This window comes from Gaiella sp., assembly GCF_057140465.1.
This window is the reverse complement of the sequence record NZ_DBNHWK010000022.1, coordinates 1-56,235: the sequence shown is the minus strand read 5'-3', so window position 1 is coordinate 56,235 and position 56,235 is coordinate 1. Positions and strand designations below refer to the sequence as shown.

General features: G+C 71.8%; 59 protein-coding genes (1 of these 59 only partly in view). 38 read left to right on the top strand and 21 right to left on the bottom strand.

The genetic code is table 11. The annotated features are described in order from the left end of the window. Positions 1–277, bottom strand: the beginning of a protein-coding gene (locus tag AC162C_RS03035) for a hypothetical protein (RefSeq protein WP_484096257.1). It extends 653 nt beyond the left edge of the window; 277 of the gene's 930 nt are visible here — the first part of the coding sequence; its start codon is at positions 275–277; the stop codon falls past the left edge of the window. A 250-nt stretch (positions 278–527) separates the two neighbouring features. Beyond that, positions 528–1,361, bottom strand: a complete 834-nt coding sequence (locus AC162C_RS03030; protein ID WP_484096256.1) for a sugar phosphate isomerase/epimerase family protein — start codon at positions 1,359–1,361, stop codon at positions 528–530. A 176-nt stretch (positions 1,362–1,537) separates the two neighbouring features. Here AC162C_RS03030 and AC162C_RS03025 point away from each other — a divergent pair, with 176 nt between their 5' ends. From AC162C_RS03025 to AC162C_RS03005, 5 genes are read left to right on the top strand one after another with little or no spacing between them, the layout of a single operon-like run. After that, complete coding sequence (locus AC162C_RS03025; RefSeq protein WP_462973203.1) at positions 1,538–1,792, top strand: hypothetical protein; 255 nt, start codon at positions 1,538–1,540, stop codon at positions 1,790–1,792. A 55-nt stretch (positions 1,793–1,847) separates the two neighbouring features. Continuing rightward, positions 1,848–2,252 carry a cytochrome c maturation protein CcmE domain-containing protein gene (locus AC162C_RS03020; protein ID WP_484096255.1) on the top strand — a complete coding sequence of 135 codons (405 nt, stop codon included), beginning with the start codon at positions 1,848–1,850 and terminating at the stop codon, positions 2,250–2,252. Between the two features lie 12 nt (positions 2,253–2,264). Next, entirely contained in the window at positions 2,265–4,271 is a 2,007-nt protein-coding gene (locus tag AC162C_RS03015) for a heme lyase CcmF/NrfE family subunit (protein ID WP_484096254.1), read from the top strand. Beyond that, complete coding sequence (locus tag AC162C_RS03010) at positions 4,268–4,579, top strand: hypothetical protein (RefSeq protein WP_484096253.1); 312 nt, start codon at positions 4,268–4,270, stop codon at positions 4,577–4,579. The genes AC162C_RS03015 and AC162C_RS03010 overlap by 4 nt, the downstream gene beginning before the upstream one ends. A gap of 12 nt (positions 4,580–4,591) precedes the next feature. Next, positions 4,592–5,797, top strand: a complete 1,206-nt coding sequence (locus AC162C_RS03005) for a murein hydrolase activator EnvC family protein (protein WP_484096252.1) — start codon at positions 4,592–4,594, stop codon at positions 5,795–5,797. A gap of 30 nt (positions 5,798–5,827) precedes the next feature. Here AC162C_RS03005 and AC162C_RS03000 read toward each other — a convergent pair whose 3' ends face one another. Further along, the gene (locus AC162C_RS03000) at positions 5,828–6,430 is read right to left on the bottom strand and encodes a phosphoribosyltransferase (RefSeq protein ID WP_462973198.1); all 603 of its coding nucleotides are present in this window, start codon (positions 6,428–6,430) and stop codon (positions 5,828–5,830) included. A 34-nt stretch (positions 6,431–6,464) separates the two neighbouring features. After that, complete coding sequence (locus AC162C_RS02995; protein WP_462973197.1) at positions 6,465–6,842, bottom strand: PDDEXK family nuclease; 378 nt, start codon at positions 6,840–6,842, stop codon at positions 6,465–6,467. Positions 6,843–6,932: 90 nt separating this feature from the next. On the opposite strand from AC162C_RS02995, the gene AC162C_RS02990 reads away from it, so the two are divergent. The 4 genes from AC162C_RS02990 to AC162C_RS02975 all read left to right on the top strand — a co-directional run bounded on the left by AC162C_RS02990 (position 6,933) and on the right by AC162C_RS02975 (position 10,349). Then, a complete protein-coding gene (locus AC162C_RS02990) occupies positions 6,933–7,733 on the top strand; it encodes a metallophosphoesterase family protein (protein WP_484096251.1) in 801 nt (266 codons plus the stop codon). Beyond that, positions 7,730–9,016, top strand: coding sequence for a 2,3-diphosphoglycerate synthetase (locus AC162C_RS02985; RefSeq protein ID WP_484096250.1), 1,287 nt, complete (start codon positions 7,730–7,732; stop codon positions 9,014–9,016). Before AC162C_RS02990 ends, AC162C_RS02985 begins: the two co-directional genes overlap by 4 nt. Positions 9,017–9,098: 82 nt before the next feature. Then, positions 9,099–10,040: a hypothetical protein gene (locus AC162C_RS02980; protein WP_462973194.1), complete on the top strand. Its 942-nt coding sequence runs from the start codon at positions 9,099–9,101 to the stop codon at positions 10,038–10,040. A gap of 9 nt (positions 10,041–10,049) precedes the next feature. Continuing rightward, positions 10,050–10,349 (top strand): metal-sulfur cluster assembly factor, encoded by a 300-nt coding sequence (locus tag AC162C_RS02975; protein ID WP_484096249.1) that lies wholly within the window; start codon positions 10,050–10,052, stop codon positions 10,347–10,349. Positions 10,350–10,401: 52 nt separating this feature from the next. On the opposite strand, the gene AC162C_RS02970 is transcribed toward AC162C_RS02975, so the two are convergent. Together AC162C_RS02970 and AC162C_RS02965 are read right to left on the bottom strand one after the other, a co-directional pair. Next, complete coding sequence (locus AC162C_RS02970; RefSeq protein ID WP_484096248.1) at positions 10,402–11,019, bottom strand: hypothetical protein; 618 nt, start codon at positions 11,017–11,019, stop codon at positions 10,402–10,404. Between the two features lie 25 nt (positions 11,020–11,044). Further along, the gene (locus AC162C_RS02965; protein WP_484096247.1) at positions 11,045–12,031 is read right to left on the bottom strand and encodes a zinc-binding dehydrogenase; all 987 of its coding nucleotides are present in this window, start codon (positions 12,029–12,031) and stop codon (positions 11,045–11,047) included. A 14-nt stretch (positions 12,032–12,045) separates the two neighbouring features. Between AC162C_RS02965 and queG the strand changes: the two genes are divergently transcribed. Then, complete coding sequence (gene queG, locus AC162C_RS02960; RefSeq protein WP_484096246.1) at positions 12,046–13,062, top strand: tRNA epoxyqueuosine(34) reductase QueG; 1,017 nt, start codon at positions 12,046–12,048, stop codon at positions 13,060–13,062. A 120-nt stretch (positions 13,063–13,182) separates the two neighbouring features. Continuing rightward, a complete protein-coding gene (locus AC162C_RS02955; RefSeq protein ID WP_484096245.1) occupies positions 13,183–13,773 on the top strand; it encodes a sensor histidine kinase in 591 nt (196 codons plus the stop codon). On the opposite strand, the gene AC162C_RS02950 is transcribed toward AC162C_RS02955, so the two are convergent. The 5 genes from AC162C_RS02950 to AC162C_RS02930 all read right to left on the bottom strand — a co-directional run bounded on the left by AC162C_RS02950 (position 13,742) and on the right by AC162C_RS02930 (position 18,884). Further along, entirely contained in the window at positions 13,742–15,769 is a 2,028-nt protein-coding gene (locus tag AC162C_RS02950; RefSeq protein WP_462973188.1) for a helix-turn-helix transcriptional regulator, read from the bottom strand. The genes AC162C_RS02955 and AC162C_RS02950 overlap by 32 nt on opposite strands. Positions 15,770–15,851: 82 nt before the next feature. After that, the gene (locus tag AC162C_RS02945) at positions 15,852–16,247 is read right to left on the bottom strand and encodes a hypothetical protein (RefSeq protein WP_484096244.1); all 396 of its coding nucleotides are present in this window, start codon (positions 16,245–16,247) and stop codon (positions 15,852–15,854) included. Between the two features lie 206 nt (positions 16,248–16,453). Further along, the gene (locus tag AC162C_RS02940; protein WP_484096243.1) at positions 16,454–17,020 is read right to left on the bottom strand and encodes a hypothetical protein; all 567 of its coding nucleotides are present in this window, start codon (positions 17,018–17,020) and stop codon (positions 16,454–16,456) included. Continuing rightward, positions 17,017–17,385 (bottom strand): hypothetical protein, encoded by a 369-nt coding sequence (locus AC162C_RS02935; RefSeq protein WP_462973185.1) that lies wholly within the window; start codon positions 17,383–17,385, stop codon positions 17,017–17,019. Before AC162C_RS02935 ends, AC162C_RS02940 begins: the two co-directional genes overlap by 4 nt. Positions 17,386–17,456: 71 nt before the next feature. Then, positions 17,457–18,884: an aldehyde dehydrogenase family protein gene (locus AC162C_RS02930; protein ID WP_484096242.1), complete on the bottom strand. Its 1,428-nt coding sequence runs from the start codon at positions 18,882–18,884 to the stop codon at positions 17,457–17,459. Between the two features lie 134 nt (positions 18,885–19,018). On the opposite strand from AC162C_RS02930, the gene AC162C_RS02925 reads away from it, so the two are divergent. Beyond that, positions 19,019–20,185 carry a thiolase family protein gene (locus AC162C_RS02925; protein ID WP_484096241.1) on the top strand — a complete coding sequence of 389 codons (1,167 nt, stop codon included), beginning with the start codon at positions 19,019–19,021 and terminating at the stop codon, positions 20,183–20,185. Between the two features lie 57 nt (positions 20,186–20,242). Here the strand turns inward: AC162C_RS02925 and AC162C_RS02920 are convergent, their stop codons facing one another. Next, on the bottom strand, positions 20,243–21,190 hold the full coding sequence (locus AC162C_RS02920) for a LysR family transcriptional regulator (protein ID WP_484096240.1): 948 nt from the start codon (positions 21,188–21,190) through the stop codon (positions 20,243–20,245). Between the two features lie 166 nt (positions 21,191–21,356). Here AC162C_RS02920 and AC162C_RS02915 point away from each other — a divergent pair, with 166 nt between their 5' ends. Both AC162C_RS02915 and AC162C_RS02910 read left to right on the top strand, forming a co-directional pair. Next, positions 21,357–21,629, top strand: a complete 273-nt coding sequence (locus AC162C_RS02915) for a hypothetical protein (RefSeq protein WP_484096239.1) — start codon at positions 21,357–21,359, stop codon at positions 21,627–21,629. A gap of 60 nt (positions 21,630–21,689) precedes the next feature. Continuing rightward, entirely contained in the window at positions 21,690–22,559 is an 870-nt protein-coding gene (locus AC162C_RS02910) for a 3-hydroxyacyl-CoA dehydrogenase family protein (protein WP_484096238.1), read from the top strand. Between the two features lie 12 nt (positions 22,560–22,571). On the opposite strand, the gene AC162C_RS02905 is transcribed toward AC162C_RS02910, so the two are convergent. The 3 genes from AC162C_RS02905 to AC162C_RS02895 are packed head-to-tail and all read right to left on the bottom strand — an operon-like array spanning position 22,572 to position 25,476. Next, positions 22,572–23,774, bottom strand: a complete 1,203-nt coding sequence (locus AC162C_RS02905; RefSeq protein ID WP_484096237.1) for a cation:proton antiporter — start codon at positions 23,772–23,774, stop codon at positions 22,572–22,574. After that, positions 23,771–24,217: a CBS domain-containing protein gene (locus AC162C_RS02900; RefSeq protein ID WP_484096236.1), complete on the bottom strand. Its 447-nt coding sequence runs from the start codon at positions 24,215–24,217 to the stop codon at positions 23,771–23,773. Before AC162C_RS02900 ends, AC162C_RS02905 begins: the two co-directional genes overlap by 4 nt. Then, positions 24,217–25,476, bottom strand: a complete 1,260-nt coding sequence (locus AC162C_RS02895; RefSeq protein WP_484096235.1) for an ArsB/NhaD family transporter — start codon at positions 25,474–25,476, stop codon at positions 24,217–24,219. Before AC162C_RS02895 ends, AC162C_RS02900 begins: the two co-directional genes overlap by 1 nt. 101 nt (positions 25,477–25,577) lie before the next feature. Here AC162C_RS02895 and AC162C_RS02890 point away from each other — a divergent pair, with 101 nt between their 5' ends. Continuing rightward, positions 25,578–26,498, top strand: coding sequence for a sodium:calcium antiporter (locus tag AC162C_RS02890; RefSeq protein ID WP_484096234.1), 921 nt, complete (start codon positions 25,578–25,580; stop codon positions 26,496–26,498). Here AC162C_RS02890 and AC162C_RS02885 read toward each other — a convergent pair. Beyond that, positions 26,471–26,650 carry a hypothetical protein gene (locus AC162C_RS02885; RefSeq protein ID WP_484096233.1) on the bottom strand — a complete coding sequence of 60 codons (180 nt, stop codon included), beginning with the start codon at positions 26,648–26,650 and terminating at the stop codon, positions 26,471–26,473. The two genes, AC162C_RS02890 and AC162C_RS02885, sit on opposite strands and share 28 nt — an antisense overlap. 609 nt (positions 26,651–27,259) lie before the next feature. Here AC162C_RS02885 and AC162C_RS02880 point away from each other — a divergent pair. From AC162C_RS02880 to AC162C_RS02870, 3 genes are all read left to right on the top strand, one after another. Next, the gene (locus AC162C_RS02880) at positions 27,260–27,748 is read left to right on the top strand and encodes a hypothetical protein (RefSeq protein ID WP_484096232.1); all 489 of its coding nucleotides are present in this window, start codon (positions 27,260–27,262) and stop codon (positions 27,746–27,748) included. After that, positions 27,745–28,449 (top strand): response regulator transcription factor, encoded by a 705-nt coding sequence (locus AC162C_RS02875; RefSeq protein ID WP_462973173.1) that lies wholly within the window; start codon positions 27,745–27,747, stop codon positions 28,447–28,449. Before AC162C_RS02880 ends, AC162C_RS02875 begins: the two co-directional genes overlap by 4 nt. Before the next feature lie 105 nt (positions 28,450–28,554). Next, entirely contained in the window at positions 28,555–29,952 is a 1,398-nt protein-coding gene (locus AC162C_RS02870) for a sensor histidine kinase (RefSeq protein WP_484096231.1), read from the top strand. 69 nt (positions 29,953–30,021) lie between these two features. Here the strand turns inward: AC162C_RS02870 and AC162C_RS02865 are convergent, their stop codons facing one another. Then, on the bottom strand, positions 30,022–31,290 hold the full coding sequence (locus AC162C_RS02865; protein WP_484096230.1) for a DUF459 domain-containing protein: 1,269 nt from the start codon (positions 31,288–31,290) through the stop codon (positions 30,022–30,024). Further along, positions 31,290–32,708, bottom strand: a complete 1,419-nt coding sequence (locus AC162C_RS02860; RefSeq protein ID WP_484096229.1) for an MBOAT family O-acyltransferase — start codon at positions 32,706–32,708, stop codon at positions 31,290–31,292. Before AC162C_RS02860 ends, AC162C_RS02865 begins: the two co-directional genes overlap by 1 nt. Before the next feature lie 420 nt (positions 32,709–33,128). Between AC162C_RS02860 and AC162C_RS02855 the strand changes: the two genes are divergently transcribed. The 3 genes from AC162C_RS02855 (at position 33,129) to AC162C_RS02845 (ending at position 34,785) form a co-directional block, all read left to right on the top strand. Next, positions 33,129–33,551, top strand: a complete 423-nt coding sequence (locus tag AC162C_RS02855; RefSeq protein ID WP_484096228.1) for a hypothetical protein — start codon at positions 33,129–33,131, stop codon at positions 33,549–33,551. Positions 33,552–33,784: 233 nt separating this feature from the next. After that, on the top strand, positions 33,785–34,033 hold the full coding sequence (locus AC162C_RS02850) for a hypothetical protein (RefSeq protein WP_484096227.1): 249 nt from the start codon (positions 33,785–33,787) through the stop codon (positions 34,031–34,033). After that, complete coding sequence (locus AC162C_RS02845; protein ID WP_484096226.1) at positions 34,030–34,785, top strand: hypothetical protein; 756 nt, start codon at positions 34,030–34,032, stop codon at positions 34,783–34,785. Before AC162C_RS02850 ends, AC162C_RS02845 begins: the two co-directional genes overlap by 4 nt. Before the next feature lie 88 nt (positions 34,786–34,873). On the opposite strand, the gene AC162C_RS02840 is transcribed toward AC162C_RS02845, so the two are convergent. Then, on the bottom strand, positions 34,874–35,350 hold the full coding sequence (locus AC162C_RS02840; protein WP_484096225.1) for a hypothetical protein: 477 nt from the start codon (positions 35,348–35,350) through the stop codon (positions 34,874–34,876). Positions 35,351–35,545: 195 nt separating this feature from the next. Between AC162C_RS02840 and AC162C_RS02835 the strand changes: the two genes are divergently transcribed. The 3 genes from AC162C_RS02835 to AC162C_RS02825 all read left to right on the top strand — a co-directional run bounded on the left by AC162C_RS02835 (position 35,546) and on the right by AC162C_RS02825 (position 37,356). Then, entirely contained in the window at positions 35,546–35,863 is a 318-nt protein-coding gene (locus AC162C_RS02835) for a YbjQ family protein (protein WP_462973162.1), read from the top strand. A gap of 204 nt (positions 35,864–36,067) precedes the next feature. Then, entirely contained in the window at positions 36,068–36,670 is a 603-nt protein-coding gene (locus AC162C_RS02830; protein WP_484096224.1) for a GDSL-type esterase/lipase family protein, read from the top strand. 47 nt (positions 36,671–36,717) lie between these two features. After that, positions 36,718–37,356, top strand: a complete 639-nt coding sequence (locus AC162C_RS02825; RefSeq protein WP_484096223.1) for an SGNH/GDSL hydrolase family protein — start codon at positions 36,718–36,720, stop codon at positions 37,354–37,356. 17 nt (positions 37,357–37,373) lie between these two features. Here AC162C_RS02825 and AC162C_RS02820 read toward each other — a convergent pair whose 3' ends face one another. Beyond that, positions 37,374–37,859, bottom strand: coding sequence for a hypothetical protein (locus AC162C_RS02820; protein ID WP_462973156.1), 486 nt, complete (start codon positions 37,857–37,859; stop codon positions 37,374–37,376). A 27-nt stretch (positions 37,860–37,886) separates the two neighbouring features. Between AC162C_RS02820 and queA the strand changes: the two genes are divergently transcribed. The 12 genes from queA (at position 37,887) to AC162C_RS02760 (ending at position 52,319) form a co-directional block, all read left to right on the top strand. Beyond that, on the top strand, positions 37,887–38,825 hold the full coding sequence (queA, locus tag AC162C_RS02815) for a tRNA preQ1(34) S-adenosylmethionine ribosyltransferase-isomerase QueA (protein WP_484096222.1): 939 nt from the start codon (positions 37,887–37,889) through the stop codon (positions 38,823–38,825). 25 nt (positions 38,826–38,850) lie between these two features. Then, positions 38,851–39,966 (top strand): tRNA guanosine(34) transglycosylase Tgt, encoded by a 1,116-nt coding sequence (gene tgt, locus AC162C_RS02810; RefSeq protein ID WP_484096221.1) that lies wholly within the window; start codon positions 38,851–38,853, stop codon positions 39,964–39,966. A 44-nt stretch (positions 39,967–40,010) separates the two neighbouring features. Then, positions 40,011–40,376 carry a preprotein translocase subunit YajC gene (yajC, locus tag AC162C_RS02805; protein ID WP_462973153.1) on the top strand — a complete coding sequence of 122 codons (366 nt, stop codon included), beginning with the start codon at positions 40,011–40,013 and terminating at the stop codon, positions 40,374–40,376. A 108-nt stretch (positions 40,377–40,484) separates the two neighbouring features. After that, positions 40,485–43,208, top strand: coding sequence for a protein translocase subunit SecD (secD, locus tag AC162C_RS02800; protein WP_484096220.1), 2,724 nt, complete (start codon positions 40,485–40,487; stop codon positions 43,206–43,208). A 53-nt stretch (positions 43,209–43,261) separates the two neighbouring features. Continuing rightward, positions 43,262–43,639: a phasin family protein gene (locus AC162C_RS02795; RefSeq protein WP_462973151.1), complete on the top strand. Its 378-nt coding sequence runs from the start codon at positions 43,262–43,264 to the stop codon at positions 43,637–43,639. A gap of 160 nt (positions 43,640–43,799) precedes the next feature. After that, positions 43,800–45,434 carry an ABC1 kinase family protein gene (locus AC162C_RS02790; protein WP_484096219.1) on the top strand — a complete coding sequence of 545 codons (1,635 nt, stop codon included), beginning with the start codon at positions 43,800–43,802 and terminating at the stop codon, positions 45,432–45,434. Between the two features lie 34 nt (positions 45,435–45,468). Then, complete coding sequence (locus tag AC162C_RS02785) at positions 45,469–46,551, top strand: histone deacetylase family protein (RefSeq protein WP_484096218.1); 1,083 nt, start codon at positions 45,469–45,471, stop codon at positions 46,549–46,551. Between the two features lie 64 nt (positions 46,552–46,615). Then, positions 46,616–48,394, top strand: a complete 1,779-nt coding sequence (locus AC162C_RS02780; RefSeq protein WP_484096217.1) for an ABC transporter substrate-binding protein — start codon at positions 46,616–46,618, stop codon at positions 48,392–48,394. A gap of 85 nt (positions 48,395–48,479) precedes the next feature. After that, a complete protein-coding gene (locus AC162C_RS02775; protein WP_484096216.1) occupies positions 48,480–49,448 on the top strand; it encodes an ABC transporter permease in 969 nt (322 codons plus the stop codon). Continuing rightward, positions 49,445–50,362, top strand: coding sequence for an ABC transporter permease (locus AC162C_RS02770; protein WP_484096215.1), 918 nt, complete (start codon positions 49,445–49,447; stop codon positions 50,360–50,362). The genes AC162C_RS02775 and AC162C_RS02770 overlap by 4 nt, the downstream gene beginning before the upstream one ends. After that, entirely contained in the window at positions 50,359–51,327 is a 969-nt protein-coding gene (locus AC162C_RS02765; protein ID WP_462973145.1) for an ABC transporter ATP-binding protein, read from the top strand. Before AC162C_RS02770 ends, AC162C_RS02765 begins: the two co-directional genes overlap by 4 nt. Then, the gene (locus AC162C_RS02760; RefSeq protein WP_484096274.1) at positions 51,288–52,319 is read left to right on the top strand and encodes an ABC transporter ATP-binding protein; all 1,032 of its coding nucleotides are present in this window, start codon (positions 51,288–51,290) and stop codon (positions 52,317–52,319) included. The genes AC162C_RS02765 and AC162C_RS02760 overlap by 40 nt, the downstream gene beginning before the upstream one ends. A 74-nt stretch (positions 52,320–52,393) precedes the next feature. Here AC162C_RS02760 and AC162C_RS02755 read toward each other — a convergent pair whose 3' ends face one another. Then, the gene (locus AC162C_RS02755) at positions 52,394–54,331 is read right to left on the bottom strand and encodes a CocE/NonD family hydrolase (RefSeq protein ID WP_484096214.1); all 1,938 of its coding nucleotides are present in this window, start codon (positions 54,329–54,331) and stop codon (positions 52,394–52,396) included. Positions 54,332–54,365: 34 nt separating this feature from the next. Here AC162C_RS02755 and AC162C_RS02750 point away from each other — a divergent pair, with 34 nt between their 5' ends. Then, entirely contained in the window at positions 54,366–55,514 is a 1,149-nt protein-coding gene (locus AC162C_RS02750; protein WP_484096213.1) for an acyl-CoA dehydrogenase family protein, read from the top strand. Beyond that, on the top strand, positions 55,511–56,235 hold a 725-nt coding region (locus AC162C_RS02745), incomplete at its 3' end, for a CaiB/BaiF CoA transferase family protein (RefSeq protein WP_484096212.1). The genes AC162C_RS02750 and AC162C_RS02745, both read left to right, overlap by 4 nt.

Below are 56,235 nucleotides of genomic sequence, written 5' to 3'. Positions count from 1 at the left end.
CGCCGATCTGCGCGCTCACGGCCTTCGACGGGTAGTACGGGTGCGCACCGTACTGGGCCGCCACGAAACCGGCCTCCTTCTCCGGGACGGTCGACCACTCCCAGCCCGGCGGGATGAAGTTCACCGCTCCGACGTTCGCGATGTTCGTCTGACCAGGTCCTGCCTCACCTCCCGGGTTCTGCACGAGGTTCCCCTGCGGGAGCGCCGCGTATGCCACCGCGGCAAGCGCCGCGAGCCCGGCCACACAGGCAACCAAGGCGAGCGAACGGAGTCTCATCTCCACCTCCTGGAAGGGTCGCCGTACACCGCGCAGGAGCGCCGGGGCAGCCGACCGCGTTCGTGTCGTGCGAAGGGCGCTCAGCCGCCCAACGCAGCCCCAGTGGGTGCTGCCCTCCCCGTCATCGGAGGCCTCCGCGGTGTCGGGACAACCTATTCCATCGGGTGAAAATGTCAACAGCCGCGCTGGCACGGCGCGCGCTCGGTCAGGCCGTCGCTTCTTCGTCAGGCCGTCGCGGCCTCGGCCGCGGTCAGTGCGCCCCGGCCGCGTCGTCGATCAGCGCCCGACGGATCGCCTGCGACGACTCCTCGTCCGGCGACTCGGAGATCACGGTGGCCGGTCGCTCGAAGCGGCCGAGCGCCGCCCGCAGCGGCTCCGCGCGGAGCGTGCCCTCACCGTAGGGGAGATGGTGCTTCTCGTTGCGGTTGGCGAAGGCGATGTCCGAGAAGTGGACGTGGAAGGGCACGCCGTGCTCGAGGACGGCGTCGACCGTCGCGAGCGACTCCGCGAAGCGTTCGACCTCGAGGAAGGCTCCGTCGCTCGTCGCGTGCATGTGGGCGAAGTCGACGACCGGCCGCACCCATTCGACCTCGCTCGCGATCGCCACGCAGTCCTCGAGTGATCCGAGATCGCGAACGCGTCCCATCACCTCGACCCCGAACGGCACTGCTCGTCCCTTGCCCTCCAGGCGTTCGCGCAGGATGCCGAGCTGCTCCACGACCGATGCGATCGCGTCCCCGCGGGAGCGACCGAGGAGGAAGCCGGGGTGGAGGACGACGAGCTCGGCGCCGCACGCGGCGGCGATCCCGGCGGAGCGGTCGAGCGCGCCGACCGCGGACGACCACTTGCGCCCTGACGCCTCGAGGTGCCCCATGAAGCCGAACAGTGGCGCGTGAACGGACAAGGCGACGTCGTGCTCGCGGGCGAGCTCGCCGAGGCGCTCGGCCCACGGGTAGTCCATCCAGAAGCCGCCCTCGAAGTCGATCTCGCAGGCGGCGTACCCACGGTCGACGAGCAGCCGGACGGCCTCCTCGGCGGTCTCCCTCGAGGGCACGCGCGCCGGGCCGACGCGGATCCGTCCCATGCCCACGACTGTACTCCCCCTGCCGGGACGAGGGTCGCCGTCGCACCGCTCGCCGACGCGTCGGCGGAGACATCGCGGGCCGGCGGCCGGGGCACGAGATTGTCCTGCAAATCGCGGGAGTTCTGGGCTGGCGGGAGGGGCGTGTGCCGTCCGACGCCCTCCGTACCCTGCGCCGCATGGAGCAGCCGACGCGCATCGACCTTCTCGAGCTGGACATCGACCTCCGGCTCACCGACCTCTGGAGAGAGGCGGCCGACGTGACCGAGTGGAACCTCGACGTCGTCTCTGCCTTCATGCGTGCGTCCTACGGCAAGGGCTACTGCGACGCGCTCACCGAGGAGTCGCCGGGGATGCTCTGCCAGGAGCACGGCTACGACGTCCCCGACCGTCACCCGGGGCTCCGCGAGGCCGCACGGCGTGACGCGGCCTGAGGCCGTCACCGGTCCGTAAGCGGCGCGCGCCCCTCTCCCGTCTACACTGTCCGGGATGGCCGGGAAGGGGTCGCCAGCTCGTCTCGTGATCGCACTCTCGATCGCGGCTGTGCTCGCCGTGTTCCTGCTGTACACCTCGATCGCGGGTGGCGGGACGCCCTCGATCTCCCCGAGCGAGCTCCAGGGACGCACCGACGAGGTGGCTCTCGCCGGGCTGGTCGTCGGGCCGGTCACCGGTGACGCCCACGACGGCGGCCTCCGCTTCCGGCTCAAGGACATCGAGGGCGACGACCCGACCACGATCCCCGTCCTGTACACGGGATCGGTGCCCGATCTGTTCCGCGCCGACCGGCACATCGTCGTCGACGGAACGCTCGTGGACGGCACCTTCGTCGCGGTGCCCGGGACGATGATCACGAAGTGCCCCTCGAAGTACTCGGAACTCGAGCCCGAAGCGTAGGGTAGGAGCCCCGTGCCGGAGCTCGGGAGCGCAGCGCTTCTCGTCACGCTCGGCCTCGCCGTCTACGCCCTCGTCGCCGGGGCGGCCGCCGCCGTGACACGCCGCCGCCGCCTCGCGGCGTCGGCGCGCAACGCCCTCGTCGCGTCGTTCGCCTCGACAGCGGTCGCCGCGGGCGTGCTGCTCACGGGATTCCTCCGCAACGACTTCTCGCTCGCGTACGTGACGGCGACCTCGAGTCGGGAGCTGCCGATCCCGTACAAGATCTCCGCCTTCTGGGGCGGGCAGGAGGGGTCGCTCCTCCTCTGGCTCCTCGTGCTGACCGGGTATGCCGCACTCGTCGTGCGCGCGAACCGCCGTCGGGCGGCCGACCTCATGCTCTGGGTGACCCCGGTGCTCGGCGGAGTCGTGGTCGGCTTCTCGTGGCTGCTCGTCGCCGTGTCGAGCCCGTTCGAGACGATCCCGGCGCCGCCCGACGGCCGCGGACTCAACCCGAGCCTCCAGAACCCGTACATGGTGAGCCATCCGGTGCTCCTCTACATCGGCTACGTCGGTCTGGCAGTGCCGTGGGCGTTCGCGATGGGATCCCTGCTCTCCGGCCGCACGGACGAGCGATGGATCGTCGCCACGCGCCGCTGGACGCTCGCCGCCTGGACCGCGCTCGGCCTCGGCCAGCTGCTCGGGGCGCACTGGGCGTACGTCGAGGTCGGTTGGGGCGGGTACTACGCGTGGGACCCCGTCGAGAACGCGGCGCTCATGCCGTGGCTCGCCGCCACCGCCTTCCTGCACTCCGTGATGATCCAGGAGAAGCGGGGGATGCTCCGGGTGTGGAACATGGTGCTCGTCTCGCTCGCGTTCTGCCTCTCGCTCTTCGGCACGTTCCTCACGCGGTCCGGCGTCGTGAACTCGATCCACTCGTTCACGCAGAGCTCGATCGGAGCGTGGTTCCTCGCCTTCATCATCGTCGCCGTCGCCTTCTCGCTCGCCCTCATCCTCTGGCGCCTGCCCGCCCTCCGTTCCCGGACGCGCCTCGAGTCGCTCGTCTCCCGCGAGGCGACCTTCCTCTACAACAACCTGCTGCTCGTCGCGCTCTGCCTGACCATCCTCTGGGGCGTGCTGTGGCCGATCGTCACCGAGGCCGTGCGCGGGGAGTCGGTCGTCGTCGGCCGTCCCTACTACGACTTCTTCCTGCGCATCTTCGGGCTGCCGCTCCTCCTGCTGATGGGGATCGCGCCGCTCATCGCCTGGCGCCGGGCGTCGCTGCGCAGCCTCGGCAGGGCGTTCAGCGTCCCCGCTGCGGTCGCCGGCGTCACCGGTGTCGTGCTCCTCGTGCTCGGGGCCGGGTCGTCGATACCCGGCCTCGTCGCGTATACGTTCTCGTCCTTCGTGATCGCCGCGATCGTGATCGAGTTCTGGCGCGGCACGGTCGCCCGCCGGGCGCTCTCGGGGGAGTCCGTCCCCGTGGCGCTCTCCTCGCTCGTCAGGCGGAATCGCCGCCGCTACGGCGGCTACGTCGTGCACGTCTCGATCGTGCTGCTCGCGATCGGGGTCGCCGGCTCGAGTGCCTACGACCTCTCCGTCGAGGGCCGTCTCGCGCAGGGTGAGACGCTCCGCGCCGGTGACTACGACCTCACGTACGCGAAGCTCGTCGAGCGCGAGGCGAGCAACGCGACCGAGGTCCGCGCCCTGCTGGCGGTCGAGCGCGGCGGCTCGTCTCTCGGGACGGTGGAGGCGGGGAAGAACGCGTACAGCGTCGAGCAGCAGGTGTCCAACGAGGTCGGCATCCGCACCGACTACCTCCGCGCCGAGGACCTGTTCGTGATCGCCGAGCAGGTGAACGACGACGGGAGCGTCTACTTCCGCGTCTTCGTGAAGCCTCTCGTCAACCTGATCTGGCTGGCGGGGGTCGTGTTCCTCGCCGGCTCCCTGATCGCGCTCTGGCCGGACGCGCGGGAGGAGCGGCGCCTCGCGACCCGCTATGCAGAGGCGGGGGCGCCGGCCGGCGCGTCGCCGACTCCGTGACCGCCGCCCTGGTGCTCGCGGCCCTCCTGGCCGTCGCGTGCGTGGTGATCGTGGCGCTGCCCTTCCTCCGCGAGCCCACGCCGACGGCAGACCGCATGGACGACCTCGATCCGCTCGTGCGGAACCGCCTCGAGCTCGCGGAGCGGAGAGACCGGGCACTCGAGGCGCTCCGGGAGCTCGAAGCCGATCACCGCGCCGGGCGCGTCGACGACGGCGACTACCGCGCTGCGGTCGGGAGCCTTCGTCGGGAGGCGGCCGAGGCGCTGCGAGCGCTCGACGCCGCGCAGGAACAGCCGCGGCGTCGGTGAACATCACCTCCAATGGGCCGTCGCTCAGCGGTCGCCGTTCTCCTCGTGCTCGTGCTCGTGCTCGTCTCGCCGGCCGCGAGTGACCCAGGGTCGGAGAAGGAGCAGGTCGATGCCCGTATCGGTGACCTGCGCGACCGGATCGCCGACGCCGACGCCGCGACGGGTGTGCTCACCTCCGAGCTCTCGGCGATCGCGGCCCGCGTGCGCACCGCGCAGGCGGCAGTCGCAGCAGGGCAGGCGGAGCTGACGGCGATCGAGCTCCGTCTGGCCGACCAGCGCGTCCGCCGTCAGCGCCTCGATCGTCGCGTCGCCGCCCTCGCGACACGCCTCGGGCACCTCCGACAGGAGGAGGCGACGTCCGTCGCGCGACTCGAGCGGCGTGTGCGCGAGATCTACATGGCCGACGATCCGGACCCGGTCGCGTTCGTGATCGGCGCGGCATCGTTCGGTGACCTGATCGACACGATCGAGCTGCTCGACCGCATCGGACGGCAGGACGAACGGATCGTCAACGCCGTCCGACGCTCGCGCGAGCGGATCGCGACGGCAACGCGCGAGGCCCGTGAGGCGCGGGTCGAGGCGCGAAGGGTGGAGTCGGAGATCGCGAGGCGCGTCGTCGAGAAGCGGGTCGTGCGCGACCGCCTCGTCGCGAGCCGCGACACGCTCGCGGCGGCGGAGAGCGAGAAGGAGCTGAAGCTCGGGTCGCTCCGCCAGGAGAAGGCCGAGTACGTCGAGGAGGTGGAGTCGCTCGAGGCCGAGAGCGCCGCGCTGGCAGCCCAGATCCGTGCAGCCCAGGAGCAGGCTGCGGCGGCCGCGTCGAGCGCGGAGACAGGCCCCGCTCCGGCGCCGAGCCCGGGCGGGCTCGCCTGGCCGGTGAGCGGCCCCGTGACGAGCGGGTTCGGCCCCCGGTGGGGCCGGATGCACGAGGGGATCGACATCATGGTCTCCACCGGGACGCCCGTTCGCGCATCGGCTGCCGGAACGGTGATCTACGCGGGCTGGCTCGGCGGCTACGGACTGCTCGTCGTCGTCGATCACGGCGGCGGGCTCTCGACCGCGTACGCGCACAACTCGTCCCTTGCGAGCGGCGTCGGCACCGTCGTCGCGCAGGGCGACGTGATCTCGTACAGCGGAAACACGGGGAACTCGACCGGCCCACACGTCCACTTCGAGGTGCGCGTCAACGGCAGTGCGGTCGATCCGATGGGCTATCTGTAGCGCCCGTCGCCGCCGCGGCGCACCTGGGTCTCAGGCGGCCAGCTCCGACGACGTGCCGCCGTCGTCGATGCCGAGCTCGAGCTCGTCGGTGACCACCAGGTGGAGGTCCGGGAGTGCGCGCCATCGCTCGTCGAGGCCGAGGCCGTACCCAGCGAACAGCTCGTCGGGCACCGTGAAGCCGATCCACCGCAGCGGCACGTCGTCCACGAGCCGTCGGTACGGGCGGTCGAGGAGCGTGACAGCGGACAGGCTCGCCGGGCCGCGCAGGGACAACGTGCGGACGAGGAAGCCGAGCGTGAGCCCGGTGTCGACGACGTCCTCGACGATCACGACATGGCGGCCTGCGACCGGCAGGTCGAGGTCCTTGAGGAGGCGGACGGCGTCGCCCGCGCCACCGAGGTACGGCGCGAGCTCGATCACGTCGAGCTCGTGCGGGATCGGCAGGGAGCGCGACAGGTCGGCGAGGAACACGGCGCTCGACTTCAGCGGCGCGATCAGGATCGGATTCAGGCCTGCGAGCTCGGTGGCCAGCTCGGCGCCGAGCTCGGCGACCCGGTCGCCGATCGCCTGCCGCGAGAGGTAGACGTCTCCGATCGGGTGGCCCTGGGCGCGCAGCGGGTCGACCGCGGACATCAGGAGACCTCCTTCGGGATTGGCGCGTCCGTCGTCACGAGGCGAGCCGCAGCCGGTGCCGCTGCGCGAGGCGTTCGATGTCGCGCCGGTAGAAGAGCTTCACCTTGACGTCCGGGTAGAGGCGCCGCACCTCGCGCAGCTTCCGGTTCTTGCGCGTCACGAGCGACTGCTTCATCACCGTCACCTCCACGTACAGCTCCTGATCGGGGAGGTAGAAGTCCGGAGTGAACGCCCGTGTGACGCGGCCGTCCGGTGCGCGCTCGAGCACGAACGAGCGCGGCTCGTACGCCCACGGGACCCCGTAGAAGTCGAGGATCTTGGCGCACTCCAGCTCGATCTGGTTCGCGAAGCGGGGTGCATCTACGCCGCGGTAGGCGCGGAAGAAGAGCGTGTCCGCTGGGTCGGACGCCACCGCGGCAACGGTAGCGGGGCGCCCGGACGACCTCGCTCGGGTCGCGAAGCCCCCTCGAATCGGGAGGCCTCCGGCTCGTAGACTGCACGTATGACACCGTCGTCGACGTTCCGCATCGCGCACCTCTCCGATCTGCACTGCGGGGGCCCGTACTTCGAGCCGAACCTGCTCGTGCGGGCGATCAGCGAGATCAACGACCTCGCTCCGGACGTCGTCGTGTGCACCGGCGACCTGACAACGCTCGGCTTCCGCCACGAGTACCAGACGGCACGCGAGTACCTCGACCGGCTCGCCTGCGAGCACCTCGTCGTCGTCCCGGGGAACCACGACTCACGGAACGTGGGCTACGTGCACTTCGAGGAGCTGTTCGGGCCCCGGAACTCGGTCCTGCGCAACGGCGACGTCGCGATCGTCGCCGTCGACTCGACCGAGCCCGACCTCGATCACGGGCAGATCGGGCGCGGGCGCTACCCGTGGATCGAGCAGGAGTTCACGGCGGAGCCTGCGACGCTGAAGATCTTCGTGCTCCACCACCACCTGCTGCCCGTCCCGGGGACGGGTCGGGAGCGGAACGTCGTGTACGACGCGGGTGACGCGATCGAGTGCCTCCTGCGCTCCGGCGTGCACCTCGTCCTCTCCGGGCACAAGCACGTCCCGTACGCCTGGCGGCTCGAGAACCTCTTCGTCGTCAACACCGGCACGGTGTCGTCCCTGCGTCTCCGCGGCAACACGCGGCCCTGTTACAACCTGATCGAGGTCTCCGGCAGCCACGTCGACATCTGGCGCAAGCACCCGTTCCACGGGCAGGAGAAGATCATCCAGTTCTCCGTCGACACCTTCGAGTACGAGAAGTACACGGGTCGCATCGAGCGCGAGGTGTCGTCACGGTGAGGCGGCTGCTCGCGCTGATCGACGGCGAGCACTACGCCCCCGTCGTGCGCGACGCGCTGGCAGCCCTCGACGGTGACGTGGTCGGCGCCGTCCTCGTCGGCGGCACCGAGAAGCTCCGCGGCGGGGAGGCCTACGGGGTGCCTCTGCGCGAGAGCGTGGAGGGGGCGATCGAGGAACTGCGACCCGACGCCGTGGTCGACCTGTCGGACGAGCCGGTCCTCGGCCCCGTGGAGCGGTTCCGGCTCGCGAGCCGCGTGCTCGCACTCGGCGTCCCCTACGAAGGCGCCGACTTCCGCCTCGCGCCTCCGGAGTTCGCGCCGGTCGACGTGCCGTCGCTCGCCGTCGTCGGCACCGGGAAGCGGGTCGGCAAGACCGCCGTCACGGGGTACCTCGCCCGGCGGCTGGCGCTGCGGAGACGCGTCGTCGTCGTGGCGATGGGTCGAGGGGGCCCGGCCGAGCCCGAGGTCGTCACCGTCGCGCCGACGGTGGAGGCGCTCGTCACGCTCTCCCGCGACGGACGACACGCGGCGTCCGACCACCTCGAGACGGCGGCGCTCGCGGGTGTCGAGACCGTCGGCTGCCGGCGCTGCGGTGGCGGGCTCGCCGGCGCCGTTGCGACGTCGAACGTCGTCGAGGGCGCGGCGGTCGCGACGGCGCTCGGGCCGGACCTGCTCATCTTCGACGGATCGGGTGCGGCTCTGCCGCCCGTCGCGGCCGAGCGGCGCGTGCTGGTCGTCGGGGCGCACCAGGATCCCCGCGTCGCCACCGGCTACCTGAACGCGTACCGCGTGCTGCTGGCCGACCTCGTGGTCGTCACGATGGCCGAGGAGGACACTGCCCACGCCGAGCTCGCGACCGACCTGCGCGCACTCGTCCGGCGCGGGGCGCCGGTCATCCGCACCGTTCTCCGGCCGCATCCGGCCGAGCCCGTCGCCGGTGAGCGCGTCGCCTATTTCGGGACCGCCCCGGCGTCGCACCACGACCGCATCGCGATGGAGCTCGGTGACGTCCACGGCGCCCACGTCGTCCACGTCTCCGGGGCCCTCGCCGACCGCGCGCGCCTGCGGTCGGAGCTCGTGGACGTCGACGCGGAGACCTTCGTCGTCGAGCTCAAGGCCGCCGCTATCGACGTCGTCGCCGAGGAGGCGATGCGACGAGGGGCGAGGGTCGTGCTCGCGGCGAACGACGTCGTCCCGCTCGCGGGCGAGCCCGATCTCGAGGCGGCGCTCGAGCGGCTGGCCGGGGAGGCCCTCGGCGCTGCGTCGACCGGGGTGACGCCGTGACCGGCTCCCGCACCCTCTGGCGGGCGACGCATGCGCTGGTGGATACTCGCGTCGTGCGTGGGGCATCGGCGGAGGGCACGGCGTGAGCGACCGTCGCTACCTGGCGCCGCTGCCGCTCGGCGGCGAGGACGGCGCGCCGTGGTCGAAAGGGCTGATGGCAAGGGCGCTGGCCGCGACCGGTCTCTCGATGACGAGGGCGTACGAGCTCGCGCGCCGCGCGGACGCCGATCTTCGCGACTCCGGCCTCGACCGGCTCGACCTCGATCGCCTCGCCGACCTCGCGAGCGACGTGCTCGGCGAGGAGGAGGGGCCGCGGACGATTCGCCGCCTGCGGCGGCTCGAGGCGCTGCAGGAGCTCGACATCCCGATCGTCGTGCTCGTCGGCGGGGCGACGGGTACCGGGAAGTCCACGATCGCCACCGAGGTCGCGCATCGGCTGGGGATCACCCGCCTCGCATCGACCGACTTCATCCGACAGACGATGCGCGCGTTCTTCTCCCGGGAGCTCATGCCCTCCGTCCACTACTCGAGCTTCGAGGCCGGGCTGGGGCTGACGAAGGCGGAGGAGGACGAAGCGGGCGACCCGATGCTGCTCGGCTTCCTCGAGCAGACGCGTCGCGTGCTCGTCGGGGTCGAGGCCGCGGTCGACCGGTCGTTGACGGAGCGCTGGTCGATGGTGCTCGAGGGCGTGCACCTCGTGCCCGGGATGATCCGAACCGATCGGGAGAACGCCCTCGTCGTGCACTGCGTGATCGCGATCTCCGACGAGACCGTGCATCGGAGCCACTTCTGGGTGCGCGACGGTGCCACCGAGGGCCTCCGGCCGCTCGACAAGTACCTCGAGGGCCTACCGGAGATCCGCGCGATCCAGGACGCCGTCGTTGCCCGGGCCGAGCGGGCCGACGTGCCGGTGATCGAGAACACCGGTCTCGACGCCTCCGTCGGGGCGATCCTCGACCTCGTGCTCACGCGGGCCGATCAGCTGGCGCGAGCCGAGCGGCCGTCCGCGGCGAGCCGCGGGTAGACTCGGCACGTGGTCACGAAGGACGACGTCATCGAGGCCCTGCACGGGGTCGAGGATCCCGAGCTCGGGATGGACATCGTCGAGCTCGGCCTCTTCTACGACGCCGAGATCGAGGGCGAGCACGTGAAGGTCGTCCACTCGCTGACGTCGATGGGGTGCCCGGCGGGGCCGATGATCCAGGAGGGCATCCACGATGCGGTCGCCGCGCTTCCCGGTGTGGAGGAGGTCGAGGTCGAGCTGACGTTCGACCCGCCGTGGACGCCGGACCGCATGTCGGACGACGCGAAGTTCATCCTCGGCTTCGGCTGAGCCGCCCGACGCCACCGCGATCCTACGGCGGCCCGCGCGGCACGCCGGCCACTCACGTCGGAGCGGCTCCTCGGACGACCGAGCCCTCGGGGCGACGGGCGACGACGAGGCCGGCGCGCCATCCGGGGGCGCGACCGCCCGACGGCGGCGTGACCTCCTCCACGGGGAGGCCGCAGCGCTCGACCAGCCACGCGATCACCGAGTTCGAGTTCCACATCTCGCCGGCGCCGAGCTCGTCGCGCCCCCAGGTCGGCGTGGGGACGGACGGCACGAGCTGGAGCAGGCGCTGCGCCGTCGGCGCGTCACCGGTCAGCCGCCGGGGGCTCTCGACGGCCTCCACGACGTCCGGGATCACGCCGTCGCGCCAGCAGCGCAGCTCGTAGCGGAAGAGTCGCAGCCGCCCGGCCCAGCGCGCCCCGACGGCGCCGACCGAGACGACGCCGCGCTCGGACGGGTGACGGCGCGCGGCGGGCGCCTGCTCGACCACGAAGCGGCCGTCCCCGTCGTCGACGACGAGGGCGGAGTGGTAGAGGTCGAGCGGCTGCCTGCGCTCGAGGCGTGCGACCGCCGCCTCGAAGACACGACCGTTCACGCGCACCGAGTGGCCGCCGGCGCCGAGCGGGAGCCAGTAGAGGTCGACCCCGGGCCCATGCCCCTCCGGTGTCGTCATCGCCGGCGAGGTCGGGGCCGGGCGATCACCCCGGGATCGCGAGCACGATCTTGCCGAGCTGCTCTCCGGCTTCGAGCCGTTCCTGGGCTGCGCGCGCCTCGGCGAGCGGATAGACGCTGTCGATGTGGACACGGGCACGGCCCGAGCGCACGAGCTCGTAGGCGCCGAGGAAGTCCTCCCGCGTCCCCATCGTCGAGCCGAGCACGGTGAGCTGCTTCCACCAGAAGCGATGGAGCTGGGCGGGCGGGTTCGGCCCCGAGGTCGCACCGCACACGACGACACGCCCCGCGGGGCGCACGGCGGCCAGCGACCTCGCCCACGTCGCCTCTCCCACGGACTCGATCACGATCTCGACGCCCGCGCCCGTCGCCTCCTTGACGGCCGCGACGACGTCGCCCGTGTCGTGGTTGACGACGACGTCCGCGCCCCACTCGCGGGCGCGCTCCAGCTTGTCGTCGCTCCCGGACGTCACGATCGTCTGCACGCCGAGCGCCCGGCAGATCTCGAACGCGGCCGTGCCGACGCCGCCGCCGATGCCCCAGATCAGGGCCCATTCGCCCGCCCGCGCCTGCGCCCGTGTCACGAGCATCCGGTAGGCGGTCTCGTAGACGAGCGGGAAGGCCGCCGCGACCTCGAACGACAGCCCGTCGTCGAGGGGGAAGACCTGCGTCGCCTCGATCGCGACCAGCTCCGCGTGCGTCCCGTCCCCGTGCTCGCCGAAGATCCCGATCAGGGGGCCCTTCTCGATGCCCGGGTTGATCACGACGCGGTCGCCGACGGAGAGGCCCTCCACACCGTCCCCGAGCGCCTCCACCACGCCGGCCCCGTCGGAGCCGAAGATGTGCGGCTTCGGTGCGGACGGGAGGCCCTTGCGCACCCACACGTCGAGATGGTTGAGCGACGCGGCGTGCATCCTGATCAGCACCTGCCCGGGGCCGGGCTCGGGGTCGGGTGCGTCCTCGTAGAGGAGGACGTCGAGCCCGCCGTCCTCGTGGTTGCGGATGGCCTTCATGGCAGCATCCTCTCATGACGAGTGACCACCTCGCGCAGCTCGCCGCAGAGGTCGGACTCGACGTCGTCGGTGCGGCGCCGGCGGCGCCGTACGAGGCGACCGAGCGGCACATCGTCGACCGCCGGGCCCGCGGGCTCTTCGGCGGCATGCGCTTCACGATGGCGATCCCCGAGACCTCGTGTCATCCGGAGACGCTGTTCGACGGGGCGAGGACGGTCGTCTCCGCCGCCCTCTGCTACTACGAGCCGGGGCCGGAGGCTCGGCCGGGCGAGGGACGCCTTCCCCGCTACGCCTGGCGTGACCACTATGCGGCGCTCCGAGCGCGCCTCGACGAGCTCGGGAGGCGTCTCGGAGGCCAGTACCGCGTGCTCGTCGACGACAACAGGCACGTCGACCGCGAGGGCGCCGCGCGCTCCGGCGTCGGCTTCTACGGCAAGAACACGATGCTCATCACGCGGACGCACGGCTCGTGGGTCGTCCTCGGGACGCTCGTCACCGACGTCGAGATCGATCCGACGCCGCCCCTCGACCTCGACTGCGGTCAGTGTCGTCTCTGCATCGACGCCTGCCCGACCGGGGCGCTCGACGTCCCCGGGGAGCTCGATGCGACCCGGTGCCTCTCCTACTGGACGCAGGCGCCGCTCCCGGTGCCCGAGCCGTACCGCGAGGAGCTCGGGTCGATGGTGTACGGGTGCGACGTCTGCCAGGACGTGTGCCCCTGGAACCGGGGAATCGAGAAGCGGCGCGGCGGTGCCGCGGTCGATGACGGCGGTGAGCCCGTCGTCTCGCTCTCGGAGTGGCTGGAAGCGGACGGCGACGAGCTCCTCCGGCGCTACGAGCGGCTCTTCGTGCCGCGGAGGGACCCACGCTGGCTCCGCCGCAACGCGCTCGTCGCCCTCGGGAACGCGGGTGACCCGGCGCACGGGCCGGTGGCCGAGCGCTACCTCGACGGCGACGACGAGCTGCTTCGCGAGACCGCCGCGTGGGCGCTCGCCAGGATCGCCGATCGGGCCGAGGAGCCGATCGGGTAGGGCGCGGTCTCGACGGCGCGCCGCACGATGCCCGCGCCGTCCACGGGTGCCGAACCGGCCTGCCGTGACGGCAGCGCGACCGGCGTCGTGCCGTCGGGTCGTGCTGCTACGGATTCGCCCGTGGACGACCGCCTCGCCGTGCTCACGCACGAGCTCCGGAGCCCGGTCGCGGCGCTCGTCGCGATCGCCGACGCGTTCGCCGCCACCGAGCGGCGGCTGGCCGCCGCCGACGCGACGCGCCTGCTCGAGCTCGCGGTCGCGGCGTGCCGCAGCATCGACCGGCTCGTCACCGACGAGGACGCGTTCTCGGTCGTCCGCCGGCGCGTCGAGCTGGCACCGCTCCTCGAGGAGGTCGCCGCCGGACGCGCCGACGTCCAGGTCGATCCCGGGCTGACCGTCTCCGCGGATCCCGTTCGCCTCCGGCAGGCGATCGGGAACCTCCTCGAGAACGCGCTCCGTCACGGCGACACGGTGCGCCTCGCGGCGCGCTCACGTGGTCGGACCGTCGCGATCTCCGTCGGCGACGACGGCCCCGGCATCCCCGACGACGTGGACGTGTTCGCCCCCGGGGTGAGCGGCGACGGCTCGACGGGCTACGGTCTCCCGATCGTGCGCACGATCGCCGCGCGCCACGGTGGGCACGTCGAGCTCGAGTCGACCCCCGGGGAGGGGGCCACCTTCACGCTCGTCCTGCCGTCCGGCGCCGACTGACGCCGAGCTCCTTCTGGAGCTCGCGCGCCCGGCGGGCGATCGTCGACCGCATCGACGCCGGCTCGAGCACCACCGACTCGCCGCGGTCGGCGAGCACCTCGGAGATCAGCCACTCCTCGGTCTTGAACGGCAACTCCGAGACGGCCGAGCGGTCGGTGAGCTGGCGCGCGCCCCGCTCGATCTTCCAGCGCGCGATCGCCGGTGAGTGCCAGACGACGGCGACGTGTGGCTCGAAGAGGTAGTTCGGGTCGAAGCCCTCGCGCGGCTCGAAGCGCTCGTCGGTGACCCGCGCGGAGCGCATCCGGTCGAGCCGGTACGTCCGTGGGCCGTCCACGGTCCGATCCCACGTGTGCACACGCCAGACGGGCAGCTCCCGCTCGAACGAGTACGGCTCGACGAGACGGGTCGTGGGGGCCTCGTCGCCCTCCTTGAGGTACTCGATCTCCACCAGTCGCCGCTTGTCGGCCCCGCGCGAGAGCGTGCGCACGAGAGCCTCCTCGTCACCGGAGACGCGAGGCTCCGGTGTCTGGGCGAGCTCGAACTGGCCGAACGTCTCCTCGAGCTTGCGGCGCACACGTTGCAGCGGCGTGTGCGCCTCGGCTGCGATCGTCGGGCCCACGTACTCGATCGCCAACCGGATCGCGCGGGCCTCGAGCGGCGTCAGCTTCGGCGGCTTCCGGAAGACGTCGCCGTAGAGCTCCTTGTCGACCCGGACGGTGCCGGCCTCCTCGTTCACCTCCGCGTAGACCGTGTAGCACCCGCCGCCGAAGTTGACGAGGTTCAGCAGCGAGAGGTGCTCCTGCAGCTCGTCCCGTGGGATCGAGAATCGCTCCGCGAGATCATCGGCGGCGAGCGTTGCGTCGCGCCCGTCGCCGCACGCGGCGAGGAGGTGCGCGAGCAGCGACTGCAGCACGCCGAAGCGTTCCGGTGCGACCGGTCCGGCGGGCCGCTCGATGCCCGTCCCGCCGATCGCGACGCGACGTGCCCGGGCGAGCGGCGGTGACGCTTCCTCGTGTCGGGTTCGAAGCCGGGCGAGTGCCTCCGCCACGGCGTCCCGGAGCTCCGGCGGGTCGAGCGGGATCGCGCGGCCGTTCTGCCGCAGGATCCAGCCGACGAGCGGCTCGAGCTGGGCGACGTCGGTCGTGAAGACGCCGTCCTCGAGCACACCTGCGTCCGCGAGCGTGCGGTGGACCCACCACGCGGTGTCGCCCTGGACACCGATGCGCGCCTGCAGCGTCGCCTCGCCGATCTGCCACGGGCGCTGGACGCGGTGGGCCTCGACGTCGAAGTCCGCGGGGAGGCGGAAGTCCCGCTCGCGGCGCGTCGCGAAGCGGATGTCGGACCGGATCCGCGACACGCGGAAGGTGCGCGTCGCGTCGCGGTCGAGGTCGTGACCGATCACGTACCAGACCCCCTCGTCCAGTCGGAGCGCGTAGGGGTTGAGGCGCCGTTCGGTCTCCCGCTCGCGGTTCGGCGACCAGTAGCGGAACGTGATCGTGCGCTGCTTGGAGATCGCCGACTCGAGCTTGGAGAGGCGGCCGGCGAGCTCGGGCGAGTAGTCGGGGACGTTGACGCGGACACGCTCGGCCGTCGCCGTCTGCGGGGCAGGAAAGCCGGGGCGGCCGAGAGCGAGGTTCTGCAGCGCGAGGCGCAGCGGCTCGGCGTAGGCGAACTGCCCCTCGAGGTAGTAGAGCGCCGTCTGGAGGGCGGCGAGCTCGTCGTCGTCGAGCTCGAGGCGGTCGAGGAAGTAGTGCTCCGACCGGAGGGTGTACAGCTCCTCGCCCGTGAACTCGTCGCGCTGTGAGTGGAGGGGGACGCCGAGCGCCGTCAGCTCGGCGCGATCGGAGTAGAAGCGGCGGGCGAACGCTTCGTCCGACATCTCCGAGTAGCCCTCGACGTTCCCCTTCACGTCCCGTGCCGTGAGCGGCCTGCGCTCCGCCATCAGGAACGCGACGAGCGAGAGTTGGCGGATCAGCTTGTCGGCGTCGTGCGACACTTCCGCGAGCCTAGTCGATCGCCGCCGGATCGTCCGTCGCAGGCGACGTCGGCCGGACGGGGGCGGGTGGCGCGTTCGTGATCTACGCGGCCGCGACGGCCTTGGCGGCCGGGCGCTCGAGGTGCTGGTGGGACGGGCAGTAGTCGCGGCCGGGGAGCGGCGTCCGCTGGCACGCCTTCCCCTTGCGCGTGGTCGCCTTGCAGCGGGCGATGCCCCCGTCGAACACGCCCGCCTCCACCTGTGCCTCGATGAAGGAGACGGCGGCCCCGACGCCCTCGTGGACGGCCCACGCGACCTGTCCCTGTGCCGTGATCGGGAAGTACCGGCGGATGTCCTGGAACAGGGCGCGATCCGGGCGCGCGAAGTAGTGCGGGTCGGCGGCGAGCCTCGCGACCGTCTGCTCGCACTCCCGGAGGACGGTGCGACGATAGGCGAGCCGCGTCTGCGAATCGGCGTACGGGTCGATGAGATCCTTCACCGAGCGGTAAATCGCTCGTGAGTACTGATACATGCAGGCTTGTAGCTGTGCGATGTGCTCGTCCATCTCGTCTGATCGCACTCCTCGCGAGAACCGTAGATTCAAAGCGGCATCAAGGTGCCGAAATCGCACTCCGAGGACACAGTCTACCGCCTTCCGGCCCGTGTCACAAGCATCGCACAATCGTTGTCTTCCGAGACGATGTGCTATCCCGCAATGCGCTGCACACGCGCGGATTTCGAGACCGCTCGCGCACGCTGCAGGACGCTCCTCGCCTCGGGCTCGCTCGGGAAGCGCCCCGCGAACACCATCCAGTAGCCGGGCTGGAGGCTCGGGAAGCGCGAGGAGTCGATGATCCCGACGCCCTCGAGTCCCTTCGCGCGGGCGTCTCTCGTCGCCTGGACGGCGACGGCACGGCCCTGCACCTTCGGAACGGAGAGGAGGACGACCGTCCAGCCCGCGGTGTCGGGGGGCCACACGGCCGGTGCCGCCTCGGACGGCTCCGTCGGGGTGGCGACGGCGACGCTGCCCCCGGTCGCGGTGACGACGGTCAGCGAGGGCGCCGACTCGCTCGTCGCCCAGACTGCGAGTGCAGCGCCTGCGATCGCAACCGCGCCGAGCGCGGCCAGCGGAAGCAGCACCTGGCGCGGCTCGACGGGAAGCGCTCCGAACCGTCCCGGCCCGGGCAGCCGGAGGCCGCACCCGAGGCAGTACTCCTGGCCCTGCGCGAGCGCGGTGCCGCAGCGCGGGCAGCCCGTCGCGGCGGTCGTCACTCCGCTGCCGCCTCCGCCTCCGACGGGGCCTCGCCGGACTCCTCGACCAGGCGTCCGCAGCTCGGGCAGTAGCGCGCCCCGATCAGCATCGGCGCCCCGCAGGCGCAGATCGTCCCCGGGCGGCGTCGCAGCCCGCGGGCGCCGGCGAGTATCGCGTCGATCTCGGACACGCGCGCTTCGATCGCGACGAGCTCCGCGCACCGCTCGAGCACGAGCTCCTCGTTGAAGTGGTCGCGGCGGTACATCTCGAGCGTGAGGCCGCCGAGGTCGCGCAGCCGCTCCTCGCGCAGGAGGAGGAGCGCGCGGCGCTCACGGCGCAGGTCGGACGACGTGGGCCCGCGCGGCCCCTTCGTGAACACGCCCATCGAGGGGAGGATAGACACCGCGGCCGCGGGCGAGCCGCGCCGCCGATCGGCGTCGACGTCGGCCGCCGGGCTCAGAGGTTGACGACGACCAGGCGCTCCTCGGTCATCTCGCGCACCGCCCAGGCCGGGCCTTCCTTCGTGTTGCCCGAGTCCTTGACGCCGCCGTACGGCATCTGGTCGGCGCGGAACGTCGGCGCCTCGTTCACGGTCACGCCCCCGAACTCGAGCTCGGCGCCGGCCCTGAGCGCGGTTCGCAGCTCGCGCGTGAAGATCCCGGCCTGGAGCCCGTAGCGCGTGCCGTTCGCGAGCGCGATCGCCTCGTCGAGCGTGTCGTACGGCTGGAGCGTGCAGACCGGGCCGAAGGCCTCGTCGCACGCGAGCTGGGTGTCGGCCGGCGGGGACTCGACGACGGTCGGGCGCAGCAGCTCCCCGGCGAGCGTGCCGCCCATGAGCAGCGTCCCCCCACGGGCGACCGCCTCCTCGACCCAGGCGAGCACGCGGTCTCGCTCGTCGCGCGAGATGAGCGGGCCGACGTCGGTCTCCTCGTCGGCCGGGTCGCCGACGCGGAGCGCGTCGACCCGGGGCAGGAACGCAGCCTTGAACGCCTCGTAGGCGTCGCGCTGGACGTAGATCCGCTGCACGGAGATGCAGCTCTGCCCGGCGAACGAGAACGCGTGCGCGGCGCAGCGGGCGGCCGCGTCGTCGACGTCGGCATCCGCCTCGACGATCACGGGCGTCGCGTTCCCGAGCTCGAGGCCGACCTTCTTCCGCGGCGCGCGCTCGCGGAGCTTCCAGCCGACGGCGCCCGATCCGGTAAACGTGATCAAGCGCACGCGCTCGTCCTCGACGAGGACGTCCCCGATCTCGGCGGACGACCCGACGACGACGTTGAGCCAGCCCGGCGGCAGCCCCGCGTCGGCCTCGAGCTCCGCGAGGAAGAGCGCCGAGAGCGGCGTCTGCGAGGCCGGCTTGAGGACGACCGCGCACCCGGCGGCGAGCGCGGGCGCGATCTTGTGCGCGACGAGGTTGAGCGGGAAGTTGAACGGGGAGATCGCTCCGACGACGCCGATCGGGACACGGAGCGTGATCGCCATCTTCCCGTCCCCGGCCTGGGAGGCGTCCATCGGCACGACCTGCCCGGCGAGCGTCCTCGCCTCGACGGCGGCCATCGTGTACGTCGACATCGCGCGTGCGACCTCGACACGGGCCGCCTTCATCGGCTTCGCGGCCTCGGCGCTGATCACCCTGGCCGCCTCGTCGGCCCGGCGCCCGAGCGCTCCGGCGACACGGACGAGGATCTCGGCCCGCTTGTGCGCGGGCAGCGGCTCGCGCATCGCCCGCTCCGCCGCGTCGACGGCGCGGCGTGTCTCGTCTGCGCCCCCTCGCGCCACCCGGCCGACGAGGGAGTCGTCGTACGGCGAGCGCACCTCGAGCCACGCTCCCGTCTCGACCCACTCCCCGTCCAGGAACAGCCCCCGGTCGACCACCGCCGTCGTCATGGGCGGGAGTCTATCCGGCCGCTCCCGCCGGTCGAGCACGGATCAGGGCCTGGGTCGGCGCACGGCCCGACCGGATCGCGCGCCGTCGCCGCCCATGCCGATCGGGCCGGGCCCCGGGGCTAGACTTCCGGGCGATGACCGACGCGTACATCGTCGACGCGGTCCGGAGCCCGATCGGGAAGCGCCACGGCTCGCTCGCCGAGTTGCGGGCCGACGATCTCGCCGCGCAGGTGCTGAACGGGCTCGTCGAGCGGATCGACGTCGACCCGGAGCAGGTCGACGACGTGCAGATGGGGTGCGTGACGCAGGTCGGCGAGCAGGCTCTCAACGTCGGCCGGGTGGCGTCCCTCGTCGCGGGGTGGCCCGAGACGGTCACCGCGACCACGGTCGACCGCCAGTGCGGCTCGTCGATGCAGGCGGCCTTCAACGGCGCCGCCGCGATCCAGGCGGGGCATCTCGACGTCGTCGTCGCCGCCGGCGTGGAGCACATGACGCGCGTCCCGATGGGCTCGAACCTCGGTGCCGACGGCTGGTCGGGGATCAACGAGAAGATCGGCGACCGCTGGCCGATCGTGCCGCAGGGGATCTCGGCGGAGGTGATCGCAGAGGAGTGGGGCCTGTCGCGCGAGCTGCTCGACGCGTACTCGCTCGAGTCGCACCGGCGCGCGGTGGCCGCGATCGACGAGGGGCGCTTCGAGCGCGAGATCGTGCCGATCGAGATCGGGGCGGCGGGGGCTGCGGTCCTCTTCGCCGTCGACGAGACGCCGCGGCGCGACACCTCGACGGAGAAGCTCGCGTCGCTGCCGCCGGCCTTCAAGCCCGACGGCGTCGTCACCGCGGGGAACTCCAGCTCGATCGTCGACGGCGCCGCCGCGATGCTGATCGTGAGCGAGGACGCCGCCGACCGCCTTTCGCTCCGGCCGCGCGCGCGGTTCGTGTCGTTCGGGCTCTCCGGCGTCGACCCGTACCGGATGCTGCACGGCAACCCACAGGCCTGTGAGCGCGCCCTGCGGAAGGCGGGGCTGGGGTGGGACGACATGGCCGTGATCGAGGTCAACGAGGCGTTCGCATCGGTCGTCCTGCAGTTCCTGGCCGACACCGGGCTCCACGAGCGGTGGGAGGCGGGCGACGTCAACCCGAACGGCGGTGGGATCTCGCTCGGGCACCCCCTCGGCGCGACCGGGGCCCGGATCACGGCGACGCTCGTCAGCGACCTCGAGCAGCGCGGTGCGCGCTACGGGATCGCGACGATGTGCATCGGCCAGGGCCAGGCGATCGCCGCGGTGATCGAGCGGCTCTAGGTCGTCGGGCGTCGGTCCGGCGCAGACGACGGTGCCCGTGTGGCGCCCTCGACGGCGCTACGGCTCGACGAGCTCGCGCTCGACGCGGACCGCGACGTCCTCGGCGATCTCGACGAAGGCGCGGGCGGCGGGCGACCGGTGTCGGTCGCGGTGCCACACGACGGCGATCACGCGGCGCGGGATCACGGGCTTCAGGCGCAGCACCCGGACGCGGTCGTCCCCGGGGAGCACCGCCAGCAGCGGCACGAGGGCGGCGCCGTACCCGGCGGCGACGAGCCCCTGGACGGTGCCGTTGTCGTCGGACCGGAACCCGTACTCCACCGTGAAGCCGGCCTCGCGGAGTGCGCTGTCGGCGACCAGGCCGCTCGCGCACGCGGTCGCCCCGATCAGGGGGAGCTCCCCGACGTCGGCGGGCGATGCCGACGAGCGTGCCGCGAGCGGGTGATCCGCCGGCACCACGAGCACGTACGGGTCGCTCGCCAGCGCGAGCGCCTCGAACGGCCCCTCCGGCAGGGGAGGGCTGCAGAACGCGAGATCGAGGGTGCCGGACTCGACCGCCCCGTACAGCTCGGGATCGGTGGTCGGCTCGGACAGCACGAGGTCGATGCCGGGCCACGCCGTCCGGAACTCGCGCATCACCTCGGGGAGGACGCGGGCGCCGAAGCTCTGGTACGTCCCGAGGCGGAGCGTGCCGGTCTCGCCGGCCCGCAGGGCCGTCATGTCGGCGCGGGCGGCGTCGAGACGGGCGACGATCGCCTCCGCGTGCCGGAGCAGGAGCGTGCCCGCCTCGGTGAGGAAGACGCCGCGACGGCCACCCGGTCGTTCAACGAGCTTTTCGCCTACGACGCGTTCGAGCGTCTGGATCTGCTGACTCACTGCCGACTGGGTGTACCCCAGCCGTTCGGCTGCGCGCCCGAAGGAACCGGCGGTTGCCACCGCCTCGAGCGCCGCGAGATGGCGGATCTCGACGCCGAGCCAGTTATCAGGTTCAGTGATCGTTGTCATCACGACCTCGACTTGTACTGATGATAGCGCACCGGCATCATGAGGGCATGGCAATCGCAGTGATCGTCTTCATCGTCGCCCTCGCGCTCCTGTCGCTCGTCGCAGGCGTGGACTCCCGGGTCGACGACGTCTCCCGGCGCCGGCGCTACCTCGGATGAGCAGGCGCGTGCCGCTGTCGCTCGCGTCCGCGGTCGAGAGCCGCACGGAGATCGCCATTCGGCGGCCCCTCCCCGCGGACGCGGCTGCGATCCGACGGCTCGCCGACCTCACAGGGCGGCGCGTGCCGGGCGGTGATCTGCTCGTGGCGGAGGTGGACGGAGAGGTCGTCGCGCTCATCGGGGCGGACGGCACGTCGTTCGGCGATCCCTTCCGCGTGACGTTCGACGTCGTCGAGCTCCTCCGCCTGCGCGCGCGGCAGCTCCACGCGGTCGCGGCCTAGCCGGCGGGCACGCGGGTGTCGGCGGCCACCCGCCGTCGTCCCTCGTCTAGGATCGGCCTCGTGGCGGAGGTGCGTTCGATCGGTGTCGTCGGGCTCGGGGCGATGGGCGCGGGGATCGCGCAGGTCGCGATCGAGGCCGGGTACGACGTCGTCGGCCGGGAGGTCTCCGCAGACCTCTGCGACGTCGCCGCCGCCCGCATCGAGCACTTCCTGGGGCGCAAGGTCGAGAAGGGCCAGCTCGAGACCGCCGACCGCGATGCCGCCGTCGGGCGGCTCCGGACGACGACCGCGCTCGACGACCTCGCAGGCTGCGACCTCGTGATCGAGGCGATCGTCGAGGAGCTCGCAGCGAAGCAGGAACTCTTCGCCGCGCTCGAGGACGTGTGCGGCCCGGACACCGTGCTCGCGTCGAACACGTCTGCGCTGTCGGTGACCGAGATCGCGGCTGCGACCCACGCGCCCGAGCGCGTGATCGGCATGCACTTCTTCAATCCCGCGCCGCTGATGCCGCTCGTGGAGATCGTGCGGGCGGAGCTCTCGTCGGACGAGGCGTTCGAGACCGGCTTCACGGTCGCCGAGCGGATGGGGAAGGCACCGGTGCGCTGCCACGACACTCCAGGCTTCGTCGTCAACCGCATCCTGATCCCGCTGCTCAACGACTGCATTCGCGTCCTCGACGAGGCGCGGGTCAGCCCCGAGGGCCTCGACACGGCGATGACGAAGGGGGCGGGCTGGCCGATGGGGCCGTGCACGCTCGTCGACCTCGTCGGGATCGACGTGCACGTCCACGCCTCCGAGGCGCTCTACGAGAAGCTGCGCGAGCCCCGGATGGCTCCGCCGCCGAGGCTCGTCGCGATGCGCAACGCGGGGCTGCTCGGCCGCAAGAGCGGCCGCGGGTTCTACCGGTACGGCGACGCCCCGGGCGCGTAGCCGCAGCGGGCGCTAGCGGGGCGCCGGTGCGGCCGATGGGATGTCCGGCAGCCGCGCCGCGAGGGCACGGAGCACCGGCGGCACGACGACGGTCGTGAGCACGGCCATGCCGACGATGATCGCGAATGCCTCGTCGCCCAGCGCCCCGGCCTCGATGCCGATGCCGGCGACGATGATCCCCACCTCTCCGCGCGGGACCATCCCCACGGCGACGAACAGCGCCTCGGGCCGGCTCAGCCCGCGCGCCCCCGCGTAGGCGCCGACGACCTTCGTCACGACGGCGACGACGGTCACGAGCGTGATCACGCCGATCACCGTCACGCGCGCGTAGCTCCCCAGATCCAGCTGCAGCCCGATCGAGGCGAAGAAGAACGGCGCGAAGAAGGCGTAGAGGGGGGCCACCTCTTCCTCGATCGGGTGCTGCTCCTTCGTCTCGGCGACCATCATCCCGGCGAGGAAGGCCCCGATGATCGCGGCGAGGCCGATCTCCGCGGCGACTGCTGCGAGCCCGAGACACAGGATCACGGCCGGCAGCAGGGGGGACTCCGAGAAGCGCGGTGCCTTGAGCACCCCGGGGTAGCGACGCATGAAGCGCGTCCCGCCGAGCGCGAAGAACGCGACGAAGGCGAGTGCCATCGCGCCGACGACGACGAGCTCGGCGATGCTCGCGCTGCCGCCGACAGCGATCGCGCTCGCCACGGCGACGACGAGCATCGCGAGGATGTCGTCGACGACCGCGGCGCCGAGGATCGTGCGCCCCGAGCGGGTCTCGAGCGCCCCGAGCCCGATCAGCACGGCGGACGTGATCCCGACGCTCGTCGCCACGAGCGCGGCGGCGAAGAAGAGCGACGTGGCGGCGTCCTCGCCGCGTGCGGCGGCGATCGCATACCCCCCGGCGAAGGGGACGATCACTCCGAGCACCCCCACGAGCGTGGCCGACCGGCCGACCCCGAGCAGGTCGTGGATGCGCGTCTCGAGGCCGACCCAGAAGAGGATGAAGACGACGCCGAGCTCCGCGAAGACGTCGATCACCTCGCTCGGCTCGACGAGGCCGAGGACGGCCGGCCCCACGAGAACGCCCGCGAGGATCTCCCCGATCAGCGTCGGCTGGCCGAGCCGCTTGAAGATCTCGTCGCCAATCTTCGCGGCGAGGAGGATCAGGAAGAGGGAGAGGAGCGCGTCGGCGACACCGGCGCCCGCCGCGAGTGGGATCACGTGTCGGCGACGCGGTCGAGTCGCGCGTGGCAGAGCGCAGCCATCGACAGCATGCCGACGAAGCGGCCGTGGTCGACGACGGGGAGCGCCTGCTCCCCGGTGTGCATGAATCGCTCGGCGGCGTGGGTCTGGCTCTCTCCTGCGTCGAGCGTCTCGACCTGCCGCGCGTACGTGCCTACCGGCTCGTCGCGCGCCCTCTGCGCCCGCTCGTCGAGCCCCAGGGCCTCGTCCGGGAGGAACGACGTGTGCCGGAGCTCTGCGAGGTAGCGCGGGAAGAGGGCGGCGACCACGTCGCGCTCGCCGAGCATGCCGACGACACGGCGGTCGTCGTCGAGCACGGCGACGGCCGGCACCTGTGCCGCGAACAGCTCCTTCACCGCCGCGGCGAACGTCGCCGTCTCGGGAACGAAGGCATCGACGAGTGGGAGCTTCCGCAGCTCCATCAGAGTTGGAAGAGGAGAAGGTAGGCGGACGCGATCAACAGCGACACCATCGTCACCGGCAACCCTACTGCGAGGAAACGGACGAAGCTGACCTTGCGACCGGTTCGGTCGAGGATGCCGGTCGCCGCGACGTTGGCGGCGGCGGCGATCATCGTCGCGTTGCCGCCGAAGCAGGCGCCGAGCGACAGCGACCACCACAGGCCTTCGTTGAACTCGGCGCCCTGGATCCGCTCGACCACCGGGAGCATCGCGGTCGTGAAGGGGATGTTGTCGACGAGCGCGGAGCCGCCCGCGCTGCCCCAGAGGATCACCATTCCCTGTGCGACCGACGAGCCGCCCGTGACGTCGGCGAGCCAGGTGGCGACGTCGTCGATGATCCCGCGCTCGACGAGCCCGCCGACCATCACGAACAGCCCGACGAAGAAGAACAGCGTCGCCCACTCGACGCGCTCGAAGGCCTTCTCGACGTCGTCGGCGGCGACGATCAGCATCACGGTCGCTCCGGCCAGGGCGACGACGGCCGGTTCGACGTGGAGCGGCACGTGGAGGAAGAAGGCGACGATCGTCCCGCCGAGCACGGCGAGGCTGCGCTTGACGTTGCGCGCCTGCCGGAGATCGCGGGCGGCGTCGATCTTGGCGATCTCACGGGCCCGTTCGGGATCGACCGTGAGTGAGCGTCGATAGAGGAGCGCGAGCAGGCCGGTGACCGTGACGAGCGTCAGCAGCGAGACGGGGGCGAGGTTGACGATGAAGTCGTTGAACGAGAGCTCGTCGACCCGCGCGCCGATGAGGATGTTCGGCGGGTCTCCGATCAGCGTCGCCGTGCCGCCGATGTTGCTCGCGATCACCTCGGTGAGGACGAGCGGGATCGCCGAGATCCGCAGCACGTCGGCGATCAGGAGCGTGATCGGGACCACGAGGAGGATCGCCGTCAGGTTGTCGAGGAACGCGGAGAGCACCCCGGTCATCCCGGCGAGCAGGAAGAGCAACGCGACTGGGTTGCCCTGCGAGAGCTGTGCGACCCTGAACGCGAGGAACGTGAAGACCCCGGTCGGCTCGACGAGCGCGACGATGATCATCATCCCGGCGAGGAGCCCGAGCGTGGCCCAGTCGATCGACTCGATCGCCTGCTCCTGGTCGAGGATGCCCAGTAGCACCATGAGGGCTGCACCCGCGAGCACGACCTTCGTGCGGTGCGCCCACTCGAACGCGATCACGGCCAGTGCGACGCCGAAGATGACGAGAGCGACGATGTCCATCAGGCGAGCCTAGCGAGATGCTCGCATAGGATCTCCTGACCCTGCGCGCCTACCGGCGCGCGCTCACCGAGAGAATCGCCATCGACGTCGTCGTTCAGATCGTGCTCGTGCTCGTCGGCCTCGCGCTGGCGATCGGTGCGAGCGACCTCGCCGTCGGGTACACGCGGGCGATCGCGGCGGCGCTGAACGCGCCCGCGTTCCTCGTCGGCGTCGTGCTCGTCTCGATCGGGACCGACCTGCCGGAGATCGCGAACTCGATCGCAGCCCACCTCCAGGACGAAGCGGACGTGAACGTCGGCGACTCGGTCGGCTCGACCCTGACCCAGTACACCTTCGTCCTCGGTCTGTTCCCGATCATCGTTGCGGTGATCGCGGTCTCGCGGCGGCAGGTGGGGATCGTGACGGCGCTCACCGCGGCCGGGCTGGGCTTGACGGCGATCCTGACGTCGGACGGCTACCTGGGTCGTCTCGACGGGATCCTGCTCGTCGCGGCGTGGGTGGTGGCGATCGTGATCGTCGCCCGCGTGGTGGGGGGCGGCGAGGTCGACGAGCCGCCCGACGTGCGGATCTCGCACATGGGCCTGCAGATCGGGGTGCTCTTCGGTGCGCTCGGCGTGGTCGGCTTCGGCGCGACGATCGCCGTGCGGGCGCTCGTCGACCTGGCCGAGACGGTCGGCGTTCCGGAGTTCCTGCTCGCGTTCTTCGGCGCCTCGATGGGAACCTCGGCGCCGGAGATCGCCGTCGATCTGACGGCGTTGGCCCGGGGAGCACCGGGGATCGCGCTCGGCGACGCGCTCGGCAGCTCGCTCGTCGACGCGACCCTGTCGATCGGCGTCGGCCCGATCGTGGCGCCGGCAGCGGTTACGGCCCGGCTCGCCGTGGTCGCCTCCCTCTACTCGCTGGCGGCCGTGGCGCTCGTCGGCTCGGTGCTCTTCTGGCGGCGCCGGCACGACTGGCGGAGCGCCGCTGTCTGCCTCGGCGCGTACCTGCTCGCCTACGTCGTCGTCATCGGCGCCGACTGACCGCGCTCCAGCCGTCGCACCAGCCGGTCCGCGCCGACGGGGTCCGTCAAGCCGTGGGCGAGGATCGACACGAGCACGGTGAACGACGCGACGTCGAACACGAGCGTCCGGTTGCGGTCGGTCGATGCGAGCACGAACAGCGCGAACAGCATCGAGGCCACCCCCTTCGGGCCGAACCAGTGCCATGAAGAGCTTGTGCGAGAGCGGCTCGCGTCCCCGCGAGAACGAGAGCAGCACCGCGATCGGCCGCGCGACGAGCAGCGCGAACGCGATGAACACGGCCAGCCGAGCGGTTGAGCCGCTCCGGCCCGTCGTCACGATGAGGGCGCCGAACACCGTGAACGTGACGACCTGGAAGAGCGCGCTCAGGCTCTCGTTGAACTCGAGGAAGTCGTCGGGGATCTCGTGGCGTGCGACAGCCAGTGCGATACCGCCCACGAAGACGGCGATCAGCCCGTTGGCCCAGCCGGCCTGCTCCGCGATCCCGAAGGCCGCGAGGGCCAGTCCGAGCGCGTACACGCCCTCGTACGCGAGCACGAGGCCGGCGGTCACGGAGAGCACGGAGATCGAGAGGACCGCTCCGCGCAGCCACCCCGAGAGGGCTGCGGCGACCACGAGCAGGCCGCCGACGATCAGCAGCGCCTCCGGAAACCCGACGTCCATCGGGCGACTCTGCGTCCACGGTCCGCACGGGGTGCGGCTTACAGATTCCTAACCGCCAACTCACCTATTGACCCGGACCGGACCCCATACTGGGGCGTATGGGCCGACTGGCCGCTATCGCGTTGGTGCTCCTGCTCGCCGTTCCCGCCGGCGTACTCGCCGCCCGGGCGCCCGTCGGCTCGATCGCGTTCACCGACGCTCGTGGAGAGATCACGATCAAGGGGCGGGGAGTGCTCCTCGCGCGGGTCGACCGTGGCTCGCTGCAGATCGTCGACCTGACGCCGGCCGATCAGTGGAGCCCGCGGGTCAACGGCGTCCCTCGAGGGCGCGTCGTCGGGATGCGCGGCCGCGAGGTGAGCGTCTTCATCCCCGGCGGTCGCTTCCGGATCGTCCTCCGCGGCGAGGGTCTCAACGTCTCCGCGCGGGGGCAGGGCATCGTCACGATCGAGGCCGATCCCGATCAGACGGGCACCGCGGGGACGTACGCGATCGACGACGACGAGATGCAGCCGCTGCCGGAGGTCGTCACCCGTGTTGCGTACGGTTTGGACGTGACGCTCGCGCCGGTCAGCGGAGCCTCGTCGTGAACGGGGCCTCCAACGTCCTCGTGGTCGAGGACGAGACCTCGATCGCGTCGTTCATCTCGCTGTACCTGAAGAACGCCGGTTACACGGTGCGGACGGCCACGACCGGCGGCGCGGCACTGAACGCCGTCGCGGGCGAGATGCCCTCGCTCATCCTCCTCGACCTCAACCTGCCCGACATGGATGGGATCGAGATCTGCCGGCGGGTCCGCAAGACGTCCGACGTGCCGATCCTGATGCTGACGGCCCGTGACGAGGACGTCGACAAGATCATCGGCCTCGAGGTCGGCGCGGACGACTACCTCACGAAGCCGTTCAACCCGCGAGAGCTCGTGGCCCGCGTGAAGGCGGTGCTCCGCCGCACGAGCGGTGACCGACGTCGTGACGAGGGTGCCGAGATCCGCCACGGCGACCTCCTGATCAACGCCGGCCGCCGGGAGGTGTTCGTCGGCGACGAGGAGATCCAGCTCGCGCCGAAGGAGTTCGACCTGCTGTGGGAGCTGCTCGACCACCGCGGGCTCGTGCTCACACGCGACCAGCTGCTGGAGCGCGTGTGGGGCTACACCTTCGCCGGCGACACCCGCACCGTCGACGTGCACGTGCGGCAGATCCGGCGCAAGCTCGGAGACGCGTCGCCGATCGTGACCGTGTGGGGCGTCGGCTACAAGGTCGGGTCCGAGCGCAGCCCTGCCGCGGCGTCGTAGATGAGCTGGGGCCCACCGCTCGGCCGCCCGCCCGGCGGTGACGGGCCGCCCCTCGGCCGGCGATCGCCACCGGGCGTTCCCGCAGGCGCCTACCCTTAGGAGATCATGCTCGGGTCGCTGCGCGTCAGGCTGCCGGCCCTGTTCCTGCTCGGCATCCTCCTCTCGGGCCTCCTCGCGGCGGCGATCGCGCTGCGCCTCTTCCAGGGCTACACCCACGAGCAGTCGCTCGAGGAGCTGCAACGCGAGGCCGCCGGCCTGTCGCAGCTGTACGCGGATGCGGCGCTCCGTGCCGCCGACGAGGGTGCGGCGGCTCCGGACTTCGCCGCCGAGAAGCTCGAGCTGGCGACGGGCGACCGCCTCTTCTACGTGGGCGTCAGCGTCTTCCCCGGCCAGGAGTCGGGCCTGCAACGGATCCCCGAGGCGGCGCTTCCGGGCGACGCTGCGGTGTTCGACGAGCCGACCACCTTCGAGTTCGTTCCGCCCGAGGAGTCCCGGACCTACCTTGCGGCGTCCGAGCCGCTCCGTCTCGAGCCCGAGACCGAGCCCTTCGGGGCCGTGATCGTCGCCAAGCCGCAGACGGCGCTCCGTGACCAGTGGACGCCGCTGATCCCGCGTCTCGCGATCGCCTTCGGCGTGGGCGCCGTGTTCGCCGGGCTGCTCTCCTGGTGGCTCTCGCGGCGCATCACCGAGCCCGTGCTGGTGCTCTCGCGCTCCGCCGACCAGATCGCCGCCGGGGACTACGCCGTCACGGTTCCGCCGGTGCGCGGGAGCGACGAGATCAGCCACCTGTCCGAGCGGTTCGGGGAGATGGCGGAGCGCCTGGCGGCGACCGAGGAGCGGGAGCGCCAGTTCCTGATGACCGTCTCCCACGAGCTGCGGACGCCCCTCACCGCGATCAAGGGCCATGTCGACGCACTGCAGGACGGGCTCGTCGAGGACCCCGAGCTCATGGAGGAGTCGCTGTCGGTCGTCGCCGCCGAGGCGAACAGGCTCGAGCGGCTCGTCGGCGACGTGCTCGACCTCGCGAAGCTCCGCGCCCACCGCTTCACCGTCCAGTCGCAGGAGGTCGACATGGAGCGACTCGTGGAGCACGCCTTCGGCGCGTTCGGCGACGAGGCGCGGCGCCGCGCCATCGACTACCGGTTGACGACCGCGGGCTCGGGCCCGGTGCTGCTCACGGACGGCGATCGGGTGCTGCAGGTGATCACGAACCTCCTCCAGAACGCGTTCCGCTGGACGCCCGACAACGGAGCGGTCGAGCTCTCGCTGTGGCAGGGGAACGGCGCCGTCCGGGTCGACGTCGTCGACTCGGGCCCCGGGATCCCCGACGACGAGCGAGAGGAGATCTTCCGTCCGTTTCATTCGACCGACACGAAGGGCACGGGGCTCGGGCTGCCGATCGCCAGAGAGCTCGCCGTCGCCCTCGGCGGCCGGATCGAGCTCGAGAGCGCGCTCGGCGAGGGGAGCTGCTTCCGGCTCGTCCTCCCGGGCTCGCCGGCGTAGACGTCGGGGCCGGGCGCCCGACGGGTCGGGGCGACGCGTTCCGGGGGCGAGCGCCTCCGGTCGAGGCGGTCAGCCGCTCGCTGCCTGCTTCTGCTTCGTCTTCCAGCTCGTGAGGTCGAACTTCTGGTTCAGCGCCTTCAGCACCTCGCGGGCGATCATGTCTCCGCCCGAGCGCTCGAAGTGCACACCGTCGCTCGCCCGTACCTTGACGGTGTCACCCGCCGGCCCGGCGATCGCCTCGGCGAACCCGCCGTCGCGACCTGCGAAGAGCAGGTACGTGTCGACGTACGTCACCGAGTCCGGTCGCCGGTTCGCCTCGGCGGCGACCGCGGCGTTGACGACGTCGAAGCGTGCCGTCTGCTCGGCGTTCCGCGTCTGCGGAAGCCCGATCCACACCGTGTGCGCTCCGGCCCGCTCGGCCGCGTCGAAGAGCGCCCGGACGCGCCGCCGGTACTCCTTCTGCCATGCCCCGTCGCCGAAGCGCCCGATCGAGACGTCGTCCGGCACTCCCGTCATGTACGCCTTGTCGTCGTTGCCGCCGAAGGCGAGCACGACGACGTTCGGCTTGCGCTTCGCGAGCTGCGACCGGATCTCGCGGAACCAGTTGAAGACGTCGGGACGCGTCAGGCCCGTCGCCACGCGGCCGTCCACACCGAGCGTCTCCATCGCCGCGCTCGCGCCGGCCGCCCGCACGATCGCATAGCCGGGCGTGATCACGAGCGAGTCGCCTGCGACCCAGATCCGGAGCTTCCGCTGCGGCGAGAACGCGGGCTTCGCCGGAGGCTTGGCCGCGGCGGTGCCGGCCGCCGGCGGCGTCGACCCGGTTGCGGCTCCCGACGACCCCGCGGAGCCCTGGGCGGCCGCCGGCGTGGTCGGTGCTGCGACGTCGATGCCGACGTCGGTATCGATCTCGTCGGCGCCGCTGCGCCCGATCGCCGCCTGGACCGCGGCCCGCGGTCGGTCGAGAAGGAGGGCGTGACTGACCCACTCGAGCGGCCCGGTGATCGCCAGGGCGACGTCGCGCTTCCAGCCGTCCGGCTCGTTGAACGCCCGCTTGTGCGCGCCGGGAGCGTTGAGGAGCAAGGCGAGCGCGAGCGCGAGCACCATCACGACGAGGCCGTGCCCCGCGCTCCACAGCCGGCGCTCCGGCTCGGGTGCCGGCGGCCTCGACCGGTGGTCTCGGCGCTCGGTGCGGGCGCGGCTGCGAGGACGGGTCGGTGGCTCGTCGGGCGGCGACGGGGGCGGGGGAGCATCGCCGGCAGGCTCGACGGAGCGCTCCGGCTCGAGGGCGTCGCCGTCGCGGAGCGGCGGGAGTTTGGGGATCTCGGTCTGCGTCATCAGAACTGGAAGTAGATAAAGGGTGCCACGCCCTCAGGACCCATCGCGCTCGTGAGCACGAGTGCGAACGCGAGCACGACCGCCTGTGCCGGCACCGGAAGCCGCGAGAACCGCGCCATGATCAGCCCGGGGATGCGCGCCGGGAGGTACTGGGAACCGATGCCGACGGCGATCGCGAGGAGCACGCCCAACGTCACGAGCGGCGATGCCTCACCCCAGCCGGTGAAGAGCCCGGTGATCATGTCCCAGGCGGCGCCGAACGACTCCGAGCGGAAGAAGATCCAGGCGAAGCAGACGAAGTGGAAGGTGAGGATCCGTGCGAGCCAGACGCGTCGGCGGCTCCGCTCGGGCGGCACGTGCCCCGGGCGGCGCATGCGCCAGCGGTCGAACGCGAGCGCGCCCCCGTGCAGGCCGCCCCAGACGACGAACGTCCACGCGGCCCCGTGCCAGAGGCCGCCGAGCAGCATCGTCAGCATCAGGTTGCGGTACGTGAGGATCGACCCGCGGCGGTTCCCCCCGAGCGGGATGTACACGTAGTCACGGAGCCACCGCGAGAGCGTCATGTGCCAGCGCCGCCAGAAGTCCTGGACGGACGTCGCCGCGTACGGCGAGTCGAAGTTCCGCGGGAACGAGAACCCGAGGAGCAGCGCGATCCCGATCGCCATGTCCGTGTACCCGGAGAAGTCCGCGTAGATCTGGACGGCGTAGGCGTAGACGGCGATCAGGATCTCGAGCGACGAGTGCTGTCCCGGCGCCGCGAACACCTCGTCGACGATGCTCGACGCGAGGTAGTTCGCGATCACCACCTTCTTGAAGAGGCCGGTCGCGATCAGGTAGAAGGCGCGGCTCGTGTCGACCCGCCGCGGGTTGCGGGGCGTGTCGAGCTGGGGGATGAGCTCGCCCGGGCGGACGATCGGGCCGGCCACGAGATGGGGGAAGAACGAGAGGTAGACGGCGAACTTCTCGAGCGACGTCGGCTTGAAGTCCCGGCGGTACGCATCGACGACGTAGCTGATCGCCATGAACGTGTAGAACGAGATCCCGACCGGGAGCACGATCGTGCGGACCTCGAGCGGGGCGTCGAGCCCGACGAGCGAGAAGACGCCGTCGAGCGACTCGACGAAGAAGTCGTAGTACTTGAAGTAGCCGAGCACTCCCAGGTTCCCGGCGAGCGCGAGCACGAGCAGCGCCTTGCGGCGCCCGGGGCTCTCCGTGTGCCAGATGCGGACGGCGAGGACCTGGTTCCAGAGCGTCGCCCCCGCGAGGAGGAACAGGAAGCGCCAGTCCCATCCCGCGTAGAAGACGAAGCTCGCGACGATCATGAACGGCCGCCAGCGGTGCACGTGCGGCATCAGCAGCCACGAGAGCGGCAGCACCGCGAGGAAGAACAGCGCGAACGTCGGTGTGGGGAAGAGCATCCTGCGCGGTGGCTGGCGAGTCGAGGGCGCGGGGCGCGCCTCGGGCTCGTCGATTCCTGTGCGTCCGGTCGGTGGCGGGTCGGGTGGAGAGGCCGATCGGTCGTCGACCGATCACGGCGCCGTGCCGGCGCGGGCCCGAGCCGGCACGGCGCGACCGACGGCGACTATAGCCTCGCGGCCAGAAGGCACGGCCTCGACGGGCGTGGCGCCTGAAGATGCCGGCGCTCGGCGTGCTCGGCGACGCCGGCGGGTCCTCGCAGCGCTCGGCGCGTGTCGTGCAAACCTCCACCGGGTCGGGCAAACCTGCTGCGCTGAGAAGGGGTACGGCCTGTTTCTCCAAACGTCTTGTAGGAAAATGCCCGTCGCGGTCGTAGCAACCGAGACAACCGTCGATTCGCACACCCACCAGGGAGGACACGCATGAGCACAGCAGTCGGAAGGCCGGTCGGCGTGACCGTCGTCGCCGTCATCGCCACCATCCAGGGGATCATCGGTCTCGCCGTGGGCATCGGCCTGATCGTCGAGAAGAACAGCGACACCCTGCTCAGCCACATCGATCAGTCGAGCGGCACCGTGGCGACGTACGGCGTGATGGCGATCATCTGGGGAGCGCTCGCGCTCCTCGTCGCCTGGGGCCTCTGGACCGGCGGCGGCTGGGCGCGTATCCTCGTCGCGATCCTCGAGATCCTCCACGTCGCGGGTGGCGTATGGCTTCTGTTCTGGTGGAACGGGCACTACCTCTGGCAGGGCATCTGGCAGATCGCCGTCGCCCTGTTCGTGCTCTGGCTGCTCTTCAACCCGCGCGCTGACGAGTTCTTCGAGGGACGGTCCCGCACGGCGTGATCTCTCCGGGACGAGTGGGCGGGGGTGCCCCGAGGTGCGTGGGTGCCCCCGCCCGACGTCTCGCGGTCGTCGCCCCGGGCAGGCTCTCGCCCGCGGCGCCGACGACGACCACGGCGGTGCACGGGGCCGGTGCCGTGCCGCTCGTGGCGACGCCGGAACGTCCGTGCCGAGGCCGATCGGCGCCTCCCCGGTGGTGACGTGACGCTCCGGCGGCGACGCCTGCACGAGCCTGGATGAGCTGGAGCCTGCGCACCGGGCTCGCGGTGGTCAACGTCGCTCTCGAGGGCATGGCGACCTTCGGGGCCGCCGCGGCGGGCGACGCGAGCCGCGTCCTCGTCGATCGCGACGGGTTCGCGGAGAAGGTCGCCGAGGCGGTGGGCTGGGTCGTCTCGTCGGCGTCGATGAGTGACGCGCTCGCGAGTCTCGCCGGGGTCGGCGACGTCGCCGCCGTCGCCCGGGAGATCCCCGGGGTCGCCTCGTGAACCTGTTCCGGTTCATCCCGGGCTACGAGTCCGGCGTCTACGAGAGCGGCCGTGAGCCTGCCCTCGTGATGCTGGTCGCCTTCCTGGTCACCTTCGCGATCACCCGCGGCTACACGCGGATCGCGCGCGTCCGCGGGTGGGGCAGTGCCCACGTGGGCAGGGTGCACATGCACCATCTCGTCGTCGGGCTCGTGCTCGCGCTGGGTGCCGGCGCGCTCCAGTTCGCCTTCCTCCTCGAGGAGGGCTTCCTCCAGCTTCTGCTCGCCGCGACGTTCGGCTCGGGAGCGGCGCTCGTCCTCGACGAGTTCGCGCTCGTCTTCCACCTCGAGGACGTCTACTGGGAGCGCGAGGGCCGCAAGTCGGTGGATGCCGTCGTCGTCGCCGTCACCCTCGGGGCGCTCTTCCTGCTCCATGCGGCTCCGCTCGGCACCGGCGGCGCGGAGGGGTCGCGGGTCTCGATCACGATCGCGATCGCGGTCAACCTCGCGTTCGTGGTCGTCGCGGCGCTCAAGGGGAAGCTCTTCATGGCGACCTTCGGCGTGTTCGCGCCGTTCGTCTCGCTCGTCGGCGCGATCAGGCTCGCCGAGCCGAGCTCGATCTGGGCGCGTCGCCGCTATCCGCCCGACTCGAAGCAGCGGGTGCGCTCCGAGGAGCGGTACGCACGCTACGAGGCACGCTGGCGCCCTCGCAAGGAGCGTGCGTGGGATCTGATCGGCGGCAAGACCGGGAGGTCGTCGGCCCGGGCCGACTGACGGCTCCGGCCGGTCGGGGGCAGCCGGCGGTGCGTGGCCTCCGGGGCAGGGCGCTGCGCGGCCCGCGGTGGACGGAGCGCGCCGCGCCTCAGCCGTGGCGCAGGCGCCGTTCGATCTCGACGATCGTGTGCTCCTCGTCCGCGCTCACCGGCTCGCGCTCGCCCGAGTCGGGGGCGGCTTCGGCCATCGCACGCGCGACGCCGAGCACCCAGCCCGTGTAGCCCTCGGCCTCGCCGGGAGAGAGCTTCCTCGCGGCGAGCCCCGCCCGGTCGACTCCGTCGAGGCCGGCGGTGCGCTTGAACTCGCGATCGTCCTCGTCGCCCGTCTCGAGGAAGGCACGGGTCACCTCCTCGTGCTCCCGCACGTGCTCCGCCAGCGCCTCGATCAGATCATGCGCCTCGGCGTCGGTCGGGATCTCGGTCGTGGCGCGACCGCCCGCGAGCGACTCCTTGAGGGCGCCGACGAAGCCCGGCCTGCTCGTCGCCAGCATCGCCGCGGCTGCGGCCACCGGCCCTGCGGCGAGCGCGTCCCACTCGTCGTCCGTCAGGCGGTTCCTGGAATCCATCCGGTGCTCCTTGTCGCTCGAGGATGCGTCACCGCGCGTCGGCGCCGCCGACGCGCCGTTGGGAATCTACTCACCGTCCCGCAAGCCGTGTGTCCCGAAGGGTTGCGCGCCAGAGCCGGTCGTTTCGCGATCATTCACGACGCCCTGGCACGATGCGGGCTTCGGAAGTCGCGACCTCCACGAAAGGAGCACACGATGATCCTCACCACGGGACCCGCCGTCGAAGGACGCCCGGTCAAGCAGTACCTCGGTGTCGTCTCCTCGCAGGCGATCATGGGCATCAACGTCGGCAAGGACCTGATGGCGGGGATGCGCAATATCGTCGGCGGCCGCTCGAAGTCGTACGAGGGCGAGATCGCGCAGGCGGTGAACGACGTGATGACGGAGCTCACGCACGGGGCGGAGAACCTCGGGGCGGACGCCGTGCTCAGCATCGACATCGACTACGAGAGTGTCGGCACCGGGGGCATGCTGATGGTCGCGGCGAGCGGCACCGCCGTGAAGCTCGGCTGACGATCGCGTCGACGGTCGGCGCATGCCGCGGGATCGCCCGCGGGCTCGACGGCCACGAGACCCAGGGTGCGACGACCGGCGGGCGGCCCTCTCCGTCCGGAGCGCCGTCACCGGCGGCGTGCGGCCTCGGGACGGCTGGCCGTGCGGCTACCCTGGGACGCGATCGTCCCACGCCCCACCGCCGCCCGGTGGCGCCCCTCCTCGATGCGAAAGCTCACGATCGTCGCTGCCCTGCTCGTCGGCCTCGCCGGCACGGCCCTGGTCGCCGTGGCGACGCGCGGTGACGACTCGGGCCCACGGCGCACCGGCAGCATCGCCCTCGTCGGCGACTCGCTCAACGTCGGCATCGAGCCGTACGTCGCCGAGGAGCTCGACGGGTGGACGATCGCGAACGACAACGTCGTCGGGCGCAGGGGGGAGGAGGGGCTCGCAGAACTGGAGCGGATGCAGGCCGAGCTCGCCCCCGTCGTCGTCGTCAGCCTCGGCACGAACGACCCGCAGGACGACGTCGACGGCTTCCGTCGTCTCGTCGACGACGTCATCCGCGCCGCGGGGCCGACGCGCTGCGTCGTCTGGTCGACGATCTGGCGCGACGGTCCGAACGAGGGCTTCAACGCCGTCCTCCGCGACGCGACGGACCGTCACCGCACGCTCGAGGTCGCCGACTGGGCGAGCCTCGTCGCGGCCCGCCCCGAGCTCCTCGCGCCCGACGGTGTCCACGGGAGCCCCGAGGGGTACGCGGCGCGCGCCGCGCAGGTCGCACGGATGGCGGAGGACTGCTATCCGGCGTCGGAGCCGGTGTCGTGACGGGCGCCTTTACGGAAGGTTCACGCGCGCCCGCTACGGTCACCGGCGTGCGCCGCCTGCTCGTCGTCGCCTCGCTCACCCTGGCCGTGGCCCTCACCGCGAGCGTCACCGCCGCGGACGCGAAGAAGCCCATCCGCGTGACCTTCGTCGGCGACTCGGTCGCCGCGTCGATCTACTACGCGTCCACCGCCCAGGCCCAGCTGAGGCGCGGCTTCAAGGTCAAGCTCGACCTCCGCGTCTGCCGGCGGCTCGTGACGACCGGCTGTCCCTACCAGGGATCCCGGCCGACGACCGCCCTCGAGGCGGTGCATGGCTACGGGCGGGCTCTGGGCGACGTGCTGATCGTCAAGGTCGGCTACAACGAGTCCGCACAGGGGTACCGGCAGGGGATCGACCAGGTGATGCGGGCGGCGCTCGCACAGGGTGCCGCCGGCGTGGTCTGGGTGACGCTCCGCGAGACGCAGGACACGTACCGGTGGACGAACGTCGCGATCAAGACGGCGGCGAAGCGCTGGCCGCACCTCGTCGTCGCCGACTGGAACGCCTACAGCCGCGGCAAGCCGTGGTTCGGGAGCGACGGGCTCCACCTCACAGCCGCGGGCGCAACCGCGCTCGCCGCGTTCCTCCGCCCGTACGTGCTCAAGGCGGCCGGGACCGCCAACCTGCCGCGGGTCGCCGCGGGCTGAGCCCTCCGTTGGCCGGGCTACCCGGCCTGCGCGTACGCCGAGTGCGTCGCGGCGTCCGCGGAGCGAGCGCCGGGCGGCAGCGGCACGACGCCGCCCGTCTCCGCCTCGGCTCCGTGCTGCTCGATGCGCCGCAGCCGCTCGTCCACGCCACGCCATCCGCTCGCCACGAGGTCGACGAGGACGGAGAGGTCGTCGATCCGCGCGGCCCGCTCCGCCAGCACCTCCTGCTCGAGACGCTCGAGCCGGCGGTTCGCCTGGTTGACGAGCCCCTTGATCTCCGCCAGCGTCCGCGCCACCGGGACGACCTGACGGCGCAGGCCCTCCTCGACGGCGAGACCGACCTGGTCCGGGAGCTGCGACTGCAGCTCGTCCGCAGCCGCCGTGAGCGCATCGATCTGCGCGCGCGCGCGGACGAGCGCCGCTTCCATCCTCGTCGTCTCGAAGCGGGTCTCCCGCGACTCCGCGACGCGCTTCCGTGCCCGCTCCAATGCCTGATCGTCCATGGCCGGCAAGGCTACTCTGGCCGTCGGATGAGATCGTCCGAGCTCGACTACGACCTGCCCGACGAGCTCGTCGCGCAGCACCCCGCCGAGCCGCGCGACACGTCTCGGCTCCTCGTGTACCGGCGCGCCGACGGCGAGATCCGCCATCGGACGTTCCGTGACCTGCCCGCCGAGGTCGACGGCCTCCTCGCCGTCGTCAACGACTCCCGGGTCGTCCCGGGACGCCTCCGCCTGCGCCGGTCGAGCGGCGGAGCGGTCGAGGTGCTGCTCGTCGAGTACCGGGGGAGCCGGGAGTGGGAGGCGCTCGCCCGACCGTCACGACGACTCCGGCGCGGCGAGCGGCTCGGCCCCGTCGAGCTCGTCGCGCCGCTCGGCGGCGGGCGGTGGATCGTGCGCCTCGAGGGAGAGCCACGGGGGACGATGCCGCTGCCGCCCTACATCCACGCCCCGCTGAGCGACCAGGATCGCTACCAGACCGTCTACGCGAACAAGGCGGGCTCGGGCGCGGCGCCGACCGCCGGGCTGCACTTCACGCCCGCGCTGCTCGCCCGTCTCGACCACGAACGCGTGACGCTCCACGTCGGCCTCGACACGTTCCGTCCGCTCGCCGTCGAGACCGTGGAGGAGCACGAGCTCCACGGCGAGCGCTACGAGGTGACGGAGGCGGCGTGGGCGCGGATCGCCGCCGCGGAGCGGGTGCTCGCGGTCGGGACGACGTCGACGCGCGTGCTGGAGACGGTCGCCCGCAGCGGTGAGCTCCGCGGGAGGACGAGCCTGTTCATCACGCCGGGATTCGCGTTCCGGCGGGTCGACGCGCTGTTGACGAACTTCCACCTGCCGCGGTCGACGCTGCTCGCGCTCGTGATGGCGTTCGCGGGCATCGAGGAGACGAGACGGCTCTACGAGGTCGCGATCGCGGAGCGCTACCGGTTCTACTCGTTCGGCGACGCGATGCTGATCCTGTGAGCGGCGGTCGCGTACCGTCCCGGACGTGAGCGCGTTCTCGCTCGAGGCCACCGACGGCCACGCCCGTGCCGGTGTGATCTCCACCGCGCACGGCCCGATCCCCACGCCGGCGTTCATGCCGGTCGGGACGAAGGCGACCGTGAAGACCCTGCATCCCGACGAGGTGCGTGCGCTCGGCGCCAGCGTCGTGCTCGGGAACACCTACCACCTCCACTTCCGTCCCGGCGAGGACGTGATCGAGGAGCTCGGCGGGTTGCACGCGTTCTCCGGCTGGGACGGGCCGATCCTCACCGACTCGGGTGGGTTCCAGGTCTTCTCCCTGCGACACACCCTGCTCGCCGTCGACGACGACGGGGTCACCTTCCGCTCGGTCTACGACGGCCGGGCGGAGCGGTTCACGCCGGAGTCGGTGGCCGAGATCCAGCGCCGGCTCGGGTCGGACATCGCGATGTGCCTCGACATCTGTCCTCCGGCCTCCGCGACGCACGAGGAGCACGAGGAGGCGGTGCGGCGCACGACGATCTGGGCGGAGCGGCAGCTCGAGCTCCCCCGGGGGCCGGGTCAGCTGCGCTTCGCGATCGCGCAGGGAGGGACCGACGAGGGCCTCCGCCGGCGGTCGATCGCCGAGGTGACCGCCCTGCCGTTCGACGGGTTCGCGCTCGGCGGGCTCGCGGTCGGCGAGAGCAGGGCCGAGATGCTGGAGACCGTGGGGTGGGCCGCGACGCTCCTTCCGACGGACCGGCCGCGGTACTTCATGGGGCTCGGGGACCCGGAGGGGATTCTCGAGGTCGTCGCGCGGGGGATCGACATCTTCGACTGCGTGCTGCCGACGCGCATGGCCCGCACCGGGACGGCGCTCACGGCGGACGGCCGGCTCAACCTGCGGAACGCGCGCTTCGTGCGGGATCCGGGGCCGATCGAGGAGGGCTGCGGGTGCCCGGTGTGCACGCGGTTCTCGCGCGCCTACGTCAGGCACCTCGTGAACCAGGAGGAGCTTCTCGCGCTGCGACTCCTCACCCAGCACAACCTCTGGTTCGTCCTGCGGCTCACGGCCGGCGCCCGTGAGGCGATCCTGCGCGGCGACTTCGATCGGTACCGTCGCGAGGCGCTCGCGCGACTCCACGGCGCCGCCTCTGCATAATCTATGGAGCTAGCGATCGGGGCGACCGAGCCCCAGGGAGAGCCGTGGCCAGTCTGATCATCATCGTCGCCATGTTCGTGCTGCTGTGGATCCTGCTGATCCGCCCGCAGCGGACGCGGCAGCAGAAGCAGCAGCAGATGCTCTCGTCGATCGACGTCGGGGACGAGATCCTCACCGTCGGCGGCCTGTACGGCATCGTGCAGGAGATCGACGAGGAGGAGGACCTCGTCGTCGAGATCGCCGAGGGGATCCAGGTGCGCATCGCACGCCGCGCCGTCGGCACCGTCGTCAAGCCCGACGAGGACGAGGACGACGAGGTCGTGGGCGACGCCGACGCCGTCGAGGACGAGCTCGTCACCGTCCCCGAGGGCGACGCCAGCCTCGAGGCGACGCAGAAGCGCATGTCCTGAGCCTCGGTGCGCCGAAGAAGGGGTCGTTGCCACTCGTGAGGAATCCGTGTGCATGCACCCGCCTGAACACCGTTCCAACACGGGCACCGCTACCCTGACCGCCGGATCGTGACACGTCGCGCAGCCATCATCGTCCTCGGGCTGGTCGTGGCCGCCCTCGTCGGCGTCGCGCTCCTCGCCATCCCTGCGAGCCCACTGCACAAGGAGACGACGCTCGGGCTCGACCTCCAGGGCGGGCTCGAGGTCACGCTCCAGGCGGTCCCACCGGCCGACCGTGAGCTGACCGACGACGACCTCGATCGATCGGTCGAGATCATGCGCAACCGCGTCGACCGCCTCGGTGTCGCCGAGCCCGAGATCCGGAAGCAGGGGAGCGACCAGATCACGATCCAGCTCCCCGGCGTCCGCGACCCGGAGGCGGCGGCGAAGGTGATCGGGAAGACCGCCCAGCTCGAGCTCTACGATCTCGAGACGTCGCTCACCGGCCCGTCGATCGACGCCCGTGGGAACCCCGTCCCGACGCCCAGGCTGTACGACCTGCTCGCGCGCGTGCAGTCGGTCGCGGAGTCCGGGAACCCCGACCAGTGGTACGTCTTCAACGCCAAGAAGAAGCTGCTCGTCGGCCCGGTCGCCACGCGCGAGGCGGCGCTCGAGCAGTGGGACGGGAAGCTGCCGAAGGGGCACAAGCTGTTCGCCGCGCCGGAGGGCACGGTCGCCGTCACCTGCGGCCCGAACGCCGTGGTGTGCCCGGGGCAGCCCGGGAACCAGCGCTCCTGGTACCTGTTCAAGTACGAGCCGCCGGAGATCCCGCAGATGACGGGAGCCGACCTCAAGCTCTCCGGCACCCGTGCGGACTTCGACACGAGCCCGGGTGGCGGCGGAGCGCCGATCGTGACGATGGAGTTCACGGACCGGGGCGCGAAGAAGTTCGAGGAGATCACCCGCGACGAGTGGATCCGCGGACGCGTCCGGCAGGCGCCGCAGCACTTCGCGATCGTGCTCGACCGCGAGATCAGGACGTGGCCGCAGATCGACTACACGGACTCGTCGCTCTCGGGCGGCATCGGCGGCGGTCGCGCCCAGATCCAGGGGCTCCAGTCGCTCGACGAGGCGAAGGACATCGCGATCGTGCTCCAGACGGGCGCGCTGCCCGTGAAGTTCGTGACGCTCGACCAGACGGCGATCTCCGCCACGCTCGGCAAGGACTCGCTCGACGAGGCGAAGCGTGCGGCCTTGATCGGCCTCCTGGCGGTCGTAATCTTCCTGCTCGTCGTCTACCGGTTCCTCGGCGTCGTCGCGGTGCTCGGGCTGTTCGTCTACGCGGCGTTCCTCTACGCGACGATCCTGCTCTTCAACGTCACGCTCACCTTGCCCGGCATCGCCGGGCTCGTGCTCACACTGGGGGTGGCGGCCGACGCCAACATCGTCATCTTCGAGCGCATCAAGGAGGAGGCCCGCGCGGGCCGGTCGATCCGGGCCGCGATCTCGACGGGGTACTCGAAGGGCTTCGCGACGATCGTGGACGCGAACGTCGTCACCGCGATCACCGCCCTCGTCCTGTTCGCCGTCGCCACCTCGAGCGTCCGGGGCTTCGCGCTGATGCTGCTGATCGGGACGGCGATCTCGATGCTCACGGCCGTGCTCGCCACGCGCGCGTTCCTCGCCGTGCTCGCCGGCCTGCGCCTGCTCGACAACCCGCGCCTGATGGGAGCATCGGGCGGTGGGATCCCGTCGTGGCTCAAGCTCGACTACATCGGGCTGCGGCGCTACTGGTTCGGCTTCTCCGCCGTCGTCCTCGCGATCGCGATCCTCGCGATCGGGATCAAGGGGCTGAACCTCGGCATCGACTTCGAGGGCGGGACGCAGCTGAGCTTCAAGACGCCCGCTCCGGTCGCACTCGAGGACGTCCGCGCGGTCGCCGGGGACGTCGGCCAGGCCGACGCGGTGATCCAGGGACGCGGAGCGACGAGAGACGGCGGCTACCAGGACTTCCAGATCCGCACCGAGACGCTGACGACGGACGAGACACGCAGGCTCCAGTCCGGCCTCGAGCGGGAGGTCGATGCGCAGGCGTTCGGGGCGAAGAACGTCTCCGCGAGCTTCGGTCGTCAGATCGCGAACTCGGCAATCCTCGCCATCGTCGTCTCGCTGCTCCTGATCGTCGGGTACATCTCGGTTCGCTTCCAGTGGAAGTTCGCGGTACCGGTGCTCGTCGCCCTCGCGCACGACGTCCTGATCACCATCGGGATCTACGCGCTCCTCGGCCGGGAGGTGACGACGGCGACGGTCGCAGCGATCCTCACGGTGCTCGGGTACTCGATCTACGACACGATCATCATCTTCGACCGCATCCGCGAGAACATGCCCCTGATGAAGCGGGCGCCGTTCCGCGTCATCGGCAACGTCTCGCTGTGGGAGACGATCCCGCGCTCCCTGGCGACGACCTTCATCACGCTCCTCCCGATCATCTCGCTCTTCGCCTTCGGCGGCGACACGCTCAAGGACTTCGCGTTCGCGCTGCTCGTCGGGATCGGGTCCGGGGCCTACTCGTCGATCTTCGTCGGTGCGCCGCTGCTCGCGGTCTTCAAGGAGCGCGAGCCGGAGTACGCGCGCCGTCGCGACGACGAGGTGGCGCTCGCCGACGTGCAGTCGGTCGGCGGTGCGCTCGCCGCCGCCGCGGAGGAGGTCGCCGGGGAGCCGGCGTCCTCGGTCGCGGTGGCGACGGCTCCTGCCGGAGCCGAGGAGGCGCCTCCCGCGCCGTCGCCGCCGTCGGCGAAGCGCGAGCGGCGCCGTCAGCGTCGTTCGACGCGGCCGCACGGCCGGGCGCGCTGACGGCCGAGCACCGCGCGGTCGTACCCGGCACCGATCTCTGCTACACCTCACGCGTGGACGGCGACCGGGCGCACACGGAGCGCGATCGCGCCGAGACCTCGATCGGGCAGCTCGTGCTCGCCGGCGTGGGCTGGGCGGCGATGGGCGTCGAGGCGCTCGACGAGCTCGCGGACGAGCTCGCGCGCAAGGTCGGCGTCGACGTCTCGGACATGCGGTCGGCCGTGCGCGACACCGCGGTCGCGTGGCGCCGTGAGGCGGAACGCCTCGGCACCCGCGGCGACGACGCGGTCGACCGCGCGCTCGAGCGGCTCGGGCTCGCACGGCGGGAGGAGCTCGACGATCTCGCGCTCCGCATCGCCCAGGTCGAGCATCGCCTGCGCCTGCTCGAGGGCGACGGCCGCTCACCCGCGGCCTCCGACGGCGGCGAGTGAACGTCCGCAAAGAGCGAGATTTTCGGCCGTCGCGGGCGTTGACACGGCCCGTGGCCGGGCCGTAGAGTCCTGCGAGTTGAGCCGACGGGCCCCCGGGTCTGTCGGCTCAGCTCTTTCTCGGGGCCTGTTCGCACGCGTCGGCGCCTGCCACACTGCGTGCGTGGAGACCGTACGGCCACGGCGCTCGCTCGGGCGGCTGTCGGAGATCGCTCGTGTCGCGACCCGCCACGGGTTCGGCTACGCCTTCGAGCGGCGCAGCACACCGCCGGACGGCGAGATGCGCGCCGATCGTGGCCCCCGGCTCCGGGAGATGTTCGACGAGCTCGGGCCGACGTTCGTGAAGTTCGGCCAGCTGCTGTCGACACGTCCCGACGTCGTCCCGCTCGACATCGTGGTCGAGTTGCGCAAGCTCCAGGACGACGTCACGCCCTTCCCCTTCGCGCAGGTCGAGGAGGTCGTCCGGGCCGAGCTGGGGCTGACGGTGGCGCAGGCGTTCGTCGCGTTCGATGAGCAGCCGATCGCCGCGGCGTCGATCGGACAGGTCCACCGCGCGACCCTCCCGAACGGCGAGGACGTCGTCGTCAAGGTGCAGCGTCCGGACGCTCCGAAGCAGATCGAGTCGGACATCCAGCTCCTCCGGGCCGCGGCCCGGGTCGTGAGGGAGCGGGTGCACGCCCTCGACTTCGTCGACACCGGGGCCCTCGTGGACGAGTTCGCGCGGTCGATCAGACAGGAGCTCGACTACCAGCAGGAGGCCCGGAACGCCGAGGCCTTCCGTCGCAACTTCGCCGACGACGACCGCGTCGTGGTGCCCCGGGTCTGGTGGCGCTACACCACCGCGCGCATCCTCACGCTGGAGCGCCTCGAGGGGACGCAGATCCGCGACCTCGACGTCTCCGACTGGTCGGACGACGAGCGGCGGGAGCTCGCGTACCGCATGACCGACGCCTGGATGACGATGATCTTCCGTCACGGCTTCTTCCACGGCGATCCGCATCCGGCCAACATCCTGGTGCTCGAGGACGGCTCGCTCGGGCTCGTCGACTTCGGGCTGGCCGGCCGCCTGACGCCCGAGGACATGGTGCGCCTGACCCGGCTCTTCGTCGACGCCGCCACCGAGAACGTCACGGCCCTTCCGCGGCGCCTGGCGGATCTCGGCGTCGAGTACCCGCGCGAGCGGGAGGACGAGCTCCGCTCGCGGCTCGAGGAGCTGTACTACCGCTACTACGGCACGCGTCTCTCGGACATCGACCCGATCGAGGTGATCCGGGAGGGGTTCAACCTCATCTACGCGATGAACCTGCGCCTGCCGACGCGGTTCATGATCCTCGACAAGGCGATCGCGACGCTCGGCTCGGTCGGGGTCGAGCTCTACCCGGGGTTCAACGTCTTCGAGGTCGCGAGACCGTACGCGAAGCAGCTCCTCGCGGAGCGCCTCTCGCCGCGGCGGCTCGCCCTCCTGGCGCACCGCGAGGCCCGCGAGCTCGCCGGGGTCGCGCGCGAGCTGCCGTACCAGATGCACGACGTGCTCGAGACCGCCCGCAGAGGGCAGTTCGAGATGACGATCCACAACCCCGGCATCGACCACCTCGAGGAGCGGCTCGACCACGCGGTGAACCGCGTCGTCGTCGGCCTCATCGTCGCGGCCGGCCTGCTCGGCTCGGCGATCGTCGGCACCGCCACCGAGGGCCCCAAGATCATCGGCGTGCAGGTGCTCGCCTTCGTCGGCTTCATGCTCTCCGGGATATTCGGCATCTGGCTGATCTGGGGCGTCCTCCGCTCCGGGCGCCTGTAGGCCGGGGATCGACACGCCGCCCCGAAATCGCCACATGCCGCTCGACCTCGCCGTCGTCTGGTCGCCCGCGCACGCGGGGCACGTTCCGGGTGGCGAGGTCTGGATCGGGATGCCGACCGCGGGCGACGAGGTGCCCCGCCGCGTCGACGTCGTCCTCGAGGCGCTGGCCGACGCGGGAGCGTCCCTCGTCGAGGCCCGGCCCCACGACGACGTCGCGCTGCTCGACGTCCACGACCCCGAGCTCGTCGGGTTCCTCCGCGACGCGTGGCACGAGTGGCAGCGCGTCGGCTACGAGGAGGACCCGGGCCAGGATCGCGTCGTCCCCTACGTCTTCGCGCACCCCGGCCTGACCGCCGGTGTCGACCCCGTCGTGCCGGCATCGACGGCGGCGCGAACCGGGATGTGGGCGTACGACACGATGACGCCGATCGGCCCGGGGACGTGGGCCGCGGCGCGCGGCGCCGTCGACGCGGCACTCACGGCCTGCGACCTCGTCCTGGCCGGGGCGCCCGTCGCGTACGCGTGCACCCGGCCGCCGGGCCACCACGTGACCCGGGCTGCCTACGGCGGCTCCTGCTACCTGAACAACGCCGCGATCGCCGCCGCGCACCTGCGCCGCGGCGGTCACCCGCGGGTCGCGCTGCTCGACCTCGACGCGCACCACGGCAACGGCGCGCAGTCGATCTTCTGGGAGCGGGACGACGTGCTCACCGGCTCCGTCCACGTCGACCCCGAGGCCGGGTGGTTCCCGCACTTCCTCGGCCGTTCCGTCGAGCGGGGCGCGGGAGCGGGGGAGGGCGCGAACCTCAACGTGCCCGTTCCGCCCGGGACCGGCGACCGGGCGTGGCTCGAGGCGGTCGACCGGCTCGTCGGCTTCGCCCGTGACGGCGGTGCGACCGCGCTCGTCGTCGCGCTCGGGGTCGATGCGGCCGAGGGAGATCCGAACAGCCCGTTGCGCGTCGGCGCCGAGGGGTTCCGGGAGGCCGGGCGGCACCTCGGTCGGCTCGGGCTCCCGTCGGTGGTCGTCCAGGAGGGCGGCTACGACCTCTCGACGCTCGGCCCGCTCGTGCTCGCGGCTCTCGAGGGCCTCATCCGAACGGGAAGGCATGACTCTTGACGCACCGTCCGGCGACGACGATGATCGTCCACATCCCTGGGGTCCGGAGAAGGAGAGGCTCGTGATGAACCTTCATCGTGCCGTTGCCGCGCTCGCGGTCGTGCTCGTCGCGCTTGGATCCGTCACCGTCGCGCTGGCCGCCGACGAGGACGGCGAGAAGGTCGTGCTGACGGTGGGCAACGTCGGGAAGCTCGACAGTCCCAACGTCACCGTCGGCTACACGGTCGAGGCGTACGAGCTGTGGAACCTCCACTACGCGACGCTGACGGACAAGGCCGCCGACGACTTCGCGACCATTCCGGGGCTCGCCGAGTCGTGGGAGGGCTCCGACGACGGCCTCACGTGGACGTACACGCTTCGCGAAGGCCTGCAGTGGTCGGACGGCGAGCCGCTCACCGCCGAGGACATCGCGTACACGATCAACCGCGCTCGCGACGAGGAGTGGCTGAACCACTTCTCGACGGTCGAGAACCTCACGGCGGAGGCGACGGACGACACGACACTGGTCGTGACGTCGAAGGTGCCGGATCCCAAGCTTCCGACGCTCGACGTCTACATCGTCCCCAAGCACGTCTACGAGGACATCTCCGCCGACGAGATCACGAAGTACGACGCCCTCGACGGCGTCGGCTCGGGCCCCTTCACGCTCGCCGAGTGGAAGAAGGGCCAGTACTGGCGCATGGTCGCCAACGAGAACTACTGGGGCGGCACGCCGGCGATCGACGAGGTCGTGTTCCGCGTGTTCTCGAACGCCGACGCGATGGTCTCGGCGCTCGAGCAGGGCGAGCTCGACGCGGCGATGGCGGTGCCGTCGTCGGCCTTCGAGCGCCTCTCGAGCGCCGAAGGGATCGTCACGGTCGAGGGGCAGCAGGGCGGCTTCAACGAGATCGGGCTCAACGCCGGTGCCGGCTTCGGCAAGCCGCACCCGGCGCTCCTCGACGTCCGCGTCCGCCAGGCGATCGCCCACGCCATCGACAAGCAGACGCTCGTCGAACGGGTGTTCAGCGGCATCGGCGAGGTCGGCGAGACGATGTCGGTGTCGCCCGACCGGAAGTGGCTCCCCGAGCTGTCGGAGGAGGAGCGGTTCGAGTTCGACCTCGACAAGGCGAACGCGATCCTCGACGAGGCCGGCTACGAGGACACGGACGGGGACGGGATCCGTCAGATGCCGGACGGCACCGACCCGCTCGTCTTCCGCTACGCCAACCGCACCGAGTCGCAGTACGCGAAGCCGATCGCCGAGTTCGTGACCGGGTGGCTGAAGGAGATCGGCATCGACACCACGATCTCCTCCTACGACGACAGCCAGCTCGGCGAGGTGATCGGGAAGGGCGAGTACGAGCTCTTCTGGTGGGGCTGGGTGCCGTTCGTCGACCCTGACCCGCAGCTCTCGTACTTCATCTGCGACCAGGTGAGCACGGACCCCGACGATCCGTTGAACTACTACAACGACGCGAGCTGGTGCAACGAGGAGTACGACCGTCTCTACCAGCAGCAGAAGGTCGAGCTCGACGAGGAGAAGCGCGTCGAGATCGTCCACGAGATGCTCAAGCTCTTCTACGACGAAGCGGCGTTCATCGTCACGGACTACAGCCCCGACCTGCAGGCGTACCGCACCGACCGCTTCGAGGGGTGGTTGCGGCAGCCGGCCGACACCGGGCCCGTGATCTTCTCGAACACGTCTCCGACGTACTTCAACCTCACGCCGATCGCGTCGTCCGGGAGCGACGACGGCGGCCTGTCGACGGGTGGGATCGTCGCGATCGTGATCGTTGGGGTGATCGTGCTGGGCGGTGCCGCCTGGCTGGTCACGCGACGCCGGAGCGCGGAAGAGCGCGAGTAGGGCGGTCTTGGCACGATCGAGTCGAGACGGGGGCGGGGTCTCTCCCGCCCCCGTGGGCTCCCGGCACCCGAGGTAGGAGCGCGTCGTGAGCGCCCGCTACGCAGTCGGGAAACTCCTCGGCGCGCTCGGCACGCTCGTCTTCGTCGTCGTCTTCAACTTCTTCCTGTTCCGGATCGTCGCCACGGACCCGGTCGCCGTCCTCTACCGAGGCCGCAATCTCTCGGACTCGCAGCGTGACGAGCTGACCCGCCAGTTCGGGCTCGACGGCTCGCAGCTGACGCAGTTCCTGCGCTACGTCGAGCAGACGGTTCAGCTCAACTTCGGGCGCTCCTACGCGACGAACCGCGGTGTGATGGAGGAGATCTGGAGTGCCATGCCGGCGACGATCGCTCTCGTCGGTGTCGCGACGATCCTGTCGACGGTGTTCGGCCTGTGGATGGGCGCCGCGGCCGGCTGGCGGCGCGGCACGACGAAGGACCGCGTCCTCACGTCGTCGTCGATGGTGACGTGGTCGATGCCCGACTTCTGGCTGGGGATGCTCCTGCTCACGTTCTTCTCGGTCAGGCTCGACCTCTTCCCGACGAGCGGCATCACCGACCCCGCGTCCGACGCGACGGGTCTCTCGAGGCTGCTCGACCAGGCGTGGCACATGGCGCTGCCGTGCGCAACGCTCGCGATCGCATACGTGGGCGAGTACGCGCTCGTGATGCGCTCGTCCCTGATCGACGTCATGCGCGAGGACTACCTCACCCTGGCGCGGGCCAAGGGCCTCCGCGACATCGACGTTCGCAACCGGCACGCGGTGCGGAACGCGCTGCTCCCGTCGACCGCGTTGATCGCGATCAACTTCGGGTTCGTGATCTCGGGCGCGATCGCGGTGGAGACCGTCTTCTCCTGGCCCGGGCTGGGGCTGCTCACCTACGAGTCGCTCCGAGGGCCCGACCTTCCGATGCTGCAGGGGCTGTTCCTCGTCTTCAGCGCGTCCGTGATCCTCTTCAACCTGCTCGCGAACCTGCTGTACCCGCTCCTCGACCCGCGGGTGCGCTACCAGTGAGCAGCCAGGCGACGACAGCCGGCCCGAGGCGTCTCGCATGGGAGCGGCGGCAGCGCGCGTTCAGGCGCAGCTGGTCGGAGTACCGGCGCGACCGCGAGGGGCTGATCGGCCTGGTGGTGCTCGTCGTCTTCGTGCTCGTCACGCTGCTCGCACCGCTGATCGCCGACGTCGACGACCTGCGCGCCGTCAACACGACCGACAACCCGGTGTGGGCTCCTCCGTCGGACTTCGCGCCGCTCGGCACCGACAGCCTGGGGCGTCCCGTCTACGACCAGCTCGTGTACGGCTCGCGCATCAGCCTGCTCGTCGGCGTCGCGGCCACGTTGATCGCGATCGTGATCGGCACCGTGGTGGGCGTGCTCGCGGGCTTCTTCGGCGGGTGGCTCGACAGCGTCCTCGCCCGTCTCTCCGAGTGGTTCCTCGTGATCCCGTTCATCCCGCTCGCGATCGTGCTGGCCGCGATCCTCGGACCGTCCCTGCGCAACATCATCGTCGTGATCGGCATCACCTCGTGGCCGACGACGGCGCTCCTCATCCGCGCCCAGGTGCTGAGCGTGAAGCAGCGCCTCTACGTCGACCGCAGCCGCGCGCTCGGCGCCTCCGGCCGCCACGTGATGGGACGTCACATCCTGCCCAACGTGATGCCGCTCGTGATCGCGAACGCCACACTGACCGTCCCGATCGCGATCCTCTCCGAGACGACGCTCGCTTTCCTCGGGCTCGGCGACCCGCTGCAGGTGTCCTGGGGGCAGATGCTCGACGAGGCGTTCTCGGCCGGCGCGCTCGGCCGCGAGGCGTGGTGGTGGTACCTCCCGCCGGGTCTCTGCGTGATCGCCGTCGTGCTCGCCTTCACCCTGATCGGGCGGGCGCTCGAGGGGATCCTCGACCCGCGGCTGCGGGAGCGGCGCGGATGAGCGAGCCGGTCCTCGTCGTCCGCGACCTGCACGTCACGTACCCGGGCGACGTCCCGGCCGTGCGCGGCGTCGACTTCGTGCTCCGACCCGGCGAGACGCTCGGCCTCGCCGGCGAGTCGGGGTGCGGCAAGTCGACGATCGCCGGGGCCCTCCTGCGGCTGCTCCCGGCGGGGACGAAGGTCACCGGCGACGTGCTCCTCGACGGCGAGGACGTGCTCGCCCTGCGCCCCGGCCGGCTCCGTGCCGTGCGCTGGACGGCGCTCTCGATCGTGTTCCAGGGAGCACTGCACTCGCTCAACCCCGTGCAGAGGATCGGCGACCAGATCGCCGAGCCGATCCGGGTGCACGGGCTCGCCTCCGGCGACGCAGACGTCAGGCTGCGGGTGGGCGAGCTGCTCGAGACGGTGGGCCTCCCCGCCAGCCGCGCCTCGGACTTCCCGCACCAGCTCTCGGGGGGGCAGCGCCAACGCGTCCTGATCGCGCTCGCCCTGGCATGCGACCCCCGTGTGCTCGTCGCCGACGAGCCGACGACGGCGCTCGACGTGATGGTGCAGGCGCAGGTGCTGCGACTGCTCGAGGAGCTGCAGCAGGAGCTCGGCCTGGCGATGCTCTTCATCACGCACGACCTGTCCACGCTCGCGTACGTCTGCCGGCGCCTGGCCGTCATGTACGCGGGACGCATCGTCGAGGAGGGACCGAGCGACCAGGTGTTCGCGGCACCGGCGCATCCGTACACGGCGGCGTTGGCGGCGGCGTTCCCCGTGATCGGCGACCCGCGCTACCGGATGGCGCCGTCCGGGCTCGGCGGAGACCCGCCGGACCCGCGCTCCGTCCCCTCCGGCTGCCCGTTCCACCCGCGGTGCACGCTCTCGGTCGACGAGTGCGCGTCGTGGGAGGTCGAGCGCCGGCCTGCGGGCGACGATCGCTGGGCCGCCTGCCTCCACGTCGGAAGGAGCGCGTCGTGACGAAGGAGCCGCTGCTCCAGCTCCGCGGGCTCGAGGTCGCCTTCGCGGCTCGCAAGGGCACCGTGGCGAGGGCGGTGGACGGCGTCGACCTCGACGTGAGAGAGGGCGAGGTGCTCGCGCTCGTCGGTGAGTCCGGCTGCGGCAAGACGACGCTCGCGCGCGCGGTGCTCGGGCTCGTGCGTCCGGCAGCCGGGGACGTCCGGTTCCGCGGCGAGCCGCTGCGCTACGACGGTCGCTCGCTCAAGCGCTACCGCCGCGGCGTGCAGATGGTGTTCCAGGATCCCACCGGCGCGCTCAACCCACGGCAGACGATCTACGAGGCCGTCGCCGAGGGCCTCCGCATCCACGGGCTCACGAAGGGGGAGGAGACGAAGGTCGCGGAGGCGCTCTCGATGTCGGGCCTGCGGCCGCCGGAGCGCTTCTTCCAGCTCTACCCCTACGAGGTCTCCGGTGGCCAGCGACAGCGGGTCGTGATCGCCGGCGCAATGGCCCTCGAGCCCTGGCTGCTCGTCGCCGACGAGCCCGTGTCGAGCCTCGACGCCTCCGTCCGCGGGGAGATCCTGGCACTGATGCTCCGCCTCGTCCGCGACGCAGGGGTGACGATCCTCGTGGTGACGCACGACCTCGGGCTCGCATGGAACATCGCCGACCGGGTCGCCGTCATGTACCTCGGGCGCATCGTCGAGCTCGGCGAGACCGAGGAGCTGTTGTCCGCTCCCCGCCATCCGTACACGAAGGCGCTGCTGTCGGTGGTGCCCGAGGCGGGGCGGATCGAGCAGCAGATCCTGGAGGGAGAGGCGCCCGACCCGACCCGGATCCCCGAGGGCTGCCGCTTCCATCCCCGGTGCCCGCTCGTGCAGTCGGGCGAGGCCGCACGGCTCGCCGTCGCCGAGCGGTGCCTCGCCGAGGACGTCGCGCTCACGACGGTGGCGGACGTCCCCGGCCACGTCGTCGCGTGCCACGCGGCTGCGGCCGTCGACCGGTCGGTCTGAGTCGACCGACGGCGGCGAACCGAGCGCCCCCGTGCCGGGGAACGGTCTCGCCGGCTTCGCCCCGCAGGCCGGGTTCAGGCGAGGAGCCTCGGGATCGTCCGCTCCGTGCGCCGGTCGAGTCGCTCGCCGACGTCCTCCTCCCCGGCACGCACGTCGACGACGACGTGGTAGGCGTCCGCGTCCGACCGCACCTCGAGGCGCGCCTCGGTGACCACCTCCGCCTCGGGCCACGCGACGCGGTAGCGCGCCGTCCCGATGACCCACGCACGGGCGGGGTCGTCGGTGGAGACGCCCGCGGTGCCCTCGTACCGTTCCTCGACCGTGGCGCCGAAGGGCGCGTCGTAGTCCGCCCCGTACCCCGTGACGGCCCGTGTCTCACGACCGAGGACGTCCCGGTCGATGCGCCACGTCACGGGCGGCGACGCCCCGCCCCCGTCGGGTGGCGCGGTCGGCGCCGGAGGGAAGGAGGGCGGGGGTGCGACCGGCGGGCCGTCCAGCACGGGGAGGTCGAGCGCGATGCTCTCGCGCTCGACGAGGAGCTCGCCCGCCACGGGCGGCGGCCACGTGTTCGGCCAGTCGGCCCCCGAGAGGGCGAGCCGCACGCGGTGCCCGGCCTCGAAGACCCACGACGTCGCCTCGAGCTCGACCTCGACCTCGGTCGGGACACCCGGCTCGAGCGGGGAGGGGGTCGTGTGGCTCTCGCGATGCGTGAGGTTCAGCGTGCCGCGCGACACGAGCGCCGACGTCCCGTCCGGGAACACGTCGCAGACCCGCACGGCGAGGTAGGCGATCGGCGTGCTCGACGTCACGCGCAGACGCAGCCGCGGGTAGCCCATCACGTCGAGCTCGTCCTCGAGCGGCTCCCAGTCGACGACGAGCGACAGCGCGTCGTCGAAACGCTGGTCGGTGGGCTGTCCCCACGGCAGCTTCCCCGCGCACGAGTTCCACGCCGTGACGCCCACGTCGCCGCGTACGACGATTCGGTCGGTGCCGATCCCGGGCGGTGTGAGCGTCGACAGGCGAAGCCGTTCCGGAGGCCAGGTCGGCTCCGAGCGCCACTCGCCACGGACCTCCGGGAGGTCGGGCGCCGGGCGCGTCGAGCGGCGCGCGAAGACCGCGATCGGCGGCTCCTCGTCGACCCCGTTGCGCTCGTCGCGGAGCCAGCGACCGAACCAGCGGCAGAGCTCGGGCACGAGGTCGATGTGGGGCCCCGGGAGCGACGTCGCAGGGGAGCTGTGGCTCCACGGGCCGAGCACGAGCCGCTTCGGGCAGCGGAGCGCCTCCCAGGTGCGGAGGGTGGCGTTCCGGTACCCGTCGGCCCAGCCGCCGACGATCATGGTCGCGCACGTGATCCGGGCGTAGTCCGGCCGCAGCGACCCGTGCCGCCAGTAGGCGCCGTCGGCCTGCTCCTCGAGCCACCTCAGCACCCAGGCCGGCGTCTCCTCGAGGCGCCGCCGCCATTCGTCCCGCCAGCCCTCCCCGAACACGGCCGGGACGGGAGGCAGCGCGTTGCCGGCGAGCATGTACGTGACCCAGTCGACGAGGTCGATCGCGCGCACCGCGCCGCCCATGTAGTGGACGTCGTCGGTGTAGCGGTCGTCCGTCGCGTAGATGGGGACGATCGCGTGGAGCGCCGGCGGGCGGAGGCACGCGACCTGGATCGAGTTGAAGCCCGACCACGACGTCCCGTACATCCCGACGCGCCCGTTCGACCACTCCTGGGCGGCGAGCCAGGCGATCACCTCGCAGATGTCGGCGTGCTCGTCCGCCGTGTACTCGTCGACGGCGATCCCCTCGGACGACCCCGTGCCCCGGATGTCGAGCCGGCACACGGCGAGGCCACCCTCCTCGCACAGCCGCTCGTACTCGGCCGCGTAGGACGAGGTCAGGTCGTCCATCCGGTACGGCAACGCCTCGAGCACGACCGGTGCGGGGAGGTGATCGGGGAGCCAGATCCGGGCCGCGAGGCGGACGCCGTCGGGCATCGTGATCCATGCGCGACGCTCCTCCACGCGGGGATCCTACGGGCGCGTAGGATCGCGCCGCGTGGACCTGCGTCTCACCGACGAGCAACGGCGACTCCGCGACGACGCGGCTGCGTTCTGCCGCTCGATTCGACCGCTGCTCGAGGCGGACGCGGAGTGGAGGCGGCAGGGGATGCTCTCCGACGGCGACTCGGTCGAGGTGAACACGGCGCTCGGCCGGGCCGGCTGGATCGGCATGTCGTGGCCGGCCGAGCTCGGGGGCCGCGGCCTGAGCCGACTCGACGCCACGCTCGTGGAGGAGGTCTTCGGGTACCACTGGCTGCCGCTCTCCTCGTACCTGCTCTCGTACAAGACGATCGGCGCGGCGCTCGAGCGGTTCGCACCGCCCGGGCTCCGGGACGCGTTGCTGCCGCCGATCGCGCGCGGGGAGCTCGTGTTCTGCCAGGGATTCTCCGAGCCGGGTGCCGGCAGCGACCTCGGGGCGCTGACGACGCGCGCCGTCCGGCGCGGGGACTCGTTCGTGGTCGACGGGCAGAAGATCTGGACGTCGAGCGCGCAGCTCGCCGACTGGATCTACCTCGCGGTCCGCACCTCGGCGGAGGAGCCCAAGCATCGGGGCATCTCCGTGCTGGTGGCGCCGATGGACACGCCGGGGATCGAGGTGCGGACGTTCCCGACGCTCGGCGGCGGCGTCCTCTGCGAGGTCTTCCTCGACGGTGTGGAGGTTCCCGCCGCGAACCTCGTCGGCGAGCTCCACGGAGGCTGGCGTGTCCTGATGTACACGCTCGACTTCGAGCGCATCACCGCCGAGAAGGTGGGCGGCGCCGTCTGGGTGCTCGACGGCGTCGAGGGGTGGCTCCGGGAGCGGGGGCAGCTCGACCGGGCGGCGCGCGAGCGGGTCGCCCGGCTGCGCGGCGAGGCCGCCGCTGCCCGCCTCCTCTCGCTCCGGGCGGCCGACGCCCTCGACCGGGAGGCTCCGGCCAGCCATCTCTCCGCGATGGCCAAGCTCGCGGGTGCCCGGCTCGTGCAGCGGACCGCGACGGCGGCGGTCGAGCTGCTCGGGCCGGAAGGGCTCGCCGAGGGTGCGGCCGCGCCGGTCGGGGGGCGCGCCGCCGGCATGGTGCGCGCGAGCGTCGGGTCGACGATCGCCGGCGGCACGGCGGAGATCCAGCAGCTCGTGATCGCGCGACGGGGGCTCGGCCTGCGATGAGCGCCCCGCTCGAGGGCATCAGGGTCGTCGAGTACGCCCAGTACGTCGCGGGGCCGCTCTGCGGGCTCGTTCTCGCCGACCTCGGGGCCGACGTCGTCAAGGTCGAGCCCCCGTCCGGGGACGGTTACCGGCACGTGATGCCGATCGCCCCCGGGCTCGGCCGGTTCTTCGTGCCGCTGAACCGGGGCAAGCGGTCGGTCGTGCTCGACCTCAAGACCCCGGAGGGCCTCGCCGGCAGCAGGGCGCTCGTCGCGTCGGCCGACATCGTCCTGCACAACTTCCCGCCCGGCCGCGACGAGCGCTTCGAGCTCGGCTGGGAGCACCTGCACGCGCGTCGGCCCGCGCTCGTGCTCGGCGTCGTCACCTCGTTCGGGTCGGACGGGCCCCTGGCCGGCACCCCCGCCTACGACCTCGTGGCCCAGGCGCACGCGGGGCTGCTGACGGCCCACTCCTCCACGGGCGACGATGTCCCGGTGCGTGCCGGGGGCATCCCGATCGCCGACCTCACGGCCGGCTTCCTCCTCTCGTCGGCCGTGCTCGCGGCGCTCGTCCGCGCCCGCGTGACGGGCGACGGCTCGCGGGTCGAGACGTCGCTGCTCCAGGCGGCGCTCGCCGTCCAGGTGCAGGACCTCGTCTGGCTGCCCGGAGAGCACCCGGACGCCGCGCGCGCGGCGGGCCCGGCCGACCTCGAGGCCCGGGCCTCGGAGATCCGCCTCGGGCT

Excerpts from the sequence above, each read along its gene's own strand:
- AC162C_RS02970 (WP_484096248.1), bottom strand. The coding sequence starts at position 11,019 with ATGACGACACCGGAGGGGCATGGGCCCGGGGTCGACCTCTACTGGCTC.
- AC162C_RS03025 (WP_462973203.1), top strand. The coding sequence starts at position 1,538 with ATGGAGCAGCCGACGCGCATCGACCTTCTCGAGCTGGACATCGACCTC.
- AC162C_RS02965 (WP_484096247.1), bottom strand. The coding sequence starts at position 12,031 with ATGAAGGCCATCCGCAACCACGAGGACGGCGGGCTCGACGTCCTCCTC.
- AC162C_RS02780 (WP_484096217.1), top strand. The coding sequence starts at position 46,616 with ATGAACCTTCATCGTGCCGTTGCCGCGCTCGCGGTCGTGCTCGTCGCG.
- AC162C_RS02785 (WP_484096218.1), top strand. The coding sequence starts at position 45,469 with ATGCCGCTCGACCTCGCCGTCGTCTGGTCGCCCGCGCACGCGGGGCAC.
- AC162C_RS03020 (WP_484096255.1), top strand. The coding sequence starts at position 1,848 with ATGGCCGGGAAGGGGTCGCCAGCTCGTCTCGTGATCGCACTCTCGATC.
- AC162C_RS02885 (WP_484096233.1), bottom strand. The coding sequence starts at position 26,650 with ATGCTGTTCGCGCTGTTCGTGCTCGCATCGACCGACCGCAACCGGACG.
- AC162C_RS02900 (WP_484096236.1), bottom strand. The coding sequence starts at position 24,217 with ATGGAGCTGCGGAAGCTCCCACTCGTCGATGCCTTCGTTCCCGAGACG.
- AC162C_RS02840 (WP_484096225.1), bottom strand. The coding sequence starts at position 35,350 with ATGGATTCCAGGAACCGCCTGACGGACGACGAGTGGGACGCGCTCGCC.
- AC162C_RS02865 (WP_484096230.1), bottom strand. The coding sequence starts at position 31,290 with ATGACGCAGACCGAGATCCCCAAACTCCCGCCGCTCCGCGACGGCGAC.
- AC162C_RS02880 (WP_484096232.1), top strand. The coding sequence starts at position 27,260 with ATGGGCCGACTGGCCGCTATCGCGTTGGTGCTCCTGCTCGCCGTTCCC.
- AC162C_RS02930 (WP_484096242.1), bottom strand. The coding sequence starts at position 18,884 with ATGACGACGGCGGTGGTCGACCGGGGGCTGTTCCTGGACGGGGAGTGG.
- AC162C_RS02920 (WP_484096240.1), bottom strand. The coding sequence starts at position 21,190 with ATGACAACGATCACTGAACCTGATAACTGGCTCGGCGTCGAGATCCGC.
- queA (WP_484096222.1), top strand. The coding sequence starts at position 37,887 with ATGAGATCGTCCGAGCTCGACTACGACCTGCCCGACGAGCTCGTCGCG.
- AC162C_RS03030 (WP_484096256.1), bottom strand. The coding sequence starts at position 1,361 with ATGGGACGGATCCGCGTCGGCCCGGCGCGCGTGCCCTCGAGGGAGACC.
- AC162C_RS02925 (WP_484096241.1), top strand. The coding sequence starts at position 19,019 with ATGACCGACGCGTACATCGTCGACGCGGTCCGGAGCCCGATCGGGAAG.
- AC162C_RS03000 (WP_462973198.1), bottom strand. The coding sequence starts at position 6,430 with ATGTCCGCGGTCGACCCGCTGCGCGCCCAGGGCCACCCGATCGGAGAC.
- AC162C_RS02990 (WP_484096251.1), top strand. The coding sequence starts at position 6,933 with ATGACACCGTCGTCGACGTTCCGCATCGCGCACCTCTCCGATCTGCAC.
- AC162C_RS02895 (WP_484096235.1), bottom strand. The coding sequence starts at position 25,476 with ATGGACATCGTCGCTCTCGTCATCTTCGGCGTCGCACTGGCCGTGATC.
- AC162C_RS03005 (WP_484096252.1), top strand. The coding sequence starts at position 4,592 with ATGGGCCGTCGCTCAGCGGTCGCCGTTCTCCTCGTGCTCGTGCTCGTG.
- AC162C_RS02830 (WP_484096224.1), top strand. The coding sequence starts at position 36,068 with ATGCGAAAGCTCACGATCGTCGCTGCCCTGCTCGTCGGCCTCGCCGGC.
- AC162C_RS02765 (WP_462973145.1), top strand. The coding sequence starts at position 50,359 with ATGAGCGAGCCGGTCCTCGTCGTCCGCGACCTGCACGTCACGTACCCG.
- AC162C_RS02855 (WP_484096228.1), top strand. The coding sequence starts at position 33,129 with ATGAGCACAGCAGTCGGAAGGCCGGTCGGCGTGACCGTCGTCGCCGTC.
- AC162C_RS02835 (WP_462973162.1), top strand. The coding sequence starts at position 35,546 with ATGATCCTCACCACGGGACCCGCCGTCGAAGGACGCCCGGTCAAGCAG.
- AC162C_RS02870 (WP_484096231.1), top strand. The coding sequence starts at position 28,555 with ATGCTCGGGTCGCTGCGCGTCAGGCTGCCGGCCCTGTTCCTGCTCGGC.
- AC162C_RS02820 (WP_462973156.1), bottom strand. The coding sequence starts at position 37,859 with ATGGACGATCAGGCATTGGAGCGGGCACGGAAGCGCGTCGCGGAGTCG.
- queG (WP_484096246.1), top strand. The coding sequence starts at position 12,046 with ATGACGAGTGACCACCTCGCGCAGCTCGCCGCAGAGGTCGGACTCGAC.
- AC162C_RS02860 (WP_484096229.1), bottom strand. The coding sequence starts at position 32,708 with ATGCTCTTCCCCACACCGACGTTCGCGCTGTTCTTCCTCGCGGTGCTG.
- AC162C_RS02935 (WP_462973185.1), bottom strand. The coding sequence starts at position 17,385 with ATGGGCGTGTTCACGAAGGGGCCGCGCGGGCCCACGTCGTCCGACCTG.
- AC162C_RS02850 (WP_484096227.1), top strand. The coding sequence starts at position 33,785 with ATGAGCTGGAGCCTGCGCACCGGGCTCGCGGTGGTCAACGTCGCTCTC.